Annotated in this window: 46 protein-coding genes and 1 pseudogene (1 of these 47 running past the window's edge); 18 read left to right on the forward strand and 29 right to left on the reverse strand. The window is 70.6% G+C overall.

Translation table 11 applies throughout. The features are described from left to right. Nucleotides 1-323 precede the first annotated feature (323 nt). The 3 genes from FVE89_RS22820 (at nt 324) to FVE89_RS22830 (ending at nt 2,734) form a co-directional block, all read left to right on the forward strand. A complete protein-coding gene (locus FVE89_RS22820) occupies nt 324-1,313 on the forward strand; it encodes an outer membrane beta-barrel protein (RefSeq protein ID WP_160536562.1) in 990 nt (329 codons plus the stop codon). A 276-nt stretch (nt 1,314-1,589) separates the two neighbouring features. Further along, entirely contained in the window at nt 1,590-2,453 is an 864-nt protein-coding gene (locus FVE89_RS22825; RefSeq protein ID WP_160536563.1) for an outer membrane beta-barrel protein, read from the forward strand. A gap of 41 nt (nt 2,454-2,494) precedes the next feature. After that, nucleotides 2,495-2,734 carry a hypothetical protein gene (locus FVE89_RS22830; RefSeq protein WP_160536564.1) on the forward strand — a complete coding sequence of 80 codons (240 nt, stop codon included), beginning with the start codon at nt 2,495-2,497 and terminating at the stop codon, nt 2,732-2,734. Nucleotides 2,735-2,925: 191 nt separating this feature from the next. Here the strand turns inward: FVE89_RS22830 and FVE89_RS22835 are convergent, their stop codons facing one another. Next, on the reverse strand, nt 2,926-3,474 hold the full coding sequence (locus FVE89_RS22835) for an HNH endonuclease (RefSeq protein WP_160536565.1): 549 nt from the start codon (nt 3,472-3,474) through the stop codon (nt 2,926-2,928). A gap of 567 nt (nt 3,475-4,041) precedes the next feature. Here FVE89_RS22835 and FVE89_RS22840 point away from each other — a divergent pair. Then, the gene (locus FVE89_RS22840; protein WP_160536566.1) at nt 4,042-6,768 is read left to right on the forward strand and encodes a DUF3772 domain-containing protein; all 2,727 of its coding nucleotides are present in this window, start codon (nt 4,042-4,044) and stop codon (nt 6,766-6,768) included. Between the two features lie 31 nt (nt 6,769-6,799). Here FVE89_RS22840 and FVE89_RS22845 read toward each other — a convergent pair whose 3' ends face one another. Then, nucleotides 6,800-7,192 (reverse strand): hypothetical protein, encoded by a 393-nt coding sequence (locus FVE89_RS22845; RefSeq protein ID WP_160536567.1) that lies wholly within the window; start codon nt 7,190-7,192, stop codon nt 6,800-6,802. An 8-nt stretch (nt 7,193-7,200) separates the two neighbouring features. Beyond that, nucleotides 7,201-7,542: a DUF6516 family protein gene (locus FVE89_RS22850; RefSeq protein ID WP_342389726.1), complete on the reverse strand. Its 342-nt coding sequence runs from the start codon at nt 7,540-7,542 to the stop codon at nt 7,201-7,203. Between the two features lie 148 nt (nt 7,543-7,690). On the opposite strand from FVE89_RS22850, the gene FVE89_RS22855 reads away from it, so the two are divergent. Beyond that, the gene (locus tag FVE89_RS22855) at nt 7,691-8,167 is read left to right on the forward strand and encodes a CAP domain-containing protein (protein ID WP_160536680.1); all 477 of its coding nucleotides are present in this window, start codon (nt 7,691-7,693) and stop codon (nt 8,165-8,167) included. Nucleotides 8,168-8,176: 9 nt separating this feature from the next. Here the strand turns inward: FVE89_RS22855 and FVE89_RS22860 are convergent, their stop codons facing one another. Next, a complete protein-coding gene (locus tag FVE89_RS22860) occupies nt 8,177-9,010 on the reverse strand; it encodes a flagellar motor protein MotB (protein ID WP_160536568.1) in 834 nt (277 codons plus the stop codon). 1 nt (nt 9,011) lies between these two features. Continuing rightward, entirely contained in the window at nt 9,012-9,785 is a 774-nt protein-coding gene (locus FVE89_RS22865; RefSeq protein WP_160536569.1) for a MotA/TolQ/ExbB proton channel family protein, read from the reverse strand. Nucleotides 9,786-10,067: 282 nt separating this feature from the next. Between FVE89_RS22865 and FVE89_RS22870 the strand changes: the two genes are divergently transcribed. Next, complete coding sequence (locus FVE89_RS22870; RefSeq protein WP_160536570.1) at nt 10,068-11,843, forward strand: glucan ABC transporter ATP-binding protein/ permease; 1,776 nt, start codon at nt 10,068-10,070, stop codon at nt 11,841-11,843. A 167-nt stretch (nt 11,844-12,010) separates the two neighbouring features. Here FVE89_RS22870 and FVE89_RS22875 read toward each other — a convergent pair whose 3' ends face one another. Beyond that, complete coding sequence (locus FVE89_RS22875; protein ID WP_202131018.1) at nt 12,011-12,883, reverse strand: alpha/beta hydrolase; 873 nt, start codon at nt 12,881-12,883, stop codon at nt 12,011-12,013. After that, nucleotides 12,862-13,734, reverse strand: coding sequence for a YihY/virulence factor BrkB family protein (locus FVE89_RS22880; protein WP_160536681.1), 873 nt, complete (start codon nt 13,732-13,734; stop codon nt 12,862-12,864). Before FVE89_RS22880 ends, FVE89_RS22875 begins: the two co-directional genes overlap by 22 nt. 194 nt (nt 13,735-13,928) lie before the next feature. Between FVE89_RS22880 and FVE89_RS22885 the strand changes: the two genes are divergently transcribed. The 4 genes from FVE89_RS22885 to FVE89_RS22900 all read left to right on the forward strand — a co-directional run bounded on the left by FVE89_RS22885 (nt 13,929) and on the right by FVE89_RS22900 (nt 18,812). Further along, entirely contained in the window at nt 13,929-14,819 is an 891-nt protein-coding gene (locus FVE89_RS22885) for a DMT family transporter (RefSeq protein ID WP_160536571.1), read from the forward strand. A 223-nt stretch (nt 14,820-15,042) separates the two neighbouring features. Further along, nucleotides 15,043-16,593: an FAD-dependent oxidoreductase gene (locus FVE89_RS22890; RefSeq protein WP_160536572.1), complete on the forward strand. Its 1,551-nt coding sequence runs from the start codon at nt 15,043-15,045 to the stop codon at nt 16,591-16,593. Between the two features lie 78 nt (nt 16,594-16,671). Further along, complete coding sequence (locus FVE89_RS22895) at nt 16,672-16,878, forward strand: hypothetical protein (protein ID WP_160536573.1); 207 nt, start codon at nt 16,672-16,674, stop codon at nt 16,876-16,878. A 251-nt stretch (nt 16,879-17,129) separates the two neighbouring features. Next, the gene (locus FVE89_RS22900; RefSeq protein WP_160536574.1) at nt 17,130-18,812 is read left to right on the forward strand and encodes an acyl-CoA dehydrogenase family protein; all 1,683 of its coding nucleotides are present in this window, start codon (nt 17,130-17,132) and stop codon (nt 18,810-18,812) included. Between the two features lie 200 nt (nt 18,813-19,012). Here the strand turns inward: FVE89_RS22900 and FVE89_RS30650 are convergent, their stop codons facing one another. Both FVE89_RS30650 and FVE89_RS22905 read right to left on the reverse strand, forming a co-directional pair. Continuing rightward, the gene (locus FVE89_RS30650) at nt 19,013-19,189 is read right to left on the reverse strand and encodes a hypothetical protein (RefSeq protein WP_202131019.1); all 177 of its coding nucleotides are present in this window, start codon (nt 19,187-19,189) and stop codon (nt 19,013-19,015) included. Between the two features lie 95 nt (nt 19,190-19,284). Beyond that, a complete protein-coding gene (locus FVE89_RS22905; RefSeq protein WP_160536575.1) occupies nt 19,285-20,547 on the reverse strand; it encodes a glycosyltransferase family 4 protein in 1,263 nt (420 codons plus the stop codon). 110 nt (nt 20,548-20,657) lie between these two features. Between FVE89_RS22905 and FVE89_RS22910 the strand changes: the two genes are divergently transcribed. The 5 genes from FVE89_RS22910 to FVE89_RS22930 all read left to right on the forward strand — a co-directional run bounded on the left by FVE89_RS22910 (nt 20,658) and on the right by FVE89_RS22930 (nt 27,459). Beyond that, complete coding sequence (locus FVE89_RS22910; RefSeq protein WP_160536576.1) at nt 20,658-21,917, forward strand: glycosyltransferase; 1,260 nt, start codon at nt 20,658-20,660, stop codon at nt 21,915-21,917. Between the two features lie 330 nt (nt 21,918-22,247). Beyond that, on the forward strand, nt 22,248-22,601 hold the full coding sequence (locus FVE89_RS22915; protein ID WP_160536577.1) for a phasin: 354 nt from the start codon (nt 22,248-22,250) through the stop codon (nt 22,599-22,601). Nucleotides 22,602-22,784: 183 nt separating this feature from the next. Beyond that, nucleotides 22,785-23,483 carry a hypothetical protein gene (locus tag FVE89_RS31335; RefSeq protein WP_246731141.1) on the forward strand — a complete coding sequence of 233 codons (699 nt, stop codon included), beginning with the start codon at nt 22,785-22,787 and terminating at the stop codon, nt 23,481-23,483. 118 nt (nt 23,484-23,601) lie between these two features. Then, on the forward strand, nt 23,602-24,861 hold the full coding sequence (locus FVE89_RS22925; RefSeq protein WP_160536578.1) for an N-acetylmuramoyl-L-alanine amidase: 1,260 nt from the start codon (nt 23,602-23,604) through the stop codon (nt 24,859-24,861). A gap of 168 nt (nt 24,862-25,029) precedes the next feature. After that, a complete protein-coding gene (locus tag FVE89_RS22930) occupies nt 25,030-27,459 on the forward strand; it encodes a penicillin-binding protein 1A (RefSeq protein ID WP_160536579.1) in 2,430 nt (809 codons plus the stop codon). A gap of 430 nt (nt 27,460-27,889) precedes the next feature. Here FVE89_RS22930 and purQ read toward each other — a convergent pair whose 3' ends face one another. The 5 genes from purQ to FVE89_RS22955 all read right to left on the reverse strand — a co-directional run bounded on the left by purQ (nt 27,890) and on the right by FVE89_RS22955 (nt 31,305). Further along, on the reverse strand, nt 27,890-28,570 hold the full coding sequence (gene purQ, locus FVE89_RS22935) for a phosphoribosylformylglycinamidine synthase subunit PurQ (RefSeq protein ID WP_160536580.1): 681 nt from the start codon (nt 28,568-28,570) through the stop codon (nt 27,890-27,892). After that, the gene (gene purS, locus FVE89_RS22940) at nt 28,570-28,809 is read right to left on the reverse strand and encodes a phosphoribosylformylglycinamidine synthase subunit PurS (RefSeq protein ID WP_160536581.1); all 240 of its coding nucleotides are present in this window, start codon (nt 28,807-28,809) and stop codon (nt 28,570-28,572) included. The genes purQ and purS overlap by 1 nt, the downstream gene beginning before the upstream one ends. Nucleotides 28,810-28,925: 116 nt before the next feature. Then, the gene (locus FVE89_RS22945; protein WP_160536582.1) at nt 28,926-29,165 is read right to left on the reverse strand and encodes a hypothetical protein; all 240 of its coding nucleotides are present in this window, start codon (nt 29,163-29,165) and stop codon (nt 28,926-28,928) included. A gap of 103 nt (nt 29,166-29,268) precedes the next feature. After that, nucleotides 29,269-29,868 carry an ActR/PrrA/RegA family redox response regulator transcription factor gene (locus tag FVE89_RS22950; RefSeq protein WP_160536583.1) on the reverse strand — a complete coding sequence of 200 codons (600 nt, stop codon included), beginning with the start codon at nt 29,866-29,868 and terminating at the stop codon, nt 29,269-29,271. A gap of 45 nt (nt 29,869-29,913) precedes the next feature. Then, nucleotides 29,914-31,305, reverse strand: a complete 1,392-nt coding sequence (locus FVE89_RS22955) for an ActS/PrrB/RegB family redox-sensitive histidine kinase (RefSeq protein ID WP_160536584.1) — start codon at nt 31,303-31,305, stop codon at nt 29,914-29,916. 275 nt (nt 31,306-31,580) lie between these two features. Here FVE89_RS22955 and phaZ point away from each other — a divergent pair, with 275 nt between their 5' ends. Further along, nucleotides 31,581-32,858 carry a polyhydroxyalkanoate depolymerase gene (phaZ, locus tag FVE89_RS22960; protein ID WP_160536585.1) on the forward strand — a complete coding sequence of 426 codons (1,278 nt, stop codon included), beginning with the start codon at nt 31,581-31,583 and terminating at the stop codon, nt 32,856-32,858. Between the two features lie 231 nt (nt 32,859-33,089). Here phaZ and FVE89_RS22965 read toward each other — a convergent pair whose 3' ends face one another. The 3 genes from FVE89_RS22965 to FVE89_RS22975 are packed head-to-tail and all read right to left on the reverse strand — an operon-like array spanning nt 33,090 to nt 36,757. Next, complete coding sequence (locus FVE89_RS22965) at nt 33,090-34,022, reverse strand: ABC transporter permease (RefSeq protein ID WP_160536586.1); 933 nt, start codon at nt 34,020-34,022, stop codon at nt 33,090-33,092. Continuing rightward, nucleotides 33,988-34,947: an ABC transporter permease gene (locus tag FVE89_RS22970; RefSeq protein WP_160536587.1), complete on the reverse strand. Its 960-nt coding sequence runs from the start codon at nt 34,945-34,947 to the stop codon at nt 33,988-33,990. The genes FVE89_RS22965 and FVE89_RS22970 overlap by 35 nt, the downstream gene beginning before the upstream one ends. Before the next feature lie 19 nt (nt 34,948-34,966). Then, nucleotides 34,967-36,757: a peptide ABC transporter substrate-binding protein gene (locus FVE89_RS22975; protein ID WP_160536588.1), complete on the reverse strand. Its 1,791-nt coding sequence runs from the start codon at nt 36,755-36,757 to the stop codon at nt 34,967-34,969. Between the two features lie 194 nt (nt 36,758-36,951). Between FVE89_RS22975 and FVE89_RS22980 the strand changes: the two genes are divergently transcribed. Next, entirely contained in the window at nt 36,952-38,370 is a 1,419-nt protein-coding gene (locus FVE89_RS22980) for a M20 family metallopeptidase (RefSeq protein ID WP_160536589.1), read from the forward strand. 348 nt (nt 38,371-38,718) lie between these two features. Here the strand turns inward: FVE89_RS22980 and FVE89_RS22985 are convergent, their stop codons facing one another. From FVE89_RS22985 to FVE89_RS22995, 3 genes are read right to left on the reverse strand one after another with little or no spacing between them, the layout of a single operon-like run. Next, nucleotides 38,719-40,056 carry an LLM class flavin-dependent oxidoreductase gene (locus tag FVE89_RS22985; RefSeq protein WP_160536590.1) on the reverse strand — a complete coding sequence of 446 codons (1,338 nt, stop codon included), beginning with the start codon at nt 40,054-40,056 and terminating at the stop codon, nt 38,719-38,721. Between the two features lie 14 nt (nt 40,057-40,070). Beyond that, a complete protein-coding gene (locus FVE89_RS22990; protein WP_160536591.1) occupies nt 40,071-41,123 on the reverse strand; it encodes an LLM class flavin-dependent oxidoreductase in 1,053 nt (350 codons plus the stop codon). Between the two features lie 4 nt (nt 41,124-41,127). Then, on the reverse strand, nt 41,128-42,102 hold the full coding sequence (locus tag FVE89_RS22995; RefSeq protein WP_160536592.1) for an ABC transporter substrate-binding protein: 975 nt from the start codon (nt 42,100-42,102) through the stop codon (nt 41,128-41,130). Between the two features lie 481 nt (nt 42,103-42,583). On the opposite strand from FVE89_RS22995, the gene FVE89_RS23000 reads away from it, so the two are divergent. Beyond that, entirely contained in the window at nt 42,584-43,807 is a 1,224-nt protein-coding gene (locus tag FVE89_RS23000; RefSeq protein ID WP_160536593.1) for a monooxygenase, read from the forward strand. Nucleotides 43,808-43,834: 27 nt separating this feature from the next. On the opposite strand, the gene FVE89_RS23005 is transcribed toward FVE89_RS23000, so the two are convergent. The 9 genes and pseudogenes from FVE89_RS23005 to FVE89_RS23045 all read right to left on the reverse strand — a co-directional run. Then, complete coding sequence (locus FVE89_RS23005) at nt 43,835-44,509, reverse strand: PAS domain-containing protein (RefSeq protein ID WP_160536594.1); 675 nt, start codon at nt 44,507-44,509, stop codon at nt 43,835-43,837. A 468-nt stretch (nt 44,510-44,977) separates the two neighbouring features. Then, nucleotides 44,978-51,253, reverse strand: a complete 6,276-nt coding sequence (locus tag FVE89_RS23010; RefSeq protein WP_246731142.1) for an autotransporter outer membrane beta-barrel domain-containing protein — start codon at nt 51,251-51,253, stop codon at nt 44,978-44,980. A 704-nt stretch (nt 51,254-51,957) separates the two neighbouring features. Continuing rightward, nucleotides 51,958-52,161, reverse strand: a pseudogene (locus FVE89_RS23015) (transporter); the annotation flags it as partial. Between the two features lie 33 nt (nt 52,162-52,194). Then, complete coding sequence (locus FVE89_RS23020; RefSeq protein WP_160536595.1) at nt 52,195-53,463, reverse strand: MSMEG_0569 family flavin-dependent oxidoreductase; 1,269 nt, start codon at nt 53,461-53,463, stop codon at nt 52,195-52,197. Nucleotides 53,464-53,501: 38 nt separating this feature from the next. Beyond that, nucleotides 53,502-54,671 (reverse strand): MSMEG_0565 family glycosyltransferase, encoded by a 1,170-nt coding sequence (locus FVE89_RS23025; protein ID WP_160536596.1) that lies wholly within the window; start codon nt 54,669-54,671, stop codon nt 53,502-53,504. Then, on the reverse strand, nt 54,668-55,654 hold the full coding sequence (locus tag FVE89_RS23030) for a sll0787 family AIR synthase-like protein (RefSeq protein ID WP_160536597.1): 987 nt from the start codon (nt 55,652-55,654) through the stop codon (nt 54,668-54,670). The genes FVE89_RS23025 and FVE89_RS23030 overlap by 4 nt, the downstream gene beginning before the upstream one ends. Next, nucleotides 55,651-56,196 (reverse strand): MSMEG_0567/Sll0786 family nitrogen starvation N-acetyltransferase, encoded by a 546-nt coding sequence (locus FVE89_RS23035; RefSeq protein WP_160536683.1) that lies wholly within the window; start codon nt 56,194-56,196, stop codon nt 55,651-55,653. Before FVE89_RS23035 ends, FVE89_RS23030 begins: the two co-directional genes overlap by 4 nt. Next, complete coding sequence (locus tag FVE89_RS23040; RefSeq protein WP_160536684.1) at nt 56,193-57,293, reverse strand: MSMEG_0568 family radical SAM protein; 1,101 nt, start codon at nt 57,291-57,293, stop codon at nt 56,193-56,195. Before FVE89_RS23040 ends, FVE89_RS23035 begins: the two co-directional genes overlap by 4 nt. After that, nucleotides 57,247-57,464, reverse strand: the 3' portion of a protein-coding gene (locus FVE89_RS23045) for a Nit6803 family nitrilase (RefSeq protein WP_160536598.1). Its footprint extends 871 nt past the window's final position; only the last 218 of its 1,089 coding nucleotides appear in the window; the start codon falls outside the window, past its right edge; it ends in the stop codon at nt 57,247-57,249. The genes FVE89_RS23040 and FVE89_RS23045 overlap by 47 nt, the downstream gene beginning before the upstream one ends.

The raw sequence follows: 57,464 nt of genomic DNA on the forward strand, positions 1-57,464 counted from the left end.
AGAGCCTCTCACAAAACTCCCGCTGCGCTGTCGCGGCCAGAGGGAAATATCCGGTGCTCGGGAGTTTTGTGAGGAGCTCTTAACCGGTCTTGTCCCGCCGGAGCCTGTCACCCGCGGGCAGGGTGATAGGGAACGGGTGACGACACATAGCCCCGGGGACAATCAAATATTGGCGGAGCAACGGTTTGCAACGCCAGAGCGAAGACTCGCAAGCCTAAGACTTAACGTTAAGCGGGATTTAAGACGTTGCGCCCATTCTTCACAGGGTCACCCCGAGCACGCACGCGGAGCGTCGGGCTCACGCGTTCAGTAAAGGAATTCTTATGGCCCGCTCCAAGCTCAACGCTTTGGTGCGTAGCCTGACGCTCGCGGCGAGCGTCGGCGCGCCCTGCCTCGCCGCTGCGGCGGACCTGCTGCCCCCGCCTCCGCCCCCGCCGCCCGAGCCGATCGAGGTCGGCGGCGGCTGGTACCTGCGCGGCGACGTGGGCGCCAGCGTCTACAACCGTCCGAAATACAGCACGGCCTACGATTACACCGGCTACCCGGATTCCAACCGCTCCTTCGGCAACGAGATCGGCGGCGGCGGCTTCGCGGGCGTCGGTGTCGGTTATCAGTTCACCCCGTTCTTCCGCGGCGACATCACCGGCGAATACCGTTACGCCACCGGCCTGCGCGGCAGCGAATACTACCGCGGCCCGGATTACGATGACGGCCTCGGCTCCTACGGCGTCAACAAGTCGAGCGGCAACTTCGATTCCGCCGTGGTGCTGGCCAACGCGTATTTCGACCTCGGCACGTGGTACGGCATCACGCCGTTCATCGGCGGCGGCGTCGGCTACGCCTTCAACCACGTCTCGTCCTATGCGACCAACCAGCAGTTCACCAGCCCGACCTACGGCTACGATTACGCCAACCCGATCTACGGCTGCGGTTGCGGAGCGCCCTCTTACAACTACAAGCCGGTCTACGACGCGAACGGCAATGCGGTCTACAACACCAACAGCGGCAGCAGGTTCTACAAGGACAAGTCGAGCGGCAGCTTCGCCTGGGCGCTCCATGCCGGTCTCGCCTACAACGTGACCGACGCGCTGAAGATCGAGCTGGCCTATCGCTACCTGAACCTCGGCAAGGCCGAGACCGGCGCCGGCACCGTGCCGTGCTGCACCGGCAGCCTGCAGGCGATCAAGGTGAAGGACATCGAAGCGCACGATGTGAAGATCGGCCTGCGCTACTACCTCGGCGGTGTCGTGGCGGCCCCGCTGCCCCCGCTGATGCCGGAGCCGGTCCCCGGCCCGCTCGTGCGCAAGTACTGATCGTACGGTCTGATCGCACCCCGATCTCATCACCGGACGGCGACGGCGCGGAGGCCCTCCGCGCCGTTTCGCGTTCCGGGACCGTCCGGTGATGCGGATGCAGCCGACGACATATCCGATGTTGATCGATGCCGTCCGAGAATTGGACGACGACACCGATAGAGCAGCATTGAAACAAGGAAATTCATATCGAGCAACGGATGATTAAGGTTACTCGACTATCACGGTGCTGAGGCTCGATCCGCCGCTTATCACGTCAGTTCCAGGACGATCCCGATGCGTACCGTCACCTTTCCGCTGCTGGCGGTTCTCGGTCTCTGCGGCGTCAACACCGCCCGGGCCGCCGATCTGGATTACGATTACCTGCGCGGTGCCGAGTACGATCCGGTTCCGGCCCCGGTCCGGGTGATCGACTGGAGCGGCGTGTATGTCGGCGGCCATGGCGGCTACACCTCGGCGGCGCTGGGTTTCAAGAATGCCCTTTCGCCGATGGTCTACCAACACTCGCACAATTCGACCGCGGAGACCGAATTCGGCGCCTCGTCCCTGTTGAGTCCGCCCTCAAAGCGCGTCGGCGCCATGAGCTTCGGGGCCTATGCGGGCTACAACGTCCAATACGACAGCTTCGTTTTCGGTATCGAGGGCGATTACACCAATTTCGGCCGCATGGGCTGGTCCGATAACACGATCGGGCTGACAAAGACCAATTCGCTGGGTCTGCAGGAGACCCTCAACATGTACGGGACGTCCGCGACGCGGATCAACGATTACGGAACGCTGCGCGCCCGCCTCGGCTATGCCATCGACTCGCTCATGCCGTACGTCACGGGTGGCGTCGCGATCGGCCGCGCCCGCATCGCGGAGACGCTCAATTACGCCGATACCGGCTTCGACGTCAGCGCGTACAACGCCAATCTCGCCGGGACGAAGACCTACATCAACACGATCAGCAACATCGCAAACGATCAGCGCTCGCGGACGAAGGTGGTGGCCGGCGTGGCGCTGGGGGCCGGCCTCGAATACGCGATCACGTCGAACATCCTCCTGCGCGCCGAGTATCAGTACGTTCTGTTCAGCGATTTCGACGGCCACAAGGTCAACCTGAACACCGTCCGGGCCGGCGCAGCCATCAAGTTCTGATGCCGCGCGTTCCGACGTTGCTTGCCGCCAGGAGCCTGTCCATGCGTGGTCGTCGCTGTCTCGCGGTCACCGCGGCCCTGCTCGTCGCGGGACCCGTCCTGGCATCCCCCGCCTGGACCGGGGACCGGCCCGGGCGGCGCGTCCTCCGCCACAGGGTCCTGGTGCGGCCCGTTCCGGTCATCCCGGTCGTCCCGCCGCCCGTGCTGGTGCGGGATTACCTGCCGCGCAACCACAATGTGCCCCTGTACAACGAGCCGCCCCGCTCCGCGCCGGCTTGGTGACGGCGATTTCCGATCGTGGTTCCGCGCGTCGATCAGGCTCGCGGGTTCCGGGTCGGTCGCGGTTGCCACCGCGTGTCCTGATAGAGATCGCCGACCCGGCCGGTGAGACCCGCCGAGGGGATCTCAAGCGGATCAGCGCTTCCCCTCACGTGCGGCCGAGAGCCCCGTCGCGTCGAGGATCAGTTACCGCCTCAGCTCTCCAGCTCGCTGTCCCAGTACAGGTAGTCGAGCCACGTGTGGTGATATTGCCGGTGGTCGAACTCGGGCTGGCGGTGGTGCAACTCGTAGCGGGTCGGCCGCCGGGGGGCGTTCATCAGCGGCATGTCGGCCTCGTCCGGGGTCCGGTTGGCCTTGCGCAGGTTGCAGGGCGAGCAGGCCGCCACGACGTTCTCCCAGCTCGACAGGCCGCCCCGGGAGCGCGGCACCACGTGGTCGAAGGTCAGGCCGCCCGAGGGCAGGCGCAGGCCGCAATACTGGCAGCTGAATCCGTCGCGCAGGTAGATGTTGTAGCGCGTGAAGGCCGGGCTGCGGGCCAGCGCCACGTAGTTCTTCAGCGCCACCACGCTGGGCACCCGCAGCGAGCGCGAGGGCGAGCGCGCCTCGACGTCGTAGCTCGCCACCAGGGTGACGCGGTCGAGGAACAGGGCCGTGAAAGCGTCCTTCCACGACCACAGGGAGAGCGGATTGTACGAGAGCGGCCGATAATCCGCGTTGAGGACGAGGGTTTGGAGATCCATCATCGGCGCGACTCTTCGGACTATCTCTGACGCGGATAACGCGCAGGACCGCGCCATCGCCCCGCCGACCCGTCCGAACCGGCCCGGGGCCGATACAGGACGGGCCGGCGCGCGACGCGTCGGCTTGGCGGGAAAAGACTTGGCGAGGAAAGACTTGGCGGGAGAGGTTGAGGGAACAACAGGGCGGCGGGCCGGCGCGCGGGGGCGCCAGTCGAGGCGGTCAGATCCGGAACGCGGCCGGGCCGGGCCGGCACGATCACCGGCCATGCCCTTCCGCGTGATGACGAAAAGGCCCTGTCCATCAGGTGTTCATCTAATCCCAGCGTGACACCCTTGTGAAGCTTTTCCCGCAGGGCCCAGGGACGCACCCACAGGACGCACCCGCGGCCCGTCTGCGCGGAGCCGGGGAGCCGCCGGATCCGCGGCCCGGGGTGGGCAGGGGCACGGTTTCGCCCTATTGCTCCCCCAGAGCGCCGGGCCGCCAGGAGGGCCGCCCGGTCCCCTATCGCCGCCGATTCGCCGATGCCGGATCCCGACCGCGCGTCCGGCGCGCCCGACGAGAGGTCGCCCATGATTCGTACGCCAGCGCGTACCCGCAGGCCGGAGAGCGGTGCCTGCCCGTGCCGCCTGCCCGTCCTGCGCGCCGCCCTGATGCTGGGCCTCTCGATGGCGGCGCCGCTGCCGGCCTGCGCCCAGGCGCCGGCTCAGGGACCTGCGCAAGGCCCCGCCCAAATCCCCGCCCAAATCCACGTCCAGGTGCCGGCCGGCAAGGCCACCGACACCAAGCCGACGGACGCCAAACCCGCCGAAACCAAGCCCGCGGCCGCCAAGCCCGCCGAGGCGAAGCCGGCCCCGGTGCAGACGGAGGTTCCGGAACAGTTCAAGGCGGTGCGGGCGAAGCTCGACGCCGCCAAGGCCGAGCTCGACGCCCGCGAGAAGCAGCTCGGGCACACCGACCTGACGGTGGCCGACCTCACGGCCATCCGCGACAGCGCCGTCACGGTCACCGACGAGATCCGCGGCCTGGTCACCCGGCTCGACGCGCCGCTCGAGGCCGCCCGCGAGCGGCTGGCCCAGCTCGGGCCGAAGCCCAAGGACGTCCAGGAAAGCCCGGAGGTCGCCGAGCAGCGCGCCGAGCGCGAGGCCGCCGTCACCCGGATCGACGAGACCCAGCGGCTGGCCCGCTCGCTGGTGGTGCAGGGCGACCAGATCGTCGACCGCGTCTCGAACCGCCGCCGCGAATCCTTCACCCGCGACCTGTTCCAGCGCTCCCAGCCGCTGATCGGCCCCGGCCTCTGGGCCAAGGTGATGGCCGACATCCCCCGGGACACGCGGGCGCTGCAGAGCGCGCTCTCCGACATCGGCCTGCTGTTCTCCCGCAACGGCAGCATCGGCAACCTGCTGTTCCTGGGGCTCGCCTTCGGGATCTCGGTGGCGCTGTATTTCGGGCGGCGCAACATCGCCCCCCGGGGCGCCCACCGGGACGTGGGCAAGACCGATCCGTCGCGGCGGGCGCGGCTGCTCGCCGCCTGGCGGGTGATCCTGCTCGGGACTGTGCCGGCGGTGGCGGGCTCCTACGCGGTCTACTACGCCCTCGACGCCACGAACCTCCTGCCGTCCCGGCTCCTGCCGGTGGCGGCCGCGATCTCCGGGGGCCTCGCCTTCATCGCCTTCGCGGAGGCGCTCTGCGACGGGCTGCTCAGCCCGGAGAAGCCGGCATGGCGCCCCGCCCCCGTGAGCGATGCGGCGGCCACGCGCCTGACGCGGCTCGCGGTCGGCATCGCCACGGTGGTGACGGTGGTGAAGTCCGTGGAGGCGCTCAATTCCGGGATCTCGGCCGCCCTGCCGATCTCGATCGCCACACGGGGCCTCGGCGCCGTGGCGACCGCCCTGATCCTGGCGATCGGCCTGCACCGCTTCGCCGATACCGAGCAGGAGGAGGAGGCCTGTTTCGGCCCCTACGTGCCGACCAAGACCACCACGGGCATCGGCGGCCCGGCCCGGCTCCTCGGCTGGGCCGCGGTCGGCGTGATCGGGCTCGGCGCGCTGGTGGGCTACGTCGCCTTCGCGACCTTCCTGATCGACCAGCTGATCTGGGCCGCCTGCATCCTGGTGCTGCTCTACCTGCTGGTCCAGAGCGTCGACATCTTCATCGGCCGCGCGCTGTCCGACGAGACGCGGCTCGCCACCGCACTCCAGGCCAATACCGGCCTGCGCAAGCGCTCGCTGAACCAGATCTCGGTCCTGGCGACCGGCGCCGCCCGGGTCGTGCTGTTCCTGACGGCGGCCCTGCTGGTGCTGGCGCCCTGGGGGCTCGATTCCACCGATATCGTGTCGTCGGTCCGGCAGGCCTTCTTCGGCTTCAAGGTCGGGGACGTGACGATCTCGCTGTCCAGCATCGCGCTGGGGATCGGCATCCTGGTGGTCGGCGTATTCATCACCAAGGGCGTGCAGCGCTGGCTGGAGAACACCTACCTGCCGGCGACCGACCTCGACGCGGGCCTGCGCAACTCGATCACCACGGTGGCGGGCTATTGCGGCTTCCTGCTCGCGCTGGCGCTCGCCTTCTCGTATCTGGGTCTGAGCCTCGAGAAGCTGACCCTGGTGGCCGGTGCCCTGTCGGTCGGTATCGGTTTCGGCCTGCAATCGATCGTCAACAACTTCGTCTCCGGCCTGCTGCTCCTGTGGGAGCGGCCGATCCGGGTCGGCGATCAGGTGGTGATCGGCGATTCCGAGGGCATCGTGAAGCGGATCTCGGTGCGCTCCACCGAGATCCAGACCTTCGACCGCTCGGCCGTGATCGTGCCGAACTCCAACCTGATCTCCGGGGTGGTGAAGAACCGGGTGCGCGGCGACCGCTCGGGGCGGGTGAGCATCACGGTCAGCGTCCTGCGCAACCAGGATCCGGTCCGGGCCGCCGAGATGATCACGGCCTGTGCCCAGGCCCATGCCGACGTGCTGCGGGATCCGCCACCCCGGGTGGTGTTCCGGAAGATCGGCGACCCGTTCCTGGAATTCGAGCTGCTCGTCTGGATCACCGACGTGAGCCTCGGCCTGAAGGTCCAGACCGACCTGAACTTTTCCGTGTTCTCGACCCTGGTGGAGGCGGGCTTCATCCCGCCGCTCGGCCCCGGCTCCAGCATCGTGACCGTGCAGGGGCTCGACACGATGCAGAGCGCCATGGGCGAGATCGCCAGCCGGTTCGGGCTGGCGGCACCGGCCGCAGCCCCCGCCGCCGAGGCCGGGGAGGGGGCCAGGGCGCAGCGGGACCGGACCCTGCGGAGCGCGGGCGGCTGAGGGGGCGGGTGCGGATCCGCCCGACCCTGCCTCAGGAGGAAGGCACCTTCTGTCGGCGCGCCCGGGCAGGCCGCAGGTCGAGATGTGCGCACGCGCCCTCGGCGGCGAGCATCACCCGCGTCCCGGTCCGCTTCAACAGGCCGGCCCTTTCCAGAGCCGCCACGTCGTCGTGCACGCGCCGGTAATTCCGGCCGAGCGCGCCCGCCAGCGCGTTGATCGAGTCGGCTGGCCCGGCCGCCAGGGCCTCCAGCAATGCGATGCGGGCCGCCGAGAAGGTCTTGAGGAAAGTCGCCCAATTCTCGAACGTGACGACGCGTTCGGGCTCCACGGCTTCGCCGGCCTCCGCGCGCCGCACCGCCGAGAGGAAACGCGCCCGCATATCCTCCACCGACCCACCGATGACGAACGTTATCTCGCCGCTCATCTCGCCGCTCATAGAGTACCTCCACGCAGCCTTCCGACTTCGGTCAGAAAATCGTCCCGCAACGTCTCGAACGTCGTGAACAGGTAGGGCGTCTCCTCCGCACCGCGATGGACGTGATCACCCTTACCCGCCTCGTTGTCATAGGCCAGGATCCGCTGACCCTGACGGTCATAGAACAGCGAGTATTTGAAGCCGTGCACCGAACCGGGCACCCGGTCGGGAGGCTGAAGTTCCCACAGCTTGAGCTGAAGGATCATACCATCCGCGAAGACCTTTTTGTCGTCGAGTAGAAGTCGCGCACGCGCCATGGATGACGAGGATGCAGGAACGGGTATGACATCAAATGTCATATCACGTCGACCTGTGATTCTGACACGGGGTGCGGTTCGATCCGACCCTGCCTATATCGCTCGGGCATCCAAGCCGGTTGCCGCAGCAGGGATTCTCGGAAGCGTGAGCGGACGAAGCGTGAGACGGGGCCTGGAGCGGGCGGCCGGTATCCTGATCCCAGCCCTGGTTCCGGCGCTCCTCGGGGCCTGCGCGGCCCAGGCACCCGCCTCCTCGGCCCTGCCGAGCATCTACCTGCCGCTCGCCAACGACAGCGCGCATATCGACGTGGAGGCGGCCCGGGACATGATCGCGTCCTACCGCCGCAACCACGGCGCGGCGCCGCTCACCGTCGATCCGGAATTGCAGCGGCTGGCCGAGGCCGAGGCGGCCGCGATGGCGCTCGCCGACCGGCCGAGCCGGGCGCAGACCGTCAAGGCCGCGGTGGAGCGGCTCGGCTATGCGGACGTGAACGCCAACCTCTCGGCCGGCTACCACACCCTGGCCGAGGCCTTCTCCGGCTGGCGCGAGAGCGCCCCGCACGACGCCACGATGCGCAACCCGAAGGCGACCCGGATGGGGATCGCCACCGCCTACGCGCCGGGCTCGAAGTACAAGGTCTACTGGGCGCTGCTCACGGCCCGATAGCGTCGCACCCTATGGCAGCCCCTTCACGTTCGGCACCGGCGGCGCTTCCTTGAGCAGCGTCACCGTCACCCGCCGGTTGGCCGCCAGGTAGGGGTTGTCGGGGAACATCGGCTCGGTGTCGGCCTTGCCGGTGACCGAAGCGAACCGGTCGTCCGGTATCCCGGACCCCGCCAGGATCTCCCGGACGCTCACCGCGCGCCCCGCCGACAGCGCCCAGGGTGGGGCCGCCGGGCGCTGGCCGGGCCGGTCGGTGGCGGTGAAGCCCGTGATGGCGATGCGGTTCGGCATCTGGCGCAAAGCCGGGCCGAGCTTCTCCAGCAGGCGCCGGGTGCGGTCGTCGGGCCGGGTCGAGCCCTCCGGGAACATCGAGCGCCCGTCCTGGTCGACGATCGACACGTCGAGCCCCTGCTCGGTCCGGGCGATGATGATGTTCTTCGACAGCTCGGCGAAGTCCGGCATGCTCTGCAGGGCCTGGCGCAGGGAAGCCGCCGCGAGGCCGAAATTCTCCGGCTCGCCCATGTCGGGCAGGCCGAACGCGCTGCGCGTGTCGCGCCGCGGCGGCGTGGTCCGGTCGGTGGCCTGATCGGGGGGCACGTCCCGCAGGTTCTTCAGGTGGTCGGCGGCCGGCAGGCCCTCCAACTCGATGATGCCGGCGAATTTCGAGTCCTTGTTGACGCCGAAGGCGTCGCGCATGGAGCCCGCCACCAGCTGCATCTTCTTCTGGTCCTGCGTGGAATACGCCGCCACCATCACGAAGAAGCTCATCAGCAGCGCCATCAGGTCGGCGAAGGTGACGAACCAGCCGTGGCCGCCATGCGCGCCGCCGCGCTTCCTCCGGGCCATCTCAGGCGGCCTGCTCCATCAGCGCGTCGCGATGGTTGTGCGGCAGGTAGGCGACCAGCATCTCGCGCACCAGCGTCGGGCTCTTCTGGTCGCGGATCATCAGGATGCCGTCGATGATCAGCGAGCGCGACACGTCCTCCTCCTCCAGCTTCACGTGCAGCTTGTCGGCGAGCGGCAGGGTGACGAGGTTGGCGATCACGGCGCCGTAGAGGGTGGCGAGCAGCGCCGTCGCCATGGCGGGGCCGAGCTTCGAGGGGTCCGACATGTTGGCGAACATCGCCACCATGCCGAGGATGGTGCCGACCATGCCCCAGGCCGGGGCACAGTCGCCGAAGGCCCGATAGACCTTCGAGCCCTCGTCGAGATGCATCAGGAAGTTGTCGCGGTCCCGCTCCATCGTGTCGCGGATGAACTCGCGGTCGTAGCCGTCGGCGATGTAGCGCGCTCCCTGAGCCAGGAACGGGTCGGAGATCTCCATGTTCTCGAGCGCGATGGGCCCGCTCTTGCGGACCACGTCGGCGATCTGGGTGATCTCCTCGATCAGCTCCTGCGGCTTCACCGAGCGCATCATGAAGGCGTAGCGCAGGCCCATCGGCAGGCCGTGCAGGATCACCGAGAACGGGAAGCGGATCATCGTGGCCGCGGTGGCGCCGCCGAACACCACCACCACCGCGTGCTCCGAGGCATAGGCGCCGAAATGGCCGCCATCGAGCATGATCAGCCCGATCACGACGCCGAGGCCCGAGAGCAGGCCGAGTGCGGTTGCGAGATCCATGGAGCGGATGAACGACGCCGAATCGTTGAAAAACCGGAACCCGGGGCCGGGAACGGCCAGGCTAACCCCAGCGCTCGGAAATCGCGCTGAACGAACAGTTAAGGCGGTCCGTCGGAGCCTGTATCGGTCCGTCATCGCCCGTTCAGGCGGACGCTGGCATACACCTGTCGTACGAGGGGTTTGGCGGCAGGAACGGCGAAGCTGCCGGCCGGCCGGGCCCCGTTGAGAGATGGCGCAGGACCCGGGTCACACGGGCCGCGCCAGGGGTGGCGGAGCGGTACGATGGTTCGTCTGTACGGGCGGGTCCTGGGCTTTCTGAAGGCGGAGCGGCGGCTGGCGATCGGCCTGGCGGCGACCAACGTCGTGCTGGCCATCGCGGCCTTCGCCGAGCCCCTGCTGATGGGGCGGATCATCGATCAGCTGACCCATCTCCAGCGCGGCGGCAACGCGATGGGCACGATGCTGCCGCTGCTGGCCGCCTGGGTGGCGTTCGGCTTCTTCACCATCGCGGCGGGGGTGTTCATCGCGCTCCACGCCGACCGGCTGGCCCACCGCAACCGCCTGTCGGCGATGGCGAGCTACTTCGAGCACGTGCTCGATCTGCCGCTCGCCTTCCACTCGGCCAACCATTCTGGCCGCGTCCTGAAGGCGATGCTGGAGGGCACGAACGGCATGGCGTGGCTGTGGCTCGGCTTCTTCCGCGACCATCTGGTCGCGCTGGTCTCGCTCGGCGTGCTGCTGCCGATGACCCTGTTCATCAACTGGCAGCTCGGCGCGATCCTCGTGGTGCTGGTGCTGGCCTTCACCGGGCTCACCACCTTCGTGATGCGCCGGACCGAGACGCTCCAGGGCCAGGTCGAGGAATTCAATTCGGGGCTCGCCGCCCACGCCTCGGACGCGCTGGGCAACGTCGCGGTGATCCAGTCCTTCACCCGCGCCAAGGCCGAGAAGGACGCGATGCGCGGCATCATCACCAACCTGCTCGCCGCGCAGATCCCGGTCCTGTCCTGGTGGGCGCTCGCCAACGTGGCGACCCGGGCGTCTGCGACCATCACCATGACGGCGATCTTCGTCACCGGCATCTGGCTCTATCAGGCGGGTACCACCACGGTGGGCGAGGTCGTGGCCTTCATGAGCCTCGCCACCGCCTTCGTGGCCCGGCTCGACCACGTGGTCGGCTTCGTCAACGGCCTGTTCCAGCAGGCCCCGAAGATCGCCGAGTTCTTCGAGATCTACGACACCGTCCCGGCGGTGGCCGACCGGCCGCAGGCCCGGCAGGTGGCGCGGTTCACGGGCGCGGTGACCTTCGAGGACGTGACCTTCTCGTATGACGGCACGCGGCGGGCGCTCGACGGCGTCTCGTTCACGGCCCGTCCCGGCGAGACGATCGCGCTCGTCGGCACCACCGGCTCGGGCAAGTCGACGACGCTCGGCCTCCTGCACCGCAGCTTCGACCCGGCCTCCGGCGCGATCCGCATCGACGACATGGATGTCCGCGACATCGGCCTCGCGAGCCTGCGGCACAATATCGGCGTGGTGTTCCAGGAGCCGATGCTGTTCGCCCGCTCGATCCGCGAGAACCTGCAGGTCGGCTGCCCCGACGCCACGGATGCCGAGATGCTCGACGCCCTGGAGCGCGCCCAGGCCAGCGCCTTCCTGGCGCGCCAGCCCAACGGGCTCGACACGGTGATCGGCGAGCGCGGCCGGTCGCTCTCGGGGGGCGAGCGCCAGCGGCTCTCGATCGCCCGGGCGCTCCTGAAGAACCCGCCGATCCTGATCCTCGACGAGGCGACCTCGGCGCTCGACGCCGCCACCGAGCGCAAGCTCCAGGGGGCGCTGGAGGCGGTGATGGCGGGGCGGACCACCTTCGTGATCGCCCACCGCCTCGCCACGATCCGCGATGCCGACCGGATCCTGGTGTTCCACGAGGGCCGGATCGTCGAGGCCGGCACCTTCGACCAGCTGGTGGCCCAGGACGGCCGCTTCGCCGAGCTCGCCCGAGCGCAGTTCATGGCGGCCGAGGCGGAGGACGAGGAGGGGCTGGCGCTGGCGGCGTGAGGATCGCCGCCGGCTGCAAGCCCTGCATTTGAGGATGATGCACGAGTTCCCCCCCCCCTTCAGGAGAGGGGACCAGCGCCTTATTCGGCTGCCACTGAGCCTTGCACGGCGTGCCAATCCGGTCGCCCCACGGGAGAGGGCCTATCGCGTCCGGCAGAATGCGGTGGCTACGCCAACCCGATCCGCGCGAAGAACCCCGCGATCTCGTCCGCGGCCCGGTCCGGATCCTCCCGATGCGGGAAGTGCCCGACGCCGGAAAACGGCGCCAGATCCAGGTCCGAAAAGGTCTCGCCCAGGCGGTCGGTCCAGGCATAGGGGAAGATCGGGTCGTGCTCGGCCCAGCGCACGCAGGTCGGCACCGTGATCGGCGGCAGGGGCGGGGCCTCGCCCTTGAGCATCGCCACCCGCCCGGCATGGGCCGCCCGGTAATGCGCGAAGCCGCCCGCGAGGTTTCCGGGTTTCCAGTACGCATCCACGAAGGCGTCGAGCACCGGATCGAACGCGTCCTTCCGGTGCGACCAGTGGCGCAGGAAGTGGCCGATATAGGCGGCGCAGCTCTCGCGGCTCGCGCCGACCAGCTGCACGGCCAGATCCATCTGGTTGAAGGACTGGTACCAGATCTCGTTCAGGCGGTCCGGCGCGCCGAGGCGCGGGCCGATCCCCGGATAGACGAAATCGAACAGGACCAGCCCGGCGCAAAGCTCCGGGTTCGCCCGGGCGAGCGCCTGGATCACCGCCCCGCCGACATCGTGCCCGACGATGCCGGCCCGCGCGATCCCGAGCGCGTCGAGGAGCGCCACCATGTCGGCGGCGTGGTCCGGCGGCCCGAAGGGTCCCGCCGGCTTGTCGCTGTCGCCGAAGCCGCGCAGGTCCGGGGCGATCAGCGTGTAGCGGTCCGCGAGCCGCGCCATCACCGGCTCCCAGGTCAGCCAGAATTCCGGCCAGCCATGGAGCAGCAGCAGCGGCGCCCCGGTGCCGCAGCGCGCGACGTGGAGGTCCGCCCCGTTCGCGCGGATCCTCAGGTGTTCGATTCCGTCCATTTGCCCTCCATTTCGGCCCGGCGCGCCAGCATCCGCGCCTGCAATCGGCTGCGGCGGGCGGCGATCACCGTGCCGTTGATCTCGCCGCCGAACAGGAACATGGCGGCGAGCCAGTAGAGGAACACCAGGAACACCATCGCGGTGGCCAGGCCCCCGTAGGTCGACGCGTAGGCGTTCGAGAACCGGTCGAGATAGTAGCCGAAGCCGAGGCCCGCGAAGAACCACAGCACCAGCGTCACCCCGATCCCCGGCAGCACCGACAGGATCGAGCGCCGCCCCGCCGCCACGAACTTGTGGGCGATCACCAGGATCACGGCGAGCAGCAGCGCGGTGATGGCGATCCGCCCGATCGCCACGGTGAGGCTCAGGGGCTCCAGCCCCGGCGCCACCAGCACGACGTTGCGCCAGATCAGCGGCCCCAGCACCACGAGCAGCGCGAAGGCCAGCATCGCGAAGGCGCCGCAGATCACGTAGCCGATCGATTCGAGCCGGGTCAGCCACCAGGGCCGGCCCTCGCGCAGGCCATAGGCCCGGTTCAGCCCGACCCGCAGGCTCTCGACCCCCGAGGATGAGAAGTAGAGGGCGAACAGCGCGCCGAGCGTCAGCACGCCGCGGCGCTGCTCGGTGAGCACCCGGTGCACCTCGCCCACGATCGGCTTGGCGATCTCCCGCGGCCACGCGTCGAAGATCAGCACACCCGCCTCGTCGGCGAGGGACTGCGTGCCGAACAGGCCGGCCAGGGCGGCGAGCAGGATCAGGAACGGGAACAGCGACGTCAGGGTCGAGAGCGCGATGTGGCTCGCGATCGCCCAGCCGTCATGGGAGACGAAGCGCTGTGCCGCCACGCCCATGACCTGCAATCCGTTGCGGAGGGGTTTCACGATGCTCTGACGATCCTCTGGCGAAACAGCGCGCCGATGAACGGCGCCGGGGCCGGCCCGTCAACGCCGTCGACGCGATCCGGTCCCGAACACGACCAGGATGACGCACGGCCGCGCCGCCTCGCCATTGCGACTCGCGGGCCGGATGCGCCTTAGATACGGCCATGCTGACATCCTCACGACCGCCGACGCGCGCGGCCAGCGTCCTCCCGACCCTGTTCGTGCCGATCTGGGCGACCGGCTTCATCTCCGCCCGCGCCGTGGTGCCGCACGCGGACCCGCTGGCCTTTACGGCTTTGCGCTTCACCGCGGTCGCCCTGGTGCTGGCGGGGATCGCGGTCGCGTCGCGCGTGCGCTGGCCGGCGGACCGGGCGGGCTGGCGCGATCCCGTCATCGCGGGCTTCCTGATGCAGGGCATCTACCTGTCGGGCGTCTTCTGGGCGGTGAGCCACGGGCTGCCGGCCGGGATCGCGGCCCTCGTCGGCAGCCTCCAGCCGCTGCTGACCGCGCTCCTGGCGCAGCCCCTGCTCGGCGAGCGCGTCAGCCCGCGGCGGGCGCTCGGCATCCTGATGGGCTTCGCCGGGGCGGGGCTCGTGCTGGCCCCCAAGCTCGGCGCCGCCGATCCCTCGGGCATCCCGCCGCTGGCGCTGGCGGTCAGCTTCCTGGCGGTCCTGTCGCTGACGCTCGGCACCCTCTGGCAGAAGCGCACCGGCGGCGGGGTCGATCTGCTCGCCGGGGCGACGCTCCAGTTCGTGGGCGGCATGGCCTGCGCGATCCCCCTGGCGCTCGCCTTCGGCAGCGCGCAGTTCGAGCCGGTGGCGCCCCTCTGGGCCGGGCTCGCCTGGGCGGTCCTGATCAACTCGGTGGCCGGCATCCTGCTGCTGCTGGCGCTGATCCGGCGGGGGGCGGTGGCGGGGGTGGCGGCCCTGTTCTTCCTCGTGCCGCCGGTGGCGGCCGTGCTCGGCTACCTGTTGTTCGGCGAGGTGCTGACGCCGCTCCAGGGCGCCGGCATGGCGCTGGCCGCCCTCGGGGTCGCGGTGGCGAGCCGGGGCTGAGAGCCTTCGGCCCGGGTTCCCCAAGGGCGAGCCCTTGGGCGGGTTTTCAGGGCGGAGCCCTGAAGCTCGGTTTCCCAGGGCTCTGCCCTGGACCCGCGAAAGGGCTCGCCCTTTCGAAACCCTGACCGGGGCCTGCGACCGCAGGGTCCGGAAACCCTTCGCCGCCTCGCGGTTTGATGCGCGCGGGTCGCGACGGCCCGGGCCGGCACCGAGCGCGATACGCATGGACCAGGACAAGCCCCGCGAGATCCGCCTCGCCCTCGACGCGATTCCCCTCGGCGGCAAGGCCGAGGGCAAGGCGGGCGACGACGCGGTCCTGTTCGTGCGCGACGCGGACGGCGTGCGCGCCTTCCAGGCCAAGTGCCCGCATCTCGGGGCGCCGCTCGCCAAGGGCGAAATCTGCGGCGGCCGGCTCTACTGCCCGTGGCACAAGGCGGCCTTCGCGCTCGCCGACGGCAGCCTGGAGGAGCCGCCGGCGCTGGAAGCCCTGACCCGCTATCCCGTCCGGATCGAGGGCGGCGAGGCGGTGGCGACGCTCACCCCCGAACCGGCCCCGGCCAAGCACGCCGCGGCACCGGTGGACCATGTCCTGATCGTCGGCACCGGCGCGGCGTCCGTCGCCTGCGTGACGACCCTGCGCCGCGAAGGGTTTTCGGGCCGGATCACGATGGTCGGCCGCGAGGCGCATCCGCCCTACGACCGGACCAAGCTGTCCAAGCAGTTCCTGGCCAAGCCCACGCCGCCGGAAAAGACCCTGCTGGAGCCGGATTTCGCCGCCGCCCACCAGGTCGAACGGATCGAGGCCGAGGCCACCCGGATCGATCCGGCCGGCCGCAGCGTCACCCTGGCGGACGGGCGCACGCTCACCGGCGATGCGCTGCTGATCGCCACCGGCAGCCGCGCCGTGGTGCCGGATTTCGAGGGCAAGGACCGCGACGGCGTGATGACGCTGCGCAGCCTCGACGACGCCGTGCGGCTCAGCGAGGCCGCCGAGGAGGCCAAGCGCGTCGTGGTGATCGGGGCGGGCTTCATCGGCCTGGAGGCCGCGGCCTTCCTGACCAAGCGCGGCCTCTCGGTGACGGTCCTGTCCCGGGAGGAGATCCCCTTCGCCAAGCGGTTCGGCGAGGCGGTGGGCGCGGCGCTCAAGCGCTACCATGCCGGCAACGGCGTCACCTTCGTGACCGGCAGCGTCGCCCGGATCGCCGGCGATGGCCGCGTCACCGCGGTCGAGACCGAGGACGGCGCGAGCCTGCCGGCCGACCTCGTCCTGATCGGCGCCGGGGCCGCCCCGGAGACCGGACTCGTCGCCGGAGTCGAGCCCGATGACAAGGGCGGGATCCGGGTGGGCGCCGACCTCAGGCTCGCCGAGCGGGTCTGGATTGCCGGCGACATCGCGGCCTTTCCGGAGCACGGCAGCGGCGTCACGGCGCGGATCGAGCACTGGCGCCTCGCGCAGCAGCACGGCACCCACGCCGCCCGGGCGATCCTGGGGGCGCAGGGCGGCTTCTCCGGTGCGCCGTTCTTCTGGAGCAACCAGGGCGACAAGCGCCTCGACTACGGCGGCTACGCGCCGGATTTCGAGCGCATCATCATGCAGGGCGACCCTGCGGCGCTCGATTTCATCGCCTATTACGTCCGGGAGGGCCGGGTGATCGCGGCCTGCAGCGTCGGCCGCAACAAGCCCTTCACGGCGTTCCTGCACCTGCTGGGCGAGGGCCGCGCGCCGAGCCCGGAGGCGATCGAGGGCGGTGCCGATTGGGCCGCACGGGTGTGATGGAACCCGCGCCCGCACCCGCGCCTTTCGCCTGACGGTGCCCGCCGTCCGAGAAGCCGGGCCGAGCCGGGAGGCTTCATGAACCAGATCCTCGTCGTCGCGCTCATCTGCGCCGCCTCGGTCCAGGCCCCGGACTGCTCGCGCGAGACCGCCATCGACGTGGTCACGGGCCCGGCCCACACGCTTCAGGAATGCCTGATCCAGGGGCCGGTGCTCGCCGCCAATGCCGGCTTCAAGGGCGAGGACGGTGCCTACGTGAAGACGCGCTGCGAGCAGAAGCGGTGAGGCTCGCGGGGGACGCAGACGATCACCGGGTAGGCTGAATGGCAGCCGCCTCTCTCCCTCCCCCGCAAAATCTTGCCAGGAGATGGAGGCGTAAACCCCGGTGCGATCTGGCATTCCAAGTCGAACGGGCTCTTGCCGAAAGGGCTGGTCTTCAACTTCAGTCCAAGACGCCGCAAACGAAATCTGCTTCGGCTTGCGCCGCGAAAAGGTTAAAAGGCACGATCTAGAAAAACGCCACGCGAGCCAGAACCATGTCCGCATCCCCCGCCATCCAGACCGAGCCGCAGGACCTCGTGGCCCTGACCAAGGCCGCCGGCGAGAGCGCCAAGGCGCTGGCCGCCGAGGCCACGCGCCGGGTCCGCACGCGGATCCTCGGGACGGACGGGCGGATCGACGCGGCCAAGTTCGAGGGGCAGCAGCACGCCGCCCACGGCCTCGCGTGGCTCGCCACCTACGCGGAGGCGGTCCGCGAACTCGGCGGCTACGCCGAGCGCCTCCAGGCCGAAGGCCGGTTGGGCGAGACCGAGTCGCTCCTCGTGCGGATCGGCGCGGGCGAGTATCTCGACCAGCTCTTCTCCGGCATCCCGATGAGCCAGGGCGAGATGGTCCGCCTCACCGGGTCGCTCGGCCTCTCCGCCAAGGAGGTGGCCCAGTACCGCACTGAGGCGGTCGAGACCCTGATCGCCGAGGGCAACACGCCCGCGAACCGCGCCGCCCTGGTCGCCCGGATGCGCGACGGCAGCGGCTCGGCGACCGTCGGCGCCTCGGGCCTCGACGAGGACATGGAGGCGATCCGCTCCGAGATGCGCCGCTTCGGCAAGGCCGAGGTGGTCGATCAGGCGCACGCATGGCACCTGAACAACGCCTACATCCCGATGGAGATCGTGCAGAAGATGGCCGAACTCGGCGTCTTCGGCCTGACGATCCCCGAGGAATACGGCGGCATGGGCCTGCCCAAGACCGCCATGTGCGTGGTCTCGGAGGAATTGTCCCGGGCCTATATCGGCGTCGGGTCGCTGGGCACCCGCTCGGAGATCGCCGCGGAGCTGATCCTGTGCGGCGGCACCGAGGAACAGAAGCAGCGCTTCCTGCCGAGGATCGCCTCGGGCGACATCCTGCCGACCGCCGTCTTCACCGAGCCGAACACGGGATCGGATCTGGCCTCGCTCCGGACCCGGGCCGTCAAGGACGGCGACACATGGAAAATAACCGGCAACAAGACCTGGATCACCCATCCGGTCCGGGCCGACATCATGACGGTGCTGGTGCGCACCAAGCCCGAGGAGAAGGGCCACAAGGGCCTCTCCATGCTGATCGCCGAGAAGCCGCGCGGGACCGACGCGGATCCGTTCCCGGTCCAGGGCCTGTCGGGCGGCGAGATCGAGGTGCTCGGCTATCGCGGCATGAAGGAGTACGAGCTGGCCTTCGAGGGCTTCGAGGTGCCGGCCGCCAACCTCCTCGGCGAGGTCGAGGGCAAGGGATTCGCCCAGCTGATGCAGACCTTCGAATCGGCCCGCATCCAGACGGCGGCGCGCGCCATCGGCGTCGCCCAGTCGGCCCTCGATGTCGGCCTGCGCTACGCCGAGGAGCGGGTGCAGTTCGGCAAGGCGCTGGTCAACTTCCCGCGGGTGGCCGACAAGCTCGCCATGATGGCGGTGGAGATCAACATCGCCCGCCAGCTCACCTACTTCTCGGCCCGCGAGAAGGACGAGGGCAAGCGCTGCGACCTGGAAGCCGGGATGGCCAAGCTGCTCGGCGCCCGCGTCGCCTGGGCGGCGGCCGACAACGCCCTGCAGATCCACGGCGGCAACGGCTTCGCGCTGGAATACCCGGTCAGCCGGATCCTGTGCGACGCCCGCATCCTGTCGATCTTCGAGGGGGCGGCCGAGATCCAGGCCCAGGTGATCGCCCGCCGGCTGCTCGAAGCCGCGTGATCGGGCGGGCGGTTCACGGAGTGTGTATGAGCTTTCCCCTCCCCCTTGTGGGGAGGGGCTAGGGGTGGGGGTGGTGCAGAAGGCACCGCTCTGCCCTATCCTGCACCACCCCCACCTCCGGCTCCTCCCCACAAGGGGGAGGAGAGGGCGGTTCTCCGGTCGATAGGTGACTGGCTCAGCCTGCTGGTAGAGGCGGCCGCCTATTTGGTGATCTTCACCGAGACGGGATCGCTCGACGGGAAGGTCTCCTCCAGGGCGTCGTCCAGGCGCTCGTTGAGTTTCTCCTGCTTGTTGTCAGGGTGCTTGTCGTCGCCCGGCTTGGCGCTGCCCTGCTGGAAGCCCGGCTTGGTCTCGTTCCGCTTCTGCTCGTCGGCCATATCGCTCGCTCGTCCGTGACGGGGCACGCAAGGGTGCCGGTGCGGAACAACGCGAGGGACGGCGGGTGTTTCCGATTTTCCGCGGACGGACGGGCTCACCGTGCCGCGACCGTCTGCCCGGGGGCCGGCACCGCGACCGGCCCGCGCGCCCCGCGCATCACCGTCTCGTAGACCCGCGCCAGACGGTCGAGATGGGCGTCCAGGCTGAGCGGCGCCGCCCAATAGCGGTCGTAGGCGGCCCGGCCCATGCGGATGGCGAGACCGTTATCGGCGAGTCTGCGCAGATGCGCGGCCAGCGCCTCGGGATCGCCCGAGCGGAACCAGAATCCGGTCTCGCCGTCGATCACCGCCTCCCGGCCCGCGCAGGCATCGCTCACGATCACCGGTGCGCCGCAGGCCAGCGCCTCGTAGACGGTGAGCGGCTGGCCCTCGTACCAGACGCTCGGGAAGACCAGCGCCCTTGCCTGCCGCATCAGGTTCTGCACGGCGTCCGCCGCGCGCCAACCCAGCATGACGGCCTCCGGATAGCGTGAAGCGAGTTCGGCCCGCTCCGGGCCGTCACCGACAAACACAGCCCGCGCCCCCGCAAGCCGCGCCGCCTCGGCGAAGATCGGCGCGCCCTTCTCGGTCGAGATCCGCCCGACGAACAGGAAATCCCCCGGCGGCCCGCTCCGCAGCGGCGCCCGCGCCACCGCGATCGGGTTGTCGACCCGATGGAACACGGTTCCCGAAGGCATCAGCGGCCGCACCACGCGCTCCTGCAGGTCGCTGATCGTGACGACGTGGGAAAACAGCTCCGGCAGCCGGGCCACCTGCGCGAGCCCGACATGGCGGACCATCCGGGCGACCTTGCGCGGGTAGCTGCGCGCGTCGCAATTCGCCACGATGCAGGAGGCCGACATGGGCGTGCGGTGGCAGATCTTCTGCTCGGGGTAGGCGTAGAAGCCGCCGGTCGGGCAGACCAGGAAGAACTCGTGCATCGTGTAGAGGCAGGGCAGGCCCGAGGCCCGCAGAGCCGTGCCGATCGCGGGCGAGAGCGCCTTGGCGAAGGCGTGGACGTGAACCACGGTGTCACGCGGGTCGCAGGCGGCGAGTTCCCGGGCGAGCGCCCGGCTCGCCGCGCCGTTCCAGATCGCCTGCGCGGCGAAGGCCAGCTTGTTGCGCGCCGTGGCGATATCGTCCTGCCCCAGGCAGACGACCCGGATGCCGGCCGGTGCGAGCCGCGGATCCACCGGCCCGACGGCGGCGAACAGGCTCACCCGGACCCCGCGGGCGGCGAGCCCCAGGGCGGATTCGATCGCCACCTTGGCCTGGCCGCCGTTGATCGAGGCGTGGTCTGCGACGAGGGCGACGTGCACGATCGTGTTTCCGAGGCTCTCGTTCGGGACTGAGCGTTGTAACGACCCGCGGTTGATCCCCCGTAAACTGGTTTTTGCCATCATCCCGGCAGCAGCGACCGGGGTTTTCCATGCATGTCGTGATCCTGGCCGAGTTCGCGTCTGCCAGCGGCGGGGCCGAGAAGGTCGCGCTGGAATCGGCGCGGGGGCTCGCCGAGGCCGGCGTCTCGGTCACCTATCTCCAGGCGATCCCGGGCGCGGCCGACCCGCTGCTCGACCACGCCGATATCCGGCGGGTCGTGCTCGGGCTGCCGGACATCCGGTCGCTCGGCGGCGCGAAGGCGGCCGCCGCCGGGATCTGGCACGCGGCGGCCGCGCGCCGGCTCGCAGCGGCGCTCGCCGCGCTGCCGGAGCGGCCGGACTGCATCCACCTGCATCAATGGACCCGCGCCCTGTCGCCGGCCATCTTCCCGGTCCTGTCGGGCGCGGGCGTGCCCCTCGTGGTCACCCTGCACGACTACGCCCTGGCCTGCCCGAACGGGGTCTATTACCGCTTCGACCGGGCGGAGCCCTGCACCCTCGCGCCTCTCTCGGCGTCCTGCATCGCGGCGCCCTGCGATGCGCGCAGCCGCGCCCACAAGCTGGTGCGCGTCGCCCGGACAGTCGCTTTGCGGCAGGCGACGCGGGGGCGGCCGCTCCACGTCGTCCATGTCTGCGACGCCAGCCGGCGGCGGATGGGCGATCGTCTCGGCGGCACCACCGTCACCCACCATCGGATCGACAACCCGGTCCGGATCGCCGAGGGACCGGCCGCCGCGCCCGAGCACGGCGACGCGATCGCCTATGTCGGGCGCCTGACCCGCGAGAAGGGCGCCGACCTCGTGGCCGAGGCCGCCCGGGAGGCCGGGCTCCCCGCCCTGTTCATCGGCGCCGGCCCCCTGGAGGCGGAGCTGCGCGCCCGGGACGGCGTGGAGGTGATCGGTTGGCAGGCGCCCGAAGCGGTCTGGGAGATCCTGCGCCGCCGCGCCCGGGCGCTCGCCGCGCCGTCGCGCTGGTACGAGACCGGGCCGCTCACCGTCTACGAGGCGCTGGCGGCCGGGATTCCGGTGGTCGCCTCGGACCGGTCCGGGGCCGCCGAGAAGGTCCGGCACGGGCAGACCGGCTTTGTGGTCGCCCCGGAGGTCGGCCCTCTGGCGGCGGCGTTCACGGCCCTGCGGGACGAGGCCTGCGCCCGGACCCTCGGTGCGCAGGCCCGTGCGGATGCCCGCGCCGCGCCGATGACGCTGGCGACCCATGCGGCCGCCCTCCAACGGCTCTATGGCGGCCTCGTCGTGGATGGTTCTGGTGCAATGCAGCATTCTGCGTGGCCGGGCGCGCTGCGACAATCCTGAGGCGGCTCGATCGGTCGGGCCAACCAAGAATTCACGATCCGTTCTCGGCCTCTGGACAAGGGGAAGATTTCTTGTAAACGGGGGATCTGCCCGAAGTAGCAGTCCATCACGTCCCAATAAATGGCGAAGCTTGGCCGCCATTACGGTACATCAGCGCCGACCCGGTGCGATGACCTTCCGAGATCCTGGATCCGGAATTTTATCGACGGCCATCGGGGCCGCGCCGACCGCCCATTATGCACTTGACTTCTTGTTGCGGTGCAACATATAGGGGCGCGTCACGGCGGACGCAGCCGGCGTCCTGCTCCAAGGATGGCTCTGGAGACACAGATGCAGACCCCGAATTTCGAGATGCCGACCGAGATGCGCGACTTCGCCGAGAAGAGCGTCGATCAGGCCCGCAACGCCGTCGGCACCCTGATGGCCAATGCCGTCAAGGCCACCGAGCAGGTCCAGGCCTCGGGCCAGACCTTCCAGTCGACCTTCAGCGCGGTGATCGCGAAGGGGTTCGATCACGCCCAGGCCAACGCCAACGCGACCTTCGACTTCGCGCAGAAGCTCGTGCGCACCAAGGACCTGCGCGAGGCCTTCGAGCTGCAGTCCGAGTTCGTCCGCAGCCAGTTCGCCGCCTTCCAGGCCCAGGCCAAGGATTACGGCGCCCTCGCCCAGAACGCCGCCCGCTGAGGTCGGCCGAGTCGCCCTCGAACCCGATCGATCGGGGGCGCTCCCAAAGATCCGGGCGGCCGCTTCGGACCGGCCGGACCCCACGATTCGACGCCCGAGCGTCACAGGTCCGACCCTGACGGGGCCAGCCGACGGGACGCTGCGCCTGCGGGTCGCCTGAAGTGGACAGGAGGAGATCGCGCGATGGGAAAGCCGCGTCGGCCGAGAGGGACCGGTTCCAACGGGCAGCCGAAGCCGCCCCTGGCTCCGGAGATGCCCGCCCCGCTCGAATCCTTGCCCGAGACGCTGGCGGCCGCGTCGGATGTGTCGGTGGCGGCCCTGTCGCGCGCCGGCTTCGCGGAGGCCGAGCCGGTTCTGGCTTCGGCCCCGGAGATGGGCCTCGTCGCTCCGGCTGAGTCCCGAGTCGAGTCCCAAGTCGAGCCCCAAGTCGAGCCTCACGTCGCGCTCGAAGCCGATGCCCCTGACAGCGTTGCCCACGCGGTGCGTTTTCCCGAGGCGGATCGCGACGCGGAGGCCCATCAGGACATCCCCGATGAACCGCATGCGGCCGACCCCGCGGAACCGGAGACGGAACGCGACGCGGTCCCCCCGCCGGATCTCGTCCCCGCCCCGATGCCGCGCGCCGCTGGACCCTCGGCGCTGAACCGGATCGTGTTCGCGCCCGACCGCATCGACATGATCGAGATCGGCTCGACCATCGCCCGCTACATGCGGAGCGAGGGTGAGGCCGCCCTGGCCCATTTCCGGGCCCTGTCGGATGTCCGCACGCCCGCCGATCTGATCCGCCTGCAGGTCGGCGAGGTCCAGCGCGCCGCCGACGCCTCCCTGACCTGCTGGGTCACGGTGGTGGGCAAGGCGAGCCGCGTCGTGGCCTTCCGCTGAAGCCGGTTCGTCGCCCCGCGACGGCGTCGGCCTTCGGATCGGGGCGGTTGCGGCAACCGCCCGTTAACCCTATCGGTCCCATGCCGTGACGGAGGGCACGGGAAACCCAACCGCACCGATGCCGAGCTGCGCGCGCCTGATCCGTTCCGCCTGCCTCTGCCTCGCTCTGGCGCTCATGCCGGCGCTGGCGGGTCCGCCCGCGGCTGCGCAGACCGGCGACAAGCCCGCCATCGCCATCGGGGCCGATCTCGCCAGCCAGGGCGGCACGACGCGCCTGACCCTGACGCTGTCCCGGGCCGTGGAGGCGCGCGGCTTCGTCATGGAGCGGCCCGACCGGGCGGTGATCGACCTGCCCGAGGTCAATTTCCAGCTCGAATCCGGTACCGGCAGCCGCCGCGACGGCCTCGTGCAATCCTTCCGCTACGGCCTGTTCGCCCCCGGGCGCTCGCGCATCGTCATCGACCTCGCAAACCCCGCCACGGTGGGAAAGATCGAGACGACGACCCGGGCCAGGGACGGCGCCGTGCTACTCACGATCCCGCTCCAGCGCGCCGATCGCGAGGCGTTCCGCAAGGCGGCGGCCGCGGCCGATCCCGCCCCCGCCCAGGCCCGGGCCGCGGCGCCCGAGCCCGCCGACCACCGCCCGCTGATCATGGTCGATGCCGGCCATGGCGGCACCGATCCGGGCGCCATCGCGGTGGGGGGCGTGTTCGAGAAGGACATCGTGTTCGGCTTCGCTCAGGCGCTCGTCGAGAAGCTGGAGGCGGGGGGGCGCTACCGGGTCCGGATGACCCGCGACCGGGACGTGTTCGTGCCGCTCGCCGAGCGCGTCCGCCTCGCCCGGGAGGCCAAGGCCGACCTGTTCGTGTCGATCCACGCGGATTCGATCTCGGCGGCCCCGCAGGTGCGCGGCGCCACGATCTACACCAATGCCGAGAAGGCGACCGACCTCGAATCCGCCAAGCTCGCCGAGCGCGAGAACCGGGCCGATGCCGCCGCGGGCGTCGATGCCGCGGAGGCGCCTCCGGACATCGCCGACATCCTGCAGGAACTGACCCTGCGGGAGACCCGCGGCTTCTCCTCGGGCTTCGCCCGGACCCTGATGGGCCAGCTCAGCCCCGTGATGGAGATGAGCACGAAGCCCCATCGCGAGGCGCGCTTCGTGGTGCTGCGCTCCCCCGACGTGCCGAGCGTGCTGGTGGAACTGGGCTACCTGTCGAGCAAGCACGACCTGGAGATGCTGCAATCGCCGGAGTGGCGGGCCGGCGTCACCGGCTCCATGGCCAAGGCGATCGACCTGTTCTTCACCAATCGCGCCACCCTGGGACGACCCGCGATGACGCGTCGCGCGGCCGGCATCGCCCCAGTTTTACCATAGAGTAAGTGTGGATACGGGCCGTCCGAACGCCCGCTCGCAGCCGTCGAACCGGCCTTCCGAGGGGGCTTCACGGGACCATCCGGGGGCCGGCCGCGTCGTGAGCGGCGGTCACGCGCCGGGTGAGCCGATTCCGGCATGCGGCCGGACCAGCGACGAGCGGAACACCGGATGCGTCTGATCCTTCGTTTCTTCGGGATCCTGTTCAGCGCCGCCGCGGTGGTGTTCGTGCTCGCCGCCGGAGCGGGCGCCTACTTCTACTGGAAGTACAGCCAGGACCTGCCCGACCACGCGGCGCTCGCCAATTACGAGCCGCCGGTGATGACCCGCATCCACGCGGCCGACGGCTCGCTGCTCGCCGAATACGCCCGCGAGCGCCGGCTCTACCTGCCGATCCAGGCCATGCCGAAGATCGTGGTCGCCGCCTTCCTGTCGGCCGAGGACAAGAACTTCTACAAGCATGGCGGCATCGACCCCGAGGGGATCGTCCGCGCCGTGCTGACCAACGCCAAGAGCGGCAAGAAGCAGGGCGCCTCGACCATCACCCAGCAGGTCGCCAAGAACTTCTTGCTGTCCTCCGAGCAGACCTATGACCGCAAGATCAAGGAGGCGCTGCTGGCGCTGCGGATCGAGGCGGCCTACTCCAAGGACAAGATCCTGGAGCTCTACCTCAACGAGATCTTCTTGGGCACGATCGTCCCGGGCCGCAACCTGCACGGCGTGGCGGCGGCGGCGCTCGATTACTTCGGCAAGTCGGTCCACGAATTGACCATCAACGAGGCGGCCTACCTCGCCGCCCTGCCGAAGGGGCCGAACAACTACCACCCCTATCGCAAGACCCAGGCGGCCCTCGACCGCCGCAACGAGATCATCCGCCTGATGGCGGAGAACGGCTACATCACCAAGGAGGAGGCGGATTCCGCCAAGAAGATGCCGCTCGGCGTCAACCCGCGCGTCGCCTTCCCGAACGCCGCCAACGCCAACTACTTCACCGAGGAGGTCCGCCGCGAGATCTCCGAGCGCTACGGCGAGAAGAAGCTCTACGAGGGCGGCCTCTCGGTGCGCGCCACCCTCGATCCGAAGATGCAGGCCTGGGCCCGCAAGGCGCTGGTCGACGGCCTCGTGCGCTACGATCAGGCCCATGGCTGGCGCGGCCCCGTCACCAAGGTCGATCTGACCGGGCGCGACTGGGGCATGGCGGCCGCCGAGGTTCCGGCGCTCGGCGACGTGGCACCCTGGCGTCTCGCCGTGGTGCTGGGCAATGGCGGCGGCGGCGTCCAGATCGGGCTCCAGCCCAAGCGCGAAGCCTCCGGCCAGGTGGGCAAGGACCGGGAGACCGGCGTGATCACCCCCGAGGGGATGCGCTGGGCCGGCCGCGCGAACCTCCAGCCCGGCGACATGGTGTATGTCGAGGCGATCGAGGGCGGGAAGGGCCAGTTCCGGCTGCGCCAGAAGCCCGAGGTCTCCGGCGCCATCGTGGCCATGGACCCGAATACGGGCCGCGTCCACGCGATGGTGGGCGGCTTCTCGTACGACGAATCCGAGTTCAACCGCGCCACCCAGGCGATGCGCCAGCCCGGCTCGTCGTTCAAGCCGATCGTCTACTCGGCGGCGCTCGACAACGGCTACACCCCCGCCTCGATCGTGCAGGATTCGCCGATCACCATCGAGGCCGGCCCTGGCCAGGAGGCCTGGACGCCCTCGAACTACGACGGCAAGTCGGGCGGCCCGCACACCCTGCGCTACGGCATCGAGCACTCGAAGAACCTGATGACGGTCCGGCTCGCCAAGGATGTCGGCATGCCGCTCATCGCCGAGTATGCCCGCCGCTTCGGCGTCTACGACGATCTGCTGCCGGTGCTGCCGATGTCGCTCGGCGCCGGCGAGACCACGGTGATGCGCATGGTCACCGCCTATTCGATGCTGGCCAATGGCGGCCGGCGCATCCGGCCGACCCTGATCGACCGGATCCAGGACCGCACCGGCGAGACGATCTACCGGCACGACAACCGCAAATGCATCGGCTGCGACGCCGAGAAGTGGTCCGGCCAGGACGAGCCGAAGCTGGTGGACGATTCCGAGCAGGTGCTCGACCCGCTGACCGCCTACCAGATGGTGTCGATCATGGAGGGCGTGGTCCAGCGCGGCACCGCGACTCTGCTGAAGCAGATCGGCAAGCCGCTCGCCGGCAAGACCGGCACCACCAACGACGCCAAGGATGCGTGGTTCGTGGGCTTCTCGCCGGATCTGGCGGTCGGCATCTACGTCGGCTTCGACAAGCCGCGCTCGCTCGGCGACCGTGCCACCGGCGGCGGGATCGCGGCGCCGATCGCGCTGGAATTCCTCAAGACCGCCCTCAAGGACAAGCCGCCGACGCCGTTCCGCGTGCCGCCGGGGATCAAGCTGATCCGCATCAACCTCGCGAGCGGCACCCGCGCCGGTTCGAGCGAGGGGGCGGGGACGATCCTGGAAGCGTTCAAGCCCGGCACCGCGCCGCCGGATTCCTACGTGGCTCCGTCGGGTGGCGGCAATCAGGCCCCCGCGGCGGCAGCCGTGCCGGCCGATCCCGACCGGGCCGCGCAGGCGGGCGGGCTTTACTGAGCGGAGAGGCTGCGCCGCGCACTTTTGAGAAAGAGCCGGCGCCGCTTCTCTCCCTCGCCCGCAGAGGGCCTTTGGGATTCACCCATCGGGTCCGGGCTCAGTGTGCCGTCGCCAGGCTTGGCAATCCGGACGCGCCACGCGCCTTCCCTCCCCCGCAGAGGGGGGGAGGGAGAGGCGCGGAGCCGCCTGCGCCGCTCCGAAAGAGATGTGTGCATCCGGTAGCACCAAAGGGGGAGGGGGCCCGCGTATGATGATCGCCCACTCCCCGACCCAACAGAAAAAAGCCGCCCCGGAGGGAGCGGCTTCGAGGAGTCTTCAGGGAGGCATCAAACAGAGCGGACGAGATGTCCAGCTCGACATCCAGATCTCTGGATGCCTCTTTATGCCTCGGAAACCTTAATAGACAGTAAATACAAGTCTTCGTAAAAATTCACGCTGCCAGACTGTCGAACAATCCGCGCCCGTCGGTGCCGCCGATCAGATCCTCGACGAAGTTTTCCGGGTGCGGCATCATCCCGAGCACGGCCCGGTTCTCCGAGAGGACACCCGCGATCGCGTTGAGCGAGCCGTTGCGGTTGGCCTCCACGGTGATGGCCCCCTCAGCGTCGCAGTACCGGAAGGCCACCCGGCCCTCGCCCTCGATCCGCGCCAGGGTCTCGGGATCGGCGAAGTAGTTGCCCTCGCCGTGGGCGACGCAGACGTCGATGACCTGACCCGGCCGGTAGGCGCTGGTGAAGCGGGTATCGGTGCGCTCGACCCGGAGCGTCTGCCGGTGGCAGATGAAGCGCCGGTTCACGTTGCGCATCAGCACGCCCGGCAGCAGGCCGGATTCGCACAGGATCTGGAAGCCGTTGCAGATGCCGAGCACGAGGCCGCCGCGCGCCGCGTGGGCGCGCACCGCATCCATGGCGGCCGCCCGCCCGGCGATCGCCCCGCAGCGCAGGTAGTCGCCATACGAGAAGCCGCCCGGCAGGACGGCGAGGTCGGTGCCGGCCGGGAGTTCGTGGTCCGCGTGCCAGACGAGGCTCACCTGCGCGCCGGACCGGCGCAGGGCCCGGACGACATCGCTCTCGCGGTTCGAACCGGGGAAGACGATGACGGCGGCGCGCATCAGAGGATCTCGATCGCGTAGTTCTCGACCACCGTGTTGGCCAGGAGCTTCTCGCAGGCCGTGCGCAGGGTCGCCTCGGCGGCGCTGGCATCCGTGGCCGACACCTCGATGTCGAACACCTTGCCCTGCCGCACGCCCTCGACGCCCTGGATGGCGAGCGACTTGAGCGCGGCCTCGATCGCCTTGCCCTGCGGGTCCAGCACGCCGTTTTTCAGCGTGACGATGATACGGGCTTTCATGGATCTTCGGGTCTCACGCGTCGCAGGAACAGAAGACATCACCTGCGGCAACGTTTCACAGGATGCCGCGGATCTCTGTTAGCAGGAAGGCCGCCAGCCTGTCGAACGTTGGCCGCTTACCGGCGGGCCGCGGCAGGGCCCGCGCGCAGCGGCTCGATGCTGGTCGCCCGGCGCCAGAGCTGCAGCATGATCCAGACGGCGAACAGGCTGAACAGGCCCATCAGGACATGGCCGACCCGCTCTCCGAGATCGAACAGCCCGGCGAGGGCCCAACCGGCCGCGATGGCCACGGCGAACACCTCCGTGCCGACGAGGACCATCATGCTCACGATGGTGATGGCGTTGCGCCCGTTCACGCGATCGACCCCTGAAAACAAGACGGGTCTCGGACGGAACCGTCCGAGACCCGTGCAGCTAACCCACCGGGACCGGCCTGCGCAACCGATCCCAAAGATTTCGTCAGCGCGGCGCGCGCTTGGCCAGGATCCGCTGCAATGTCCGCCGGTGCATGTTCAGGCGCCGGGCCGTCTCGCTGACGTTGCGGCCGCACAGCTCGTAGACCCGCTGGATATGCTCCCAGCGGACCCGGTCGGCCGACATCGGATTCTCGGGCGGATCGGCCCGCTCGCCGGGCTGGGCCATCAGGGTGCCGTGGATCTCGTCGGCATCGGCGGGCTTGGCGAGATAGTCGAAGGCGCCGAGCTTCACCGCGGTGACCGCGGTCGCGATGTTGCCGTAACCGGTCAGGATCACGCCCCGGGCCTCGGGCCGGCGTTCCTTGAGGCGGGCGATCACGTCGAGGCCGTTGCCGTCGCCGAGGCGCATGTCGATCACCGCGAAGGCGGGCGCCCGCGCTTCGACGGCCGAGACGCCGTCCGCCACGCTGTCGGCCACCTGCACGTGGTAGCCGCGGCTTTCCATGGCGCGCGCCAGCCGCGTCGAGAAGGGCTTGTCGTCATCGACGATCAGCAGGCTGCGGTCGGAGAAGGCGGCCAGCGGATCGGATTCGCTGATCACGGCAGCGTCGGTCGCCGCCACGGTCCCGGGCTGCGTGAGCATCCGGCACTCCTTTCGGGTTTTCGTCGTCGGGTTCTTGGTCTGTCCTCATATAGGCACGGCATCGCGCGGTGGCAGGGGGTGCCGGATATTGAGTTCCGGCGAATGGCGCGGGACTGCCCCGCGCTCGAAGATGTGGCGCGCCCAGGACACGCGCACCACCGCCCCATGGGCCTCCGGACCGGGCATGTTCATCAGGACGAGCTGGGCGCCGGAGCGCTCGATCAGGGTCTTTGCGATGAACAGGCCGAGGCCAAGCCCCGCTCCCACGGTGCCGCCCGATTGCGGCCGGTCCTGGCTGCGGGTGGTGACGTAGGGCTCGCCGGCGCGCAACAGAACCTCGCTGGAGAAGCCCGGCCCGTCGTCGCGGATCTCGATCCAGACCCGCTCCTGGGTCCAGCGCCCCTCCACGGAGACCCGGGCCTCGGCGAAGTCCACGGCGTTGTCGAGGATGTTGGCGAGCCCGAACATCACCCCCGGGTTGCGGCGGCAGGCGGGCTCCGGCCCCTCTCCGAGGCTCGTGACGTCGAGGGTGGTGCCGAGCGCCCGCTGCGGCGCCACCAGCTCCTCCACGAGGTGGCTGAACGTGACCGTCTCCAGGAAGCCGGCGCCCGCGCCGTCGCCATCGAGGGAGGTCAGCTTGCCCAGGATGCCGCGGCAGCGGTCGACCTGCTCGCGCAGCAGGTTCAGATCCTCCGCCACATTGGGCGAGGCCGTGGGGCCGAGCTGGCGGATCAGCTCCTTGGTGACCACCATGATGGTGCCGAGCGGCGTGCCCAGTTCATGAGCGGCCGCCGCCGCCAGCCCGTCGAGCTGCGACAGGTGCTGTTCCCGGGCGAGCACGAGTTCGGTCGCCGCCAGCGCCTGGGCGAGGAGCCGCGTCTCCTCCGCCACCCGCCACGCGTAGACGCCCGTGAAGGCGGTGCCGAGCAGGATCGCGGTCCAGACCCCCGAGACGTAGAGGAACGGCAATTCGATCCGCCCGTCCGCGAACCAGGGCAGCGGCCGGTGGACCAGGGCCAGCAGGGTCGCAAGCCCCACCGCCAGGAGACCCAGCGCCAGCGTCCGCTCCGGCGGCAGCGCGGTCGCGGAGATCAGCACCGGGGCGAGGAACAGCAGCGAGAACGGGTTCTGCAGCCCGCCCGTGAGGAACAGCAGGGCGGCGAGCTGCACGATGTCGAAGGCCAGGAGCAGAGCCGCCGAATCGTCGCTCAGCCGGTAGCTCGCCGGGAAGCGGATCCGCAGCGCCAGGTTCAGCCAGGACGAGGTGGCGATCACCAGGAAGCACCAGCCGAAGGGCAGCGGCAGGCCGAGGCCGAACTGCGCCCCGACCACGGCGGCGCTCTGGCCGGTGATGGCGAGCCAGCGCAGGCGGACGAAGGTGTCGAGCCGCAGGTGTCGCGCGTCGCGGACGAGGCCGTTGAGTTCGGTGTCGGGCATGCGCTGCTTCGGTGGGGCGTCGGACGGACTGGGCCGGTACGAAAGTTTCGCCACGCCGGCGACGTTCAAGTCCGGCGATGTCGCGGATGCGGGAGGCCGGCAGCCATCCGGGCCGAATCGTCACAGGCGCCGTCGTCACAGGGAAATCGTCCCCCTGTGGCAATGTTCCATTATCGTTCAGGGTGGAACATTATCCTGCCGATTCGGGTTGCAGGGGGTTCCATCGCCGGCTGGCGGGGCGCGTCGCTGGCCGGATGACGACCCGCGAGGTAACGATGCTCCTGGCCTATTCGCTCTACGAGGGCGCCCGCGCCCTGATGACGCCGGCCCGGGTTGCAGCCGATCTCACGCGCTACGGCCTCCAGATTCCCGGCAATCCCCTGGCCTACGGGCCCTATGCCCGGGCGGTCAGCGCCGGCTGCGAGATGTTCGAGCGGGTCACCCGCCAGTACGGCAAGCCGGCCTTCGGCTTCACCGAGACGATCGTCGACGGCCAAGCGGTGCCGGTCAGCGAGCGGGTGGTGTGGGAGCGGCCGTTCTGCCGCCTGATCGCCTTCGACCGCGCCTTTCCGACGCCCCCCGCCGAGGCGCAGCCGAAGCTCCTGATCGTGGCGCCGATGTCGGGCCACTACGCGACGCTGCTGCGCGGCACCGTGGAGGCGATGCTGCCGAACCACCGGGTGTTCGTCACCGACTGGACCGACGCCCGGATGGTGCCGTTGCTCGCCGGGCGCTTCGACCTCGACGACTACATCGACTATCTCCAGGAGATCTTCGCGGTCCTGGGGCCGGATCTCCACGTCATGGCGGTGTGCCAGCCGGCGGTTCCGGTGATCGCCGCGGTGGCGCTGATGGAGGCCGCCGACGAGCCGGCCGTGCCGAGTTCCATGACCCTGATGGGCGGCCCGATCGACACGCGCCGCTCGCCCACCGCGGTGAACTGCCTCGCGCAGGAGCGCGGCCAGACATGGTTCGAGCAGAACACGATCAGCCTCGTGCCGCCGATCTATCCGGGGGCGTGGCGCCGGGTCTATCCGGGCTTCCTGCAGCTCTCGGGTTTCATGGCGATGAACCTCGACCGGCACGTCACCGCCCATACCGACATGTTCGACCATCTGGTGAAGGGCGACGGCGATTCGGCCGAGAAGCACCGGGATTTCTACGACGAATATCTCGCGGTGATGGACCTCACCGCCGAGTACTACCTGCAGACGGTGGAGACCGTGTTCGTGAACCACGCCCTGCCGCGGGGTGAGATGCAGCACCGGGGTGTTCCGGTCGATCTCGGGGCGATCCGCCGCTGCGCGATCCTGGCGGTCGAGGGCGAGAACGACGACATCTCCGGCGTCGGCCAGACCAAGGCGGCGCTCGACCTGACGCCGAACCTGCCGGAGGCACGCAAGGCCTATCACCTCCAGGCGGGGGTGGGGCATTACGGGGTGTTCAACGGCTCGCGCTACCGCACGGTGATCGCGCCGCGCATCGCGGCGTTCATCCGCGCCATGCAGGCGGTGCCGGCCGCGCGGGGCGGGCATCTGCGGCAGGTGGGCTGAGCGGGGCGCGTACCCTCCCTCCTCTGCGGGGGAGGGTGGCCCCTGCGCAGCAGGGGTCGGGAGAGGGGAACCCGGGTTCAGGAAGGGCGCGACCTTCATGACGTGCAGAGCCTCGTTCTGCACCGTCGCTCCCCTCTCCCGACCCCCTTCGGGGGCCACCCTCCCCCGCAAAGGGGGGAGGGAGACAACCGGCGGCGTTGCGACCTCGGTCACCGGACACCCCTCAACCCGTCACAGAACCCGCCGCGGATCGAGCGCGTCGCGCAGGCCGTCGCCGATGAAATTGATCGACAGCACCGTCAAGAAGATCGCGCCCCCCGGGAACAGCGCCCAGTGCGGCGCCACGTCGAGGTGGTCCTTGGCGTCGAACAGCAGCCGCCCCCAGGTCGGGATGTCGGGCGGGAAGCCGAGCCCCAGGAAGGACAGCGTCGATTCCGCGATGATCGCCGCCGAGACCTCGATGGAGGCCGCCACGATCACCGGTCCCAGCGCGTTCGGCAGGATGTGGCGGCGCACGAGGTGGCCGGTGGTCGCCCCCTGCGAACGGGCCGCCTCCACGAACTCCTTCTCGCGCAAGCTCAGGAACTGCGCCCGCACCAGCCGGGCGACCGGCATCCAGCGCAGGCCCCCGATCACCGCGACGATCATCAGGAACACGCCGCCCTGGCTGCCGAACACGGCCTTCAGGCTGTCGCGGAACAGGTAGATCACGAGGAGCAGCAGCGGCAGCTGCGGCAGCGACAGGAACAGGTCGGTCAGCCACATCAGCAGGGGGTCGAGGAACCGGCGCGACATCCCGGCCAGCGCCCCGACCAGAACCCCGATCAGGCTCGCCACCGCCATGGCGGCAAAACCCACGGCGAGCGAGATCCGGCCGCCATAGATCATCCGGGCGAGCAGATCCTGGCCGAGATCGTCGGTGCCGAACGGGTGATCCCAGGACGGGCCCTGGAGCTGGGCCGCGAAGTCGATGTCGTCGATGGCGACCGGCCAGAGCAGGCCGCCGAACACCACGCCGGCCACCAGCACGGCCAGCACCGCCACGCTCGCCAGCGCCAGCCGGTGCCGCCGGAAGCGCCGCCACGTCTCCCGCCCCGGCGAGGCCGGCGCGCGGGCGGGCACAATCGCCTCATCGGAGGGCGATGCGAGGGTCGAGCCAGCCATAGAGCAGGTCCGCGACGAGGTTGAACAGGATGACGAGGCCGGCGAACACGAAGGTCACCGCCATCACCACCGGCGTGTCGTTGGACAGCATCGCGTCGATCAGCAGCGAGCCGATGCCGGGAATCCGGAAGATCTGCTCGGTGACGATGGCGCCGCCGAACACGGCGGGGATCTGCAACGCCACCAGCGTCACGACCGGGATCAGGGCGTTGCGGGCGATGTGCCGGCGGGTCACCGTGCCCTCGCTGAGGCCCTTGGCGCGCGCCGTGGTGACGTAGTCGAGCCGGGCGACGTCCAGCGCCGAGGCGCGCACGTAGCGGGTGTAGGAGGCCGCCTGGAAGAAGCCCAAAACCGCCACCGGCATGATCGCCTGCCGGATGTTGGCCCAGAGCCAGGGCAGGCCGGAACCCGGCAGGTCGGCCTGATAGACGAAGGGCAGCCAGCCGAGCTTGATCGAGAACAGCAGGATGAACAGCAGGCCGGTGAAGAAGGTCGGCAGCGAGAAGCCCACGAAGGCCAGGGTATTGGCCACCTGGTCGGCGAGCGAGTAGGGCCGCCGCGCCGCGGTGAGGCCGACCGGGATCGCGATCAGCAGCGCCAGCACCTGCGAGGAGCCGACCACGAACAGGGTCGTCGGCAGCCGCTGCAGGATCAGGGTGTCGACGTTCACCCGGCTGGCGAAGGAGAAGCCCCAGTCGCCGTGCAGCATGGCGGTCAGCCAGTGCAGGTAGCGGGTGAGGATCGGGTCGTCGAGGCCGAACTTGACGCGCAACGCCGCCCGGACCTCGGGGGGCACGTTCGGGTTCGCGGCGAGTTCGCCGAACGGGTCGCCCGGCGCGAGCGCCAGGACGGTGAACAGGATCAGGCTGATGCCGAGCAGGCTCGGGATCGCGATCAGGAGCCGTCGCAGGATGTAGGCGCCCATCGGACGCTCCGCCTCCCGCTCAGGCCTCCCGGTACCAGTCGGGCAGGAACGCGAGGTCGTTGTCCCAGCCGCTGCGGGGCGCCGTCAGCGTGGCGCCCACCGCCGAGACCTCGGCCCGGTGGATCAGCGGCAGCACGTTCTCGGAGACCGCGAGGTCGTTGCATCTGATGAGGAGGGCCGCCCGCTTGACCGGGTCGAGCTCGCCCTGGGCGGCATTGTAGGCCGCGTCGTAGGCGGGGCTGCGCCAGCGCACGACGTTGCGGCCCTGCCATTTGTTGGCCTTCTGGGCCACCTCCCAGGAGGCGTACATGAGCAGCCAGATCGCCGGATCCGCCTGGGTGGCGCTGTAGGCGTACATCTCCATGTCGGCGTAGAAATGCGTGCAGGTGTCGGGATTGGCCGGGTCGGAGGAGAAGAACACCGAGCCGGTGACCGATTTCAGCTCGATCTCGATGCCCGCCTTGGCGGCGGCCTGCTTGATGATCGCCTGGGTCTTCTGGCGCGGGGCGTTGATCGAGGTCTGGAACAGCAGCTTCAGCCGCTTGCCGTCCTTCGCCCGGATGCCGTCCGAGCCCTTTGTCCAGCCCGCCTCGTCGAGGAGCGCGTTGGCCTTGGCCGGATCGAAGGCGTAGTGCGTGTCCTTCGAGACGAAGCGCTCCGGGCCGTTGACCGTGTTGGCGGTGGCCTTGCCGGTGCGGCCGTAGATGTAGGTCTGGATCGACTTCCGGTCGACGAGCAGGTTCAGCGCCTGGCACACCTTCGGGTCTGAGAAGGCGGGGTGCTTGGTGGTGATCGAGGACCGCTCGCCGTCGACCTCGACATTCGGGTCGGTGGCGTTGAGGAGCAGGAATTCCAGCTTGCCGCCGTACACCACGTCGACCCGGCCCTTGCCGCCGGTCTCCAGGCGCTTCAGCACCTCGTCCTCGATCAGCATGTTCCAGGCATAGTCGTACTCGCCGGTCTGGAGCACGGCCCGGGCGGCCGAGACCGCGTCGCCGCCGCCCTTCATCTCGATCGTATCGAAATACGGCCGGTTCGGCAGGTGGTAGTTCGGGTTGCGTTCGCCGCGGACGATGTCGCCGGGCCGGAACTCCACGAACCGGTACGGGCCGGTGCCCACGGGGGCGAGGTTCTGGGGCGCGTCGCGGGACTTGGCGCCGCTATAGGGTCCGAACAGGTGCTTCGGCAGCACCATCCCGACGATGCCCACGAAGGCGTCGCACCAATAGGGCGTCGGCTTGTCGAACAGGACCCGGACGCTGAGGTCGTCGATCTTCTCGACCGTGCAATCCTTGTAGGAGCCGGCGGTCACCGCCGCGGTGGCGGGGTCGCGGGCATATTCCCAGGTGAACACGAGATCGTCGGCGGTGAGCGGCTTGCCGTCGTGCCACTTCACGCCGGGCTTCAGCGTCCAGACCACCGAGCGGCCGTCGGCGGCGAGCGCGCCGTTCTCCTTGGACGGGATCGAGGCGGCCAGCACCGGCACGAGGTTGCCGTCCGGATCCCAGGCGGCGAGCGGCTCGTAGAAGATCCGCGATGCGTCCTGGTCCTTGGTGCCGACCGCGAAATGCGGGTTGATCAGGGTCGGGGCCTGCCACCAGAGGAGCTTGAGCGCGCCGCCGCCCCCGGCCTTGGCCGGCTTGTAGCCGGCCCGGATATCGGCCGCCATCGCGACCCCGTTCCCGGCCAGCATCAGCCCGGCCATGGGGGCGGTGAGGCCCAACGCCACCATCCGCTGCACGAAGGCGCGCCGCGACAGGCGGCCGTCCTTCACACGCCCGATGAGGCCGTGCAGATCCCGCTCGTCCATGATCAATCCCGGTTGCCGCCGTGAGGGGCACAGCATCATTCCGAATGCGGCCTTGGCAAGGGGCGGGCCAGTGACGCTTCAATCGAAACGTGTTGACGATCCTGCATTCCGGACGCCCTCATGGCCCCGGCCCTGCATGCAGGCGCCCGCTACGGTGCCGCGGATTCGAACGGTACACCCCCGGAGACGACACGATGGACAACCGCAACGCCGTGTGGCGCCACGTCGACGCGCATAGAGAGCGCCTGATCGCCCTGTCCGAGCGCGTCTGGGGCATGCCGGAGGTCTGCTACACGGAGACGCGTTCGTGCGCCGAGCACGTCGCCGAGCTGCGCCACCAGGGGTTCCGGGTGACCGAGCAGGTCGCCGGCATCCCCACCGCCGTGATGGGCGAGGCGGGGGAGGGCGGCCCGGTCATCGCCTTCCTCGGCGAGTACGACGCGCTGCCCGGCCTGTCGCAGGAGGCGGGTGTCGCCGAGCACCGGCCGATCGAGCCGGGCGGCCACGGCCATGGCTGCGGCCACAACCTCCTCGGCGCGGCGGCGTTGCTCGCCGCCACCGCGGTCAAGGACTGGCTCGCCGAGACCGGCACCCCCGGCCGCGTCCGCTATTACGGCTGCCCGGCCGAGGAGGGCGGCGCCGCCAAGGCCTTCATGGTCCGGGCCGGCGCCTTCGCGGATGCCGACATCGCGATCTCCTGGCACCCGGCGAGCTTCTGGGAGGTGGCCCCGCCGGCCGCGCTCGCCAACACCCGGGCGGATTTCACCTTCACGGGGCGCACCGCCCACGCGGCGGCGGCACCGCATCTCGGGCGCTCGGCGCTCGACGCCGTGGAGCTGATGAGCGTCGGCGTGAACTACATGCGCGAGCACATGCCCTCGGACGCGCGGGTGCATTACGCCTATCTCGATGCCGGCGGCATCGCGCCGAACGTCGTGCAGGCGCGGGCGCGCGTGCGCTACTCGATCCGCGCCCGCGACCTGCCCGGCATGCTGGCGCTGGTGGAGCGGGTGAAGACAATCGCACAAGGCGCCGCCCTGATGACCGAGACCGAGGTCGAGGTGCGGATCGTCAGCGCCGTGTCGAACCTTCTGGGCAACACGCCGCTGGAGCAGGCGCTGCACGGCGTCATGGAGGAGCTGGGCCCGCCACCCTTCGACGATGCCGACCGGGATTTCGCGGGAAAAATCCGGGCGACGCTCAGCGACGGCGACATCGACGCCGTGTTCCGCGCCATCGGCATGCCGCGCACCGAGGCGCCGCTCGCCGACTTCCTCGTTCCCCTCGATGCGCCGCGCAACCCCGCGATCGGCTCGACCGATGTGGGCGACGTGAGCTGGGTCGTGCCGACCGTGCAGGCGCACGCCCCGACCGTGGCGGTGGGTACGCCGTTCCACACCTGGCAGGTGGTGGCGCAGGGCAAGACCCCGGCGGCCCACAAGGCGATGGTGCAGGTCGCCAAGGCGATGGCGGCCACCGGCACCCGGGCGCTGACCGATGCTGACTTGCGCGCGGCCGCCCAGGCGGATCTCGCCCGGCGCCGGGGCGCGGCCGGCTACGTCTCGCCGCTCCCCCCGGAGGTCGAGCCGCCGCTGCGCATGTCGTTGGCGTAAGGTGGGTCGGCAGAGACGTTTTCACGCGTCTTTCTTCCCCAGACAGACAAGAAGGGCTCCGCGGTCTCCCTCCCCCCTCTGCGGGGGAGGGTGGCCCGCGAAGCGGGTCGGGAGAGGGGAGCGACGGCGCCGGATGAATCGCTGGCCTTCATGAAGGTCGCGCCTTTTCCTGAACCCGCGCTCCCCTCTCCCGACCCCTGCTGACGCAGGGGCCACCCTCCCCCGCAAAGGGGGGAGGGAGGGCGCGCGGAAGGTCAGGATTGCCATGGCTGGCAATCGGAGGATGAGCCAAATCCGATCGATGGACACAGCGGTCTATCCGGCGGAGCGGACCATACAGCCGCACGATCAGGCGGAGAGCGACGCTCCACCGCTGGCATAGCGGCTCGGCGGCCGCGCCAGCCCGAGATGGTCGCGCAGCGTCGCGCCCGCATAGTCCCGCCGGAACAGGCCGCGCCGCTGCAGGATCGGCACGACCGCGTCCACGAAGGTCTCCAGCCCGTCCGGCAGCACGTCGGGCATCAGGTTGAAGCCGTCCGCCGCGCCGGCCCGGAACCACGCCTCGATGTCGTCGGCGATCGCCTCCGGCGTGCCCACGACGATGCGGTGGCCCACACCGCCGCCCAAAGCCCGCAGGAGCTGGCGCACCGTCAGACCCTCGCGCCGCGCGAGCGCGACCGTGCCCAGGAACATCGTGTGGTTGGCGTCCGGCGGCAGGGGCAGCGGGTCGGGCAAAGGCTTGTCGAGGTCGAGCCGCGCGGGATCGATCCGCAGCGTCCCGGCGAGCCGGGCGAGGCTGTAGTCCAGGGGCACCAGATCCCAGAGTTCGTCCTGGCGCCGCCGCGCCTCGGCCTCCGTGGCGCCGATCACCGTGGCGAGGCCGGGCAGGATCACCAGCGCGTCCGGCCCACGCCCGTACCGCGCCGCCCGCGCCCGCAGGTCCCGGGCATACGCCACCCCGTCCTCGATCGTCTGGGCCAGGGAGAACACCGCGTCGGCGGTGGCGGCGGCGAGTTCGCGTCCGTCCTCAGAGCCGCCCGCCTGGAAGGTCACCGGGCGCCCTTGCCGGCTGCGCGGCACCGTGAGCGGGCCGGCGACGGAATAATGCGTCCCGCGGTGGTTCACCGCGTGCACCTTGGAGGGGTCGATGAACCGGCCGCTGGCCTTGTCGCCGAGGAACGCGTCGTCCTCCCAGCTGTCCCACAGGGCGTGGACCAGATCGGTGAATTCCCGCGCCCTTGCATAGCGCGCCCCGTGCTCGGAGGCGCCCGCGAAGCCGAAATTGCGGCCCGCGGCGGCGTCCGCGGTGGTCACCACGTTCCAGCCCACCCGGCCCCGGCTCACGAGGTCGAGGCTCGCGAAGCGGCGGGCGAGGTTGAACGGCTCGTTGTAGGTCGTCGAGGCGGTGGCGACCAAGCCGACATGGCTGGTCACCGCCGCCACGGCGGCCAGCACCACGGTCGGTTCGAGGGCGTTGAACGGCCGGTAGTCGATCCGGTCGTTGATCGCAGGCGTGTCGGCCAGGAAGATCGCGTCGAGCTTGCCCCGCTCGGCGACGCGGGCGACGCGGATGAAATGGTCGATGTCCACGAAGGCGTCCGGCCGGCTCCCCGGCAACCGCCACGCGGAGGGGTAGACCCCGGAATGCAGCAGGTTGACGTTGAGATGCAGGGTGCGGCCGGTCATCGAAGGTCCCCGGTTCAGCGCAGGCGCGGCAGCACCTGCTCGGCGAAGCGGCGCATCTCGGCCTCGAACGGCTGGAACTGCAGCATGAACAGCCCGATGCCGGCGGCGTGGAACGTCCGGATCCGCTCCGCCACGGTGGCGTAGCTGCCCACCAGCCCGGCGGCCGTGCCGCCATTGGTGCCGACATGCCGGCTGGCGGCCGCGTCGGTCTTGGCGAACATCACGCTGGCCTGATCGGTGCGGGCGCGGGTATCGGCGCGCAGATCGGCGTCGCGCTGCGCCAGGGCGAGGAGCCGCGCGTGCTCGTCTTGCGCCTCCGCGTCGGTGGCCCTCGCGATCACGAAGGCCGAGAGGCCGTAGCGCAGCGGGCCGTTGGCCGCGGGGCGCCGCGCCACGTCGGCGATGAGCGCCGCGACATCGGGGAGTGGCTGGCCGTTGATGAACCAGACATCGGCATGGTCGGCGGCCAGCGCCCGGGCGGGCTCGGATTCGCCGCCGAGATAGATGGTCGGCCGCGGCCGATACGTGCCGGCCGGGCGGAGCCGGTAATCCTCCACCCGGAAATGCGCGCCCGCGAACGTGACGCGCTCGCCGCGCATCAGCCTGTCGACGAGGCCGATCCATTCCCGGCCGTAGGCGTAGCGGTCGTCATGCGCGGGGAAGGGCAGGCCGGCCCGCTCGAACTCGGCCTTGTTCCAGGCATTGACGAGGTTCAGGGCGAAGCGGCCGCCGCTGATGTGCTCGATCTGCAGCGCCATCTTGGCGAGCACCACCGGGTGGTAGAGCCCCGGCTTGATCGCCGCGATGATCTCGATCCGGCGGGTCAGCGCCGCCAGCGCCGCCGCCGCCGTCCAGGCCTCGAGCTGGTCGCGCTCCGCGTCGTAGGGGTTCATCGTGTGCTGGGCGACCAGCACGGAGTCGAAGCCGAGGGCCTCGGCCTCCAGCACCAGGGCGCGATTCCGCGCCCAGCTGGCGTCGTCCGGCTCCTCGGGGTCGTGGTGGGCGGCCCGGGAGCCGTGGACGGCGGCCCAGATGCCGAAGCGCGGCGCCTGTATCGGGTCGGTCATGGCCTCAGCCCCGCCCCACGGGCGCCTGCCAGATCGGCACGGCGGTGGCGTCGATCCGGCGGGGGATGAGCCTGGCCTCGTAGAACACGTCGGCGATGGCCTGCTGCTCGCCGAGCTGGGCGCGCTCGACCGGCTCGACCGCGTAGGTGCGGCGGCTGTTGGCGGCGGCCACGACCGGGGGCGGCAGGTCGCCCCAGATCGGGGCGAGCAGTGCCACGGCCTCGGCGGGGTTCGCCCGCATCCAGGCGCCGGCCTCGACCAGCGCCCGGTAGATCGTGGCGACGACCTCCGGCTGCGCGGCGACGAAGCTGTCGTTGACGAGGTAGTAGCGGTGATAGCTCGTCAGCCCGGTGGCGTCGGCGATGACCCGCACCGGCCGCTTGGCCTCCGCGAAGGCGAGGAACGGGTCCCAGATCGACCACGCGTCGAGGCTGCCCCGCTCGAAGGCCGCTGCGCCCTCGGGCGCCTGGAGATAGGCCGGCTTGATGTCGGAAAAGCTCAGGCCGGCGCGTTTCAGGGCGGCCGCGAGCACGTAGTGGCTGCCGGAGCCCGGGGCCACGCCGACCGTGCGGCCCTTCAGGTCCGCGATCGTGCGGATCGGCGAATCCGCCGGCACGATGATCGCCTCGGCGGCGGGCGCGCCGCGCTCGCGGGCGTAGAAGGTGAGCGGCGCCTTGGCCGATTGCGTGAAGATCGGCACCGCGTCGGCGACGTCGGCGTGGATATCGACCGCGCCGGCCGTCATCGGCTCGATCACGCTGGTGAACAGGTGCCAGCTCGGGGTGAAGCCCAGCGGCGCGAGGCGCTCGGCCAGCGTCCCCTTCACCTTCAGCACGGTGAACAGCACCGAGGAGCGCTGCATGCTGATCTTCACGTCGCGCGGGGCCGCGTGCACGGCCGGCGCGCCGAGCGCCACGGCGGCGGCTCCGCCGAGGCCGGTGCGCAGGAGCGTGCGCCGGGACAGGGTTGCGTCGATCATCGGGCGCTCGGGGGTCATCGGGTCAGGCGGCGTGAGGGACCGGAGGCGCGGTCACGGCGTCAGGTCAGCGAAAATCGGACCGCATGGCGGCCGCTTCCATTGAAGACCGAGGTCGAATTCAGGATCAATGAAACGGTTTTTCGATCTCGCTGCGTATCGTGGAAGTCGATCCTTCATCGGATCGCATCGGCAGCGATGCCATTCTGATCGGCGGCGGAAAACCCGCTTCGGCGATCGCTGTTGCGCATCCGGGTCCCGGGGCCGTCACCGATGCCGAGACCCGGAACGGTCGCGGCGATCGCAGGAAACTGTCTTCCCCTCAACGCTCCACGCGGAAGACAAAAGTATTCTGGCAGCCTCCATGGAGGAATGACGCTTCCAAAGACTCGATCGCTCCCCGTTCGGCTCTTGAGATCGGAAAAGAACTTCGCGATTCCATAAGCCTGCCCGCTGGTGGGGTTCGGAATCGGGAATGGGTACCATGTCGCAGACGGAAGCGGGCTGGGGCGCGGGGCCGAGCACGCGCTACGAGGCGCTGGCGGAGCGCTTCCGCCCGGTCTTCGCCGAGATCCGGGCGACCGCGGTCGAGCGGGACCGCACCCGCACCCTGCCCCATGCCGAGATCGGCTGGCTGCGGGAGGCGAACTTCACGACCCTGCGGCTCGCACCCGAGGAGGGCGGCCACGGCGCCAGCCTGCCCGAGCTGTTCGCCCTGCTGATCGAGCTGTCGAGCGCCGATTCCAACGTCACCAACGCGCTGCGGGCGCATTTCGGCTTCACCGAGGATGCGCTCTGCTCGTCCTCGCCCGAATGGCGCGCCGCCTGGATAAAGCGGATCGGCGCGGGTGCGACGATCGGCAGCGGCGTCTCGGAGACCGGGCCCGCCAAGGTCGGCGCGTTCGACACGGTGGTGCGCCACCGCGACGGGAAGCCCGTGGTCGACGGCCGGAAGTTCTACACCACCGGCTCGTTGTTTGCCGACTACATCCACCTCGCGGCCGAGGACGAGGCCGGGGAGGCGGTGACCGCGGCGGTGCCGGTGCGGGCCCCCGGCGTGACCATCGTGGACGATTGGGACGGGTTCGGGCAGGCGCTGACCGCCAGCGGCACCGCGACCTTCCAGGGCGTCGTGCTCGATCCGGACCTGATCAAGCCGGATCCGCCCCGCTTCCCCTACGCCATGGCGTATTTCCAGCTCGTGCACATCGCCACGCTCGCCGGCATCGGCCGGGCGGCCGCCGAGGACGTGACCCGGCTCGTGGCCGCGCGCACCCGGGTCTACAGCCACGGCAATGCCGGGCGCACCGCGGACGATCCCCAGATCCAGGCGGTGGTGGGCCGCGTCCGGGGGAACGCCTACGCGGCCGGCGCCATCGCGCTGAAGGCCGCGGAGTCGCTCCAGCGGGCCTACGACGCGCACCAGGCCGGGGACGGTCCGGCGGCGGACCGGGCCGCGACGCTCGCCGATGTCGAGGTCAACCAGGCGGTGAGCGTGGTGAGCGATCTCGTGCTCCAGGCGACGACGAGCCTGTTCGACGCGCTCGGCGCCTCCGCGGTGAAGGCGGGGCTCGGCCTCGACCGCTACTGGCGCAACGCGCGGACCATCGCGTCCCACAACCCGCGGATCTACCGGGACCGGATCGTCGGAGCCTTCGCCATCACGGGGGCGACGCCGCCCCGGCAATACCGGGTCGGCACGGCGTGATGCATCAGGGCCGCGCGGCCGGCCCGGTCAATGCAGTTGGGCGAGCCGGGCGCGCATCTGCGCGCGGGCCAAGCTGAAGCCGAGTTCCATCAACAGCGACTCGGTCAAGGCCAGGGCCTTCGGCTCATCCAGAGCCTTGAGGGCGTGATAGCTGGCCAGAACGCGGTCGACGACGTGTTCCAGCGGCAGCGAGGCCTGGCTTATCCGTGAGGCGACGAGCGGATCGTCGCAGGCGTCGCCCTGCGTGATATCCACCACGATGCCACGGCCCGACACCACGGTGCCGGTCACGTCCGGGTCGAATTTCCCGCGGGCCAGGATCCGGCGGATCTGTCCATCCGCCGAGCAGACCCGGTGTTCGGCGATGAACCAGCCGCCGACATTCGCGCATCCGAGAATGTGCTGCATGACATGCGCCCGGTCGTCCGGATGGACGCCGCCGTTGAACGTCTCGAACGCGATGCCCGCGGCGCCGGCTTCGGGCGTGAAACCGAACAGGAGGGACACGATGGCGTCGGCCATGACGACGCGCCTGCGCATGTCGATCTGCCAGCGCCCGACCGCATCGGCATCGTCGAGAACCGTCTGCAGCTCGTCGTGTCCCGGATGGGCGCGCGCGCCTCCCGACATTCGCATCTGTCCGTCCCCCCCGTCCAGTGCATCTGCAGCTGCAAATAGCACATTCCTGAATTGTGGTTCCATCGAGCAGCCCGTGCGGTCGCCCGATCAAGCAATCAACGTCGCCCCCGTGGATTCGAGACCGGGCCGCCGCCCGCATTCCGGAGGCTTGGCGGCCCTGCGCCGCACCGGAGCCGCTGTCGGGATGTGATCTCCCGTGCCGATTCAGTACCCGCCGTGGCGAAGAGTTCCCTGCAGGGGGCGGGAGACAAAAGCGCGGGACAAAGGGCCGCGAGTGCAAGAGCCGCGAGTACAAGAGCCGCGGGATCGATGATTCGAGACGCCGCCCCGAGCCGGCCCTTGCGCTGCGCAAGGCCTCATCGGCCTTCCGGATCCGCATCGGCGGGTGTTCGGGAGGCGGTCCTGATCGCGCCCGGACGGCACCCGGGCCGGTCGATCGGCCGGTCCCGCGCCTCCCGGCCGCGCCGGGTGGGGTCGGGTAGGGGGCGACGGGCGGCGGGGATACCCGCCGCCCGTCGAGCCACCCGATGGTCAGAAGCGCAGCTGCAGGCGTGCGGTGCCGGATTGCGCGACGAAGTGGTCGCCGACCTGCCCCTGATACTCGCCCGTCACCTCCACGCCGTTGCCGAGGCTGAGCTGAAGCCCCAGCCCGGCTTCGCCGACGCGGTCGGGGATCGCGGATTGCGTCGCGAACAGCCCGAGCGCGCCGGTGCCCTCGAAGCTCGCGCGGCCGGTGAAATGGTCGTCCGACAGGACCATCACGCCGAGCGTCCCGTAGGGGCGGATCCAGCGCCCGCCCTCGAGATCGATCCGGCCGCCGATCTCCACGTTCGGGGTGAACGCCACGAGCGTCTTGGCGAGGGGCCGGACGTCGAGGTTGAAGTCCGAAGCGCCGCTCTCGGAATAGCCCGGGCTGTAGCTGTAGAGCAGGTCGAGATCCGCGTAGGGCTTGATGTACCAGTCGCCGAACAGGATCTGATAGCTCGCCCGCAGCCGCCCGCCCGCGCTGAGGATGTTGGAGCGGCTGCGCGCCGTGGCGCGGGCGCCCCCGAAGTCGATGAGCCGCTTGTTGTCGGCCCAGGCGTAGCCGAGATTGGCGGAGGCCGCGAACAGCCAGGGGCCGACCTGATGCTTGAGCGCGGCCGAGACGTCGCCGGCATCGCTCGTCGTGCCGGTGATGCGGTCGGGATCGCTCTGGATCGCGCGGGTATAGGCGCCCGTCAGGCCGAAGAACCAGTCCGGGGCGAACTCGGTCTGGAGGCCGGTCTGGTAGCTCAGCGCGTTCTGGTGATAGCCGCCGTCATCGGCGGTCGAGAATTGCCGCGCGTTGGTGCCGGTGATGCGGCCCCAGACGCATTCGCCCTCGTGCAGCAGCGTGCCGGTGCCCACGAAGGCGGGGCAGCTCATGGCCCGCTGCAGGCCCTTGCGGGTGTCGAGCGTCCGGTCGGTGAGCGTGTCCTGATTGGACTCGGGCTTCAGCTCGTCGAGCGCGGCGGCGTAGCCCTTCTGGCTGTCGACCGACAGGAAGCGGGCGTAGAGGTTGCCGAGCCGGGTGGTGTTGCCGTCCCAGGCATCCTGCAGGCCCTGCGCGACGTTGCGCTGGTCGCTGGTGAGCGTGATGCCCACGGGCGTGGTGAAATGCGCCTGCGGGCTGAGCGCGACGGAATCGTTGCTCCGGACCAGCGCCCACGAGATCGGAACCGCGCCGGAATGCAGGGCGCCGTCGGTCGTCGTGGCGGTGACGGCCTGGACCTGACCGGCCTGGAGGAAGGTGTAGCGGCCCGGCAGCAGGCCGCTGATGATGTGGGGTTCGACCACGCCGGCCAGGGAGGCGAAGCCGGTGACCGTCAGGAGGTCGTTGCGCAGCGACCCGGCGGGTGCCAGCGGCGCGATGTCGACCAGCAGACGGCCGGTTGAGCCCTGCACGAAGGAGCCGGTGACGGTCGCCCGCGCCACCGTCCCGACGCCGCCGATATCCAGGATCGCGGCGTTGTCCAGGATGCCGCCCCGGCCCAGCGCGACGACGCCTTCGGGCCGGGTGCGCAGGATCGCCGACGTGATCGTCTCCGAACCGTTGTTGAAAAAGACGCTTCCCCCCTGCTGGCTGCCCAGCAGGTCGATGTCGCCGATCACGGTGCCGCGGTTGCGGATCCACCCGGCGAAGGTCGTCCCGACGATCGCCCGCCCCGAGGCCGCGCTGACCACGGCGTCCTTCCCGATGGTGATGGTCGTGCTGGCGCCGTTTTCCACCCGCAGGGCCGCACCGGCACCGCTGCCGCCGGTGACGCGGCCATTCACCTGGATGTTGATCACGCCGCCCCGGTTCGGATCGGACTCGAGGCTGCCGTCGGTGCGCTGGACGCCGGACTGGGCGAGAATCCCGTAGGCGTCCAGGCCGGACGCGAGGATCGATCCCGACGCATCGATGGTGATGTCGTTGCCGACGCCGGTCGCGGCGCGGCTGCGCACGGGCTGCGTCGCCGCCTCGCCGGACAGGCCCACGAGGAGCCCGCCGCCGCCGCCAAGGCTCTGCGCCACGAGGCCGTGGGACTTCGTGCCGGTGGTCTGGATCACCGAGTCCTTCTCCAGGTTGACCGTGATCGCCCCGCCATTGCCGCGGCCGCCATCCCTCACGAGGTAGGGAACCGCGTAGCCCATCGCCTGATGGGCGCCGCCGTAGCCGCCGCCGCCGCCGATCGATTGCAGCAGCACGGCCGGGGCCGCATCGCCGGTGGTCGAGACCTGCGCCCCCACGCCCAGGCGGACCGTGATCGCGCCGCCGTCGCCCCCGGCGCCGCCCGAGCCGCCCAGCCCGAACGTGTATTTGTGGCCGCCCGGCCCCGCCGCCACGGAGGCGAGACCGCCGCCGCCGCCGATGCTCTGGGCCAGGATGCCGACCGCGCCGAAGCCGCTCGTGGCGACCGTGCCCTCCTGAACGACTTTCACGGCGCCGCCATCGCCCGCCACGGCACCCGACCCGCCGAGCGTCAGGCTCCCCGATTTCGCCGAGATGGATTTCGGATCCTCCCGCGGCGCAATCCGCTCGATGTCGAGCGCCGCGAGCAGCGCATCCGTCAGCGCCTGGGCGTCGCTCCTGCTGTCGCTCTTGGCCTCGCTCTTGGCCTCGCTCTTGGCCTCGCTCTTGGCCTCGCCCTTGGTGTCGCCCTTGGCGCCGCCCTTGGCCTCCCCCCCGGAGCCGGCCTTGGTCGTCCCGTCCGAAGTCCCGGCATCGGCCGGCGCGGCGAAGCTGCCGCCGCCGCCGCCGATGCTCTGGGCGAGCAGAGCATGCGCCTCGACCCCGGTCGTCGCGACGGTGCCGCGATTCTCGAGGGTGACGTTCCCGCCATGGGCGCCGGACCCGCCATTCCCGCCGACATTCAGATTGAGGGTGATACCCTTGGCGGCCTTGCTGGCGACGCTGGCGCCGACACCGTTTCCACCACCGCCGCCGATGCTTTGCGCAGAGAGGCCGTAGGCGGCGTCCCCCTGCGTGACGACCGTGCCGGTGTTGCGAAGGGTGACGGGACCGCCGGTATTGCCATCGCCCCCCGAACCGCCGACCGTCGCCGTCAGGTTCGCCTGATTGACGGCCTCGGCGAACGAAACGCCGCCCTGGCCGCCGCCGCCGCCGATACTCTGCGCCATGATCCCGTCGGCGGAGGTTCCAAACGTGGCGATCGTCCCGGCATTCCAGACGTTGACCCCGCCGCCGGTGCCTCCGCGCGCGCCGTCGCCCCCGAGGGCCAGGGTTGCCGAGACATCGGGCAACTTGCTCGCGGTCTTCTTCTGGGCGTCCAGATAGTTCGAGATGCTGGTCGTGTAGGATTTCAGCGCCTTGCCGAAATCCGAGTTCTTCAGCTTTTCGGCGAGACCCTTATACGCGTCGCTGGACTTGATGTCCTTGAGAAATTGTTCGAGGGCTTCCTTGTCGTCCTTATTCTTCTTGTCGGCGGCCCATTTCTGGTAGGCCTCGACGCCGATCGCCTTCTTGATCTGCGTCCAGATCTCGCCCACGGCATCGGGCTTGACCTTGGTCCCGGCCGAGAGGCTGCCGCCCGTGCCGCCGCCGCCGCCGATGCTCTGGGCCAGGATGCCGTGTGCACCGTCGCCCTGGGTGGTGATCGTGGCGCCCGCCTCGTTGGTGACCTCGACGAGCCAGCCGGTCCCGCCGGTCCCGCCGGTTCCGCCGAGCTTCCGGGAAAGGGCCAGCTTGCCCGCGGCCGAACCCGACACCTCGCCGCCGTTGCCGCCGCCGCCACCGATGCTCTGGGCCTGGATGCCGACGGCGTTCGAACCGCCGGTGTCGATCGTGCCCCGATTGTTCACCACAACGTAGCCGCTGTGGTTGCCGGCGCCGCCCTTGCCGCCCACGGTATCGCTCACCGTCAGGGTGTCGGCGAGGGGGAGCTTGCCGATCAATTCGTTGAGAGTCTTGTCGAAGGAGAGACCGGAGGTTGCGATCGTCGAGGCCGACCCGGCATTGCCACCGCCGCCACCGACGCTCAGCGCGAGCACGCCGATCGCGGAGTCTCCCCCGGTCACGATGCTGCCCGCCTGCAAGACGTCGACAGGGCCACCGGTGCCGCCGCCCCCGCCGCCCCCGCCGACACCCCGGGTGACGGCGATGTTCTTGCGCAGGCTCAGGGTGTTGCTCGTCGCGGTCGCGCCGCCGCCGCTGCCGCCCCCGCCGCCGATGCTCATGGCCTCGATGCCGGAGGCCGCATCGCCGGAGGTCTGCACGGTGCCGCGATTGATCACGGTGGCCCGGCGGCCGTTGCCGCCGCCGCCGCCCGTGCCGCCAAGCGCGGAGGTCGCCGCCACGGCCATCTCGCCGGGCGGTGCGACGGCCAGCGCGTAGGCCGTCGCGTTGCCGCCGATGCCGCCGCCGCCGCCCACGCTGAGCGCGCGGAGCCCGATCGCCCCGTCGCCGTAGGTGGTGACGTTGCCGCGGTTGGTGATCTCTGCCAATCCGCCGGCGCCGCCATCTCCGCCCGAGCCGCCGACCGCGGATGAGAACGCGAAGCTCGGCAGCGTCTTGCCGCGCGGCGTTACGAGGGGCGCGGTGATCGCCTTCGCGTCGGCCAGGCCGCCCACGCCGCCGCCGCCGCCGATGCTGAGCGCCTCGAGGCCGTCCGCCCCGAGTCCGGTAGTCGTGACGGTGCTGCTGCTCTCGATCATGGCGGTGCCGCCCCGTCCGCCCTTGCCGCCGCTCCCGCCGATCGCCCAGGAGGCCGAGACCCCGAAGCCCACGGCTATGCTCTTGACGTCGCCGCCGGCCCCGCCACCGCCGCCGATGCTCTGGACCAGGACCGCCGTCGCGCCGTCGCCGCCGGTCTCGATCGTGCCGCCGAGGCCGGTGAACTTGGCGAGGCCGCCATTGCCGCCGCCCCCGCCGCTGCCGCCGAGGCCGACCGAGAAGAACGCGCTGGCCGTAAAAGCACCCCCGCCGCTGCCGCCGCTGCCGCCGATGCTCTGGACCAGGGCTCCGTAGGCGGCGGCGCCTTCCGTCGCGATTCCGCCGCCGGCGTTGACGATCTCGGCGGTTCCGCCGAAGCCGCCCGTCCCGCCGGAGCCGCCGGAGCCGAACCACAGCGTCCTGCCCCCCGCACCGCCGCCATCCGTCTTGGACCGCACGGCGAGGGGCGAGAGGGGCAGGGCCGCGTCGGCGCTGCCGCCGCCGATGCTCTGCGCGACCAGGCCGATCGCCCCCGCGCCCGAGGTCGTCACGGTGCCGCTGTTGGTCAGCGTCACCGATCCGCCCGCGGCGGCATCACCGCCGTCGCCGCCGCCGAAGACGCCGCCGCCGCCCTTGCCCCCGGGCCCGCCGACCGACTGGGCCACGACGCCCAGGGCGTAATCGCCCTGCGTGACGACCGTGCCGCGCTGGGTCGCCGTGACGGTGCCGCCATTCCCGCCCCGGGCCCCGTCGCGCCCGCCGGAATCGCCCTGGCTACCGCCCCGGCCGCCGACGCTCTGGACGAGGGCGCCGAACGCGTAGTCGCCGGCGGTCGTGATCGTCCCGGCCATGTCGAGCTTCGCGGGACCGCCCGCGCCGCCCTGCGTCACCTGGGGCTTGCTGTAGAAGCTGCCCATCTGTCCGCGGTCACCGCCCGCGCCGCCGATGGATTCGACGATCACCGCGGTGGCACCGATGCCGTCGGTGCTGACCCGCCCGGACGGCATCACCGTGAGCGCGGCCGAACCGCCGGCGCCGCCCTTCCGGAACGCGGTCTGGTCGGCGGCCGTGCCCCCCGAACCGGCGTCACCCCCGACGGCGCTGACCCGCACGCCGAGGAAGGCCTGCCCCCCGGTCGAGACCGTGGACGACAGGGTGAGGGCGACCGGGCCGGCATCGCCGCCGCCGCCGAAATTCGTTTGGGCGTCGCCGCCCGACCCGCCCCGGGAGAAGACGAGGAACCGGGGGATCGGCGCGAAGGCCGGCGCGCCGGTCCGGCTGATCTGGTCGCCCTGCCCGGTCACATCCTCCGAGAGCGTGACCGAGACGGCCCCGCCGCGCCCGCCATTGGCGCCGAAGACCGAACCCGAGCCGAAATCGTCGCCTCGTCCGCCGCTCCCGCCCTGCGAGCCGATCCGGATCGTCGCGGCCGCGTCACGCCCGGCCGAGGCGGTATCGACATCGATCAGGCTCAGGTCGCCGCCGGCACCGCCCGGTGTCGCCTGGGTGTTGCGCCCGACGATGACGACCTTCCCGTTCCGGCCATCCGCGCCCAAATTCACCTGAGGTTGGGGTCGCTCGGCGGCGCGCGCCGGAAGGGCGAAGCCCAGCGCGCCGGCCAGGGCAAACATTGCCAGGAACCGTGTGGATGGCCGAATCCGGCCGCACGACATCCCGAGGGAACACGCAGCCCGCGAGCACGACATCGGCCATACGCCTCTTCCCCGCCTCGGCCCGCACGGAGCGGCACGGCACGGCGGAATCACAAGGATCTGCAGCGGTTTCAGCGGCGCCACATCGATTCGCTTTCGATGCTGCGACGCAGCGCGCGGCTTCTAGTAAGTGTATCCTTGCTTGAAAAGAGCGACGATAGGTTCTTTCACTCTTTTAAAAACGACCATGAGCGCGAAGTTATAGATTTTATTATTGATCGTGATTGGATAATTATTAAATATATCCGTATTGTGCGCAATGAAAGATTGCGAAAGCAGTACAGTGCTGGGCGATGAATCGTCGGCGTGGCCGGCCGGCGGCCGGATAAACGGCGGGCGACGGGCAGAAATGCAACACGTCGGCTGGCGCCGCTCGCGCTGCGATGGCCAGACGCCGCCGGGACCCGCCCGACCGCGTTTATCCGGCGGCGGCCTCTGCGACTCACCCGGGCTGTCCGGCAGATCGGCGTGGCGATGCGCTCAAGGAAGGCGGGGCCGAGCGGGTTTAGCTGTTGAGACCGGGCCGCTCGGCCCCTGTCGAAGCGAAGACCCTGGGAAGGATTTGCACTTCGATTCCGTCGGCGCCGCGCTCCCCGACGGGCCGCGGCGCGTGTTCCTGTCACTCAGCCCGTGCGCACCAGCGGTGCGACGGCCGGTGCGGCCGCGGGCGGCGTGTGGAGCGGGATGATGAACCGCACCCAGCCATCCGTCGAGTCGTTATCGCGGCTCAGGCCCCATGCGTTGGTGGACTGCGCGCCGGTCACGACATCGCGGGCGAGGTAGGCCTGCACGGTGAAGGCCTTGACGTCGTAGCCGATCAGGCCGCCGCGCTGTACGGGCTGATGCCGAAATGGCCGACCTCAGACCGCGCCCGTCATGGCGGCACCGCCGGCGCCGACGCGCGTCTGGATCACCTGCGCGAGGTATTCGGCATCGCGGCCGACCGCCCCGAAGCGGCCCGAGCCCCATGTGTTCAGCCAGGGCAGGCCGATGAAGGAGATGCCGGCCTCGGCGGTCACGCCGCGCCGGTGCTTGGGCTGGCCCGCGCCGTTGAACACGGAGGCGTCGAGCCACCGGAAATCCGGCGTGAAGCCGATGCACCAGACGAGGCCGGTGATGCCGGAGCCTTCGAGGGGGAGCGCGGCGACGGGCTCGCCCGGCTCCCAGACGGGCGTGTAGGGCGCCTGCTCCGGCGCCGCGATCCCGTTCTCCGCGATGTAGGCGTCGATGGCCGCGTTGATGCTGTTGTAGGTCCGGTCGGCCTGATCGAGCGAGCGCTTGAGATTGTCGCGGAAGCGGAGGGCGCCCTCGGCATAATCCTCCAGCACGCCGTAGAGCCGCATGCCCTCGGTCGCGAAGCGGCGCAGGTCGATGTCGCGTCCGCCGTCGCGGCCGGTCACGTAGTGGTTGGTGTTGTCGCGGACGCCGTCGCGCAGCGGATGGTTCTCGACGGTCATCTCGTAATAGCCCATATCGGCGAGCCACGTGACGACGTCGCGCCCGCGATAGAAGCGGGCGCAGCGGGGCGCGTCGCCCACCGCCAGATGCACCCGGCGCCCGGCGAGGTGCAGATCCTCGGCGATCTGCGCGCCCGATTGCCCGGAGCCGACGACCAGCACGTCGCCGTCCGGCAGCTGGGCCGGGTTGCGGTACTGATTCGCGTGGATCTGCGTGATCGCGCCCGGCAGCTTCTCGGCCATGCGCGGGATGATCGGCGTGTGATAGCCGCCCGAGGCGACGACGATCTCGTCGGCGGTGTAGGCGCCCTCCGAGGTCTGGACCGAGAACGGGCCGTCCTCGCACCGCACCACGCGGGTGACCGCGACGCCTTCGCGGATCGGCGGGTCCACCTTGGCCACGAAGGCCTTGAGATAGGCGACGATCTCGTCCTTCCTCATGAACCCGTCCGGGTCCGGTCCGTCGTAGCGATGGCCCGGCAGGTCGCACTGCCAGTTCGGCGTGACGAGGCAGAACGTGTCCCAGCGCTGCGTCGCCCAGCTATGGGCGGCGGTCCGCTTCTCGAACACGAGATGGTCGATGCCGCGCTGCTTGAGGTGGTAGCTGACCGAGAGGCCGGCCTGGCCGCCGCCCACGATGGCGACGGGAACGTGACGGATCGGGGAGGTCATGGCGCCAACTCCGGGACGGTTCGTGCGAAGGGGCGGGTTCAGGCGGGAATCGGCTGCCGCCGGGCGCAAGCCGTGTAGGCCGCGTGGTGGCGCTCGGCGCAGGCACGCCAGGACAGGGTGGCGGCCCGGGCGCGGCCGGCCGCGCGCAGCCGGGCGCGGATCTCCGGCACCAGGGCCGCCGCCATGGCGTCGGCGAGGGCGTCCGGGGCGGCGGGATCGACGAACAGCGCGTCGGTCGGCGCGAGGTATTCGGTGAACGGCGCCCGGTCGGAGACGATCGCGGGCGTGCCGCACGCCATGGCCTCCAGCACGCACAGGCCGAACCCCTCCGTCCAGGAGGGGAAGGCCAGGAGATCCGCGCTCCGGTAGAGCGCCGGCATCGCGTCCTGCGGCACGGGACCCGTCTCGATGACGGCCGCGCCCGGGCCGAGCGTCAGGCCCGCTGCGTCGAGGGCGGCGCGGCAGCGGGCGCGGTAGGCCGCGTGGTCGAGGAGCGAGGCGCCCCCGGCGACGACGAGCTGCGCATTCGGAAAGCGGGCGTGCAGCCGGGCGAAGCCCGCGATGATGCCCAGGGTGTTCTTGCGCTCCTCGAAGCCGCCGACGCTCAGGACGAGCGGCCCCGGGCCGAGCCCCCAGCGATCGCGCAGGGCGGCGTCGGCCTCTGCCGGCGCCTCGCGGTACACCGACAGGTCGACTCCGTTGCCGACGATGCCGGCCTCCGTGCCGCGCTCGTCCCGGAGCCAGTCCGCCCAGAGCCGGCTGACGCAGAGCAGGCGACCGGCCTCCCGGATCGACCGCTCCTGCCAATCCGCCAGAACCGGATCGGCGAAGCGATCGACGTGGTGGACGGTGCGGACGAAGCCCGGGATCAGGCGCCGGCGCGTCAGGGTCGCGAGGGCGTTGCCGCCGATCCCGTCATGGGCGTGGAACACGTCGAAGTCGCGGGCCGCCGGTGTCGCAAAGTGGCGCAGGTACTCGTCGATGCGCGTGCGCACGAGCGCGACCGTCGAACCCACGACCGGCCGCGCCGCCACCGACACGGTTGGGCAGGCCGCCTCCCGGAAGAAGCCGCGTCCGGACGGGTCGGGGGCGTGGACCACCGCCTCGTGGCCCAGGGCGCACAGGGCCTCGGCCAGGGCGAGGCCATGCGCGACGCCACCCCGCGGATTGGTGGAATGGGTCAGGATGGCGACGCGCAGGCTTTTCACGGGGTGCCGTCCCGGCCGCAGCCGATCAGCGGGCCGGCCGCGAAGTCCCAGACCACGGCCTCGTCGGGCGAAGAATCCCGCACCCGGACGACCCGGCTCGCATCGAGGCGCCCGATCCGGGATGCCGCGATGCCGCGCGCTGCGAAGCGCGCGAGCACCGCCTGGGTCTGGTCGGGGCGCACGCTCACGAGGTAGCCGAAGCTCGGGAAGGCCGTCAGCCAGCGTGCGAGCGGGACGTCGTCGGGGCGCGGGATCGCGTCGAGGTCGATGACGCCGCCGACGCCCGAGCATTCGAGCAGCATCAGCGCCGTGCCGACGAGGCCGGCCATGCTGATATCCTTGGCGGCCCGGGCCAAGCCGTCCTCGGCGAGCCCCGGCAGCAGCGCGAGGTCGCCGCGCAGCCGGCCGCCCGGCGCGCCCGTCGCGGCGTCCCAGTAGGGATGCGGCTCGCGAAACCGCCCGCGCAGGTCGATCGCGGCGACGAGGTCGTCCCCGGGCGCGGCGTCGAAGCTCGTCAGCAGGCGCGGGCCCGCTCGCCCCAGCACGGCGACCGCGAGGTTGCCGGCGGTCGCGCGGGTGTTGGTGTGGCCGCCCACCACCGGCACGCCGTAGAGCGCGGCGGCATCGGACAGGCCGGCCAGGATCGGGGCCGCCGCCCCGGCATCCCGGCTCCACAGGGCGTCGACCACCGCGAGCGGGCGCCCGCCCATGGCGGCGACGTCGCTGAGATTGACCATGATGCCGCAATAGCCGGCGAAGTACGGATCCTCGGCCACGAAGCCCTCAAGGAAGCCCTCGATGGCCAGCAGCAGGTATCCCTCCCCGTCCGGGATCGCCGCGCAATCGTCGCCGACCGGGACCGCAGCGTGCCGGCTCCCCAGCCCGAGCCGTGCCACCACGGCGTCGATGTCGCGCTTGTGGCCGACCCCGCGTGCGTCACGGATCTGGCGGGCCAGGGCCCGGATGTCGGGGCCGGCGGTCACGCGGCCCTGCGCAGCGTGATCAGGCCGTGCTCGGGATCGTGCATCGGCGGATAGGCCGCGAGGTCCGCCTCCATCAGGCGGTGGGGCCGCCCGTGGAGGTCGAGAGCGGCGAGGCTCGTCCAGCGCAGGGCCTCGAACAGTGGGGCGTTCGCCTCCTGCACATGCGCCAGGAAGCGGGTGCAGCCGCGCGCATGGGCCGAGCAGACCGCGACCCGGATGAGCCCGGTGCCGAGTGCGGCGGTGCTGCGGAACGGCTTGGCGACCGCGAGGCGCGAGCCCCACCACGCGCCCGGACGCTCCGGGACTTCGTGGATGCGCACGGTGCCGACGACGGCGTCGGCGTCGCCGCCCAGTGTCGAGAGCGCGCAGATCGGGATGGCGTCGGCATCGACGGCATCCCGGTCGTCACCGTCGAAGAGGCCCTGCTCGGTGCAGAAGACCTGGCGGCGCAGGGCCGCGCAGGCGCGACGCTCCCAGCACGCCATCGCTAATTTCACGTGAAAACTGTTCGGCCGGTAGGGCGGCACGGGGTCGAACATCAGGCCGCCCCCGCGCGCTCGTAGGTGGAGAGCGCCGAACAGGCACCGCAGCGCCCGCAGCCGGCCTTGATGTCGGTCGCGCGCAGGTGCGCGGCGCCCAGCAGGGCGGCGAGCGGCTGCAGGATCGCGTGCATGACATCCGCGCCGGGGGCCGGGTGGCTCTCCAGCGGCGTGCCGGAGATCGGCACGAACGGCACCACGAAGGGGTAGACGCCCATCCCGATCAGGCGCTCGGCCATCGCGAGGATCGCCTCCGGCGCGTCGCCGAGGCCGGCGAGGATGTAGGTCGAGACCTGGCCGCGCCCGAAGACCGGCACGGCGGCCGCGAAGGCGTCGAAGTAGCGCTCCAGGGGGACGCTCGCCTTGCCGGGCATGATCCGCGCCCGGACCTCGGGGGTGACGGCCTCGAGATGCAGGCCGAGCGCGTCGATGCCCGAGGCCTTCATCCGCTCGAACCAGCGGTCGTCGTCCGGCGGCTCGCACTGGGCCTGGATCGGCAGATCGACCGCTTCCTTCACCGCGAAGGCGCTCTCGCACAGCAGGGCGGCGCCCCGGTCGGTGGCGTTCGGCGTGCCGGTGGTCATCACCATGTGCTTCACGCCGTCGAGCAGCACGGCGGCGCGGGCGACCTCGGCGAGCTGGGCCGGGCTCTTGTGCGCGATGGTCCGTCCGGCGGCGAGCGACTGGCCAATGGAGCAGAACTGGCAGGTCTTGGTCCGGCTCGCGTAGCGGATGCAGGTCTGCAGCACCGTGGTGGCGAGGACGTCGCGCCCGTGCAGTACGGCGATCTTGGAATAGGGCACCCCGTCGAAGGTCGAGAGCCCGTAGAAGCGGGGCTTGCCCGGGAAGGTGGCGCGTCCGATGACGACGCCCTCGTGCTCGATCACCGCGACCCCGTCGGCGTCCGGCCGGCGCACGAGGAAGGGCGAGTCGAAGGCGGTCGCGGTATGGACCGGCACCATCACGGTGCGGCCCGCGATCGTCATGGCCTTGTGGTCCGACGGACCGGCCCCGCCGCGGCGGCTCGGGGCTCCGGCGCGGCTGTCGGCCAGCCTAACGCCGTAGGATTGCAACGCGTTGATCAGCCGCTCCGTCGGCATCCCGATCAGCCCCGTCGCGACCGGCGAAGCGGGGGGCGGGCTCGTCAGGAACGGGCTGCTGCTCATGGTCGAGGCTCCGGGAGGCTGTCTGCGCGCCGGCCGGCTGATGCACGAACGCGGCCGGGCGGTCGTCGTGGCGGAGGCTCAGGAGTTCGGGCCGGGCGTAGTGGC

This window comes from Methylobacterium sp. 2A (genome assembly GCF_009806555.1).
GTDB lineage: Bacteria > Pseudomonadota > Alphaproteobacteria > Rhizobiales > Beijerinckiaceae > Methylobacterium.

Coding starts and splice junctions, on each gene's coding strand:
- FVE89_RS22820 (WP_160536562.1), top strand. CDS start 324: ATGGCCCGCTCCAAGCTCAACGCTTTGGTGCGTAGCCTGACGCTCGCG.
- FVE89_RS22825 (WP_160536563.1), top strand. CDS start 1,590: ATGCGTACCGTCACCTTTCCGCTGCTGGCGGTTCTCGGTCTCTGCGGC.
- FVE89_RS22830 (WP_160536564.1), top strand. CDS start 2,495: ATGCGTGGTCGTCGCTGTCTCGCGGTCACCGCGGCCCTGCTCGTCGCG.
- FVE89_RS22835 (WP_160536565.1), bottom strand. CDS start 3,474: ATGATGGATCTCCAAACCCTCGTCCTCAACGCGGATTATCGGCCGCTC.
- FVE89_RS22840 (WP_160536566.1), top strand. CDS start 4,042: ATGATTCGTACGCCAGCGCGTACCCGCAGGCCGGAGAGCGGTGCCTGC.
- FVE89_RS22845 (WP_160536567.1), bottom strand. CDS start 7,192: ATGAGCGGCGAGATAACGTTCGTCATCGGTGGGTCGGTGGAGGATATG.
- FVE89_RS22850 (WP_342389726.1), bottom strand. CDS start 7,542: ATGACATTTGATGTCATACCCGTTCCTGCATCCTCGTCATCCATGGCG.
- FVE89_RS22860 (WP_160536568.1), bottom strand. CDS start 9,010: ATGGCCCGGAGGAAGCGCGGCGGCGCGCATGGCGGCCACGGCTGGTTC.
- FVE89_RS22865 (WP_160536569.1), bottom strand. CDS start 9,785: ATGGATCTCGCAACCGCACTCGGCCTGCTCTCGGGCCTCGGCGTCGTG.
- FVE89_RS22870 (WP_160536570.1), top strand. CDS start 10,068: ATGGTTCGTCTGTACGGGCGGGTCCTGGGCTTTCTGAAGGCGGAGCGG.
- FVE89_RS22875 (WP_202131018.1), bottom strand. CDS start 12,883: ATGGACGGAATCGAACACCTGAGGATCCGCGCGAACGGGGCGGACCTC.
- FVE89_RS22880 (WP_160536681.1), bottom strand. CDS start 13,734: ATGGGCGTGGCGGCACAGCGCTTCGTCTCCCATGACGGCTGGGCGATC.
- FVE89_RS22885 (WP_160536571.1), top strand. CDS start 13,929: ATGCTGACATCCTCACGACCGCCGACGCGCGCGGCCAGCGTCCTCCCG.
- FVE89_RS22890 (WP_160536572.1), top strand. CDS start 15,043: ATGGACCAGGACAAGCCCCGCGAGATCCGCCTCGCCCTCGACGCGATT.
- FVE89_RS22895 (WP_160536573.1), top strand. CDS start 16,672: ATGAACCAGATCCTCGTCGTCGCGCTCATCTGCGCCGCCTCGGTCCAG.
- FVE89_RS22900 (WP_160536574.1), top strand. CDS start 17,130: ATGTCCGCATCCCCCGCCATCCAGACCGAGCCGCAGGACCTCGTGGCC.
- FVE89_RS30650 (WP_202131019.1), bottom strand. CDS start 19,189: ATGGCCGACGAGCAGAAGCGGAACGAGACCAAGCCGGGCTTCCAGCAG.
- FVE89_RS22910 (WP_160536576.1), top strand. CDS start 20,658: ATGCATGTCGTGATCCTGGCCGAGTTCGCGTCTGCCAGCGGCGGGGCC.
- FVE89_RS22915 (WP_160536577.1), top strand. CDS start 22,248: ATGCAGACCCCGAATTTCGAGATGCCGACCGAGATGCGCGACTTCGCC.
- FVE89_RS31335 (WP_246731141.1), top strand. CDS start 22,785: ATGGGAAAGCCGCGTCGGCCGAGAGGGACCGGTTCCAACGGGCAGCCG.
- FVE89_RS22925 (WP_160536578.1), top strand. CDS start 23,602: ATGCCGAGCTGCGCGCGCCTGATCCGTTCCGCCTGCCTCTGCCTCGCT.
- FVE89_RS22930 (WP_160536579.1), top strand. CDS start 25,030: ATGCGTCTGATCCTTCGTTTCTTCGGGATCCTGTTCAGCGCCGCCGCG.
- purQ (WP_160536580.1), bottom strand. CDS start 28,570: ATGCGCGCCGCCGTCATCGTCTTCCCCGGTTCGAACCGCGAGAGCGAT.
- purS (WP_160536581.1), bottom strand. CDS start 28,809: ATGAAAGCCCGTATCATCGTCACGCTGAAAAACGGCGTGCTGGACCCG.
- FVE89_RS22950 (WP_160536583.1), bottom strand. CDS start 29,868: ATGCTCACGCAGCCCGGGACCGTGGCGGCGACCGACGCTGCCGTGATC.
- FVE89_RS22955 (WP_160536584.1), bottom strand. CDS start 31,305: ATGCCCGACACCGAACTCAACGGCCTCGTCCGCGACGCGCGACACCTG.
- phaZ (WP_160536585.1), top strand. CDS start 31,581: ATGCTCCTGGCCTATTCGCTCTACGAGGGCGCCCGCGCCCTGATGACG.
- FVE89_RS22965 (WP_160536586.1), bottom strand. CDS start 34,022: ATGGCTGGCTCGACCCTCGCATCGCCCTCCGATGAGGCGATTGTGCCC.
- FVE89_RS22970 (WP_160536587.1), bottom strand. CDS start 34,947: ATGGGCGCCTACATCCTGCGACGGCTCCTGATCGCGATCCCGAGCCTG.
- FVE89_RS22975 (WP_160536588.1), bottom strand. CDS start 36,757: ATGGACGAGCGGGATCTGCACGGCCTCATCGGGCGTGTGAAGGACGGC.
- FVE89_RS22980 (WP_160536589.1), top strand. CDS start 36,952: ATGGACAACCGCAACGCCGTGTGGCGCCACGTCGACGCGCATAGAGAG.
- FVE89_RS22985 (WP_160536590.1), bottom strand. CDS start 40,056: ATGACCGGCCGCACCCTGCATCTCAACGTCAACCTGCTGCATTCCGGG.
- FVE89_RS22990 (WP_160536591.1), bottom strand. CDS start 41,123: ATGACCGACCCGATACAGGCGCCGCGCTTCGGCATCTGGGCCGCCGTC.
- FVE89_RS22995 (WP_160536592.1), bottom strand. CDS start 42,102: ATGATCGACGCAACCCTGTCCCGGCGCACGCTCCTGCGCACCGGCCTC.
- FVE89_RS23000 (WP_160536593.1), top strand. CDS start 42,584: ATGTCGCAGACGGAAGCGGGCTGGGGCGCGGGGCCGAGCACGCGCTAC.
- FVE89_RS23005 (WP_160536594.1), bottom strand. CDS start 44,509: ATGGAACCACAATTCAGGAATGTGCTATTTGCAGCTGCAGATGCACTG.
- FVE89_RS23010 (WP_246731142.1), bottom strand. CDS start 51,253: ATGTTTGCCCTGGCCGGCGCGCTGGGCTTCGCCCTTCCGGCGCGCGCC.
- FVE89_RS23020 (WP_160536595.1), bottom strand. CDS start 53,463: ATGACCTCCCCGATCCGTCACGTTCCCGTCGCCATCGTGGGCGGCGGC.
- FVE89_RS23040 (WP_160536684.1), bottom strand. CDS start 57,293: ATGCCGACGGAGCGGCTGATCAACGCGTTGCAATCCTACGGCGTTAGG.